Source organism: Kitasatospora sp. NPDC018058, from assembly GCF_044327205.1.
GTDB lineage: Bacteria > Actinomycetota > Actinomycetes > Streptomycetales > Streptomycetaceae > Kitasatospora.
The window spans coordinates 222,453-278,401 of sequence record NZ_JBIRFA010000007.1 but is presented as its reverse complement, the minus strand read 5'-3'; the positions used below and the strand labels follow the sequence as shown (position 1 = coordinate 278,401).

Here is a 55,949-nt window from a genome sequence, read left to right as displayed (position 1 = left end):
CGCTGCCAGGCGGACGTCGAGTCCCGGTCGGTTTCGTCGGCGACGGCGTACAGCGGTGCCGGCAGGTCCGCCGTCATCGCTCCGGCGATGCGGTCGAAGTCCTCACCGTGCCACGCGTCGATGCCGACGAAGAGCCGGCCGTCGGGCCGGACCGAGGCGTCGCCGCGGCCGACCACCTGGTCGCCGTCCATGGCGTGCCACTCGGTGTCCGACACCCGCGTGACCACGATCGCGTGGTCTCCGGTGCCCGGGGCGTGGTCGCCGGTGCTGGGAATGGAATGCGAATCGTTCATGGTGTTGCCTTTCGGAAGTGCCTTCTTCGAGGCGCTCCCGGGCGACACCAAGGTCAATCGCCCGCCGTGACGGAAAGGGGGAGCACCCACACGGATACAGCCTTCATGGGTGTCACCTCCTCGCGTCGTCTCACGGCTGTGCAGACAGTAGCAGCCGACGATGTGCCCGCCCAACCCATTTATCGGTCCACGGGGTCCGCCCGCACCCCCGTCGCGGGCGGACCCCGACGGCCGGTCAGGCGAGGGTCTGGCAGAGGTTCTCCACCTGGTGCTGGACCAGCACCTCGACCTGGTGGTCCGGGTGCGGCGGAGGCATGGGGCTGGTACGGGCGGTCCGCTCTCCGCCGACACGGCCCCCTCGGCCATGCCGTGGACCACGACGAGGTCACGCACGGATCCCTCGCGAGCGAGTCCGGCCCGGTACCCGAGGGGTCGGGTGCCGGGCCGGTCGGTGTGGCGTCGGGTCAGCGCGCTGCGGTCTTGCGGGTGCGCCGGGAGACGGAGTCCAGGACGACGGCGCCGAGCAGGACGGCACCGGTGATCATGTACTGGATGGCCTGGTTGACGTGGACCAGGTCGAGGCCGGTGATGATCGACTGGATGACCAGGATGCCCAGCAGGGCGGACCAGGTCTTGCCGCGCCCGCCGAAGAGGCTGGTGCCGCCGATGACGGCCGCGGCGATGGAGTTCATCAGGACGTTGCCGCCGCCGAGGAGCTTGTCGGCGGATCCCTGCTGGGAGGCGATGAACAGACCGCCGAGGGCGGCCATGCCGGCGGAGATCATGAAGACCGAGATCCGGACCCAGGCGACGTTGATGCCCGCCCGGCGGGCGGCCTCCACGCCACCGCCGACGGCGAAGATCTGCCGGCCGTAGCCGGTGCGGCGCAGGACGAAGTCGGTGATGACGACGACGGCCAGGAAGACCAGCAGCGGCAGCGGCAGGCCGCGGTCCTGGTTGAGCATGTAGGCGGCGGTCAGCCCGATGACGGCGAGGACACCGGTGCGCAGCGCGATCTCGCCCATGGGCCGCGCGGTGAGGCCGGCGGCGGTGCGGCGGCGGGCGTCGAGGATCTGCCCGGCGGCGAAGAGCGCGATGCCGAGGACGGCGAGGCCCCAGGTGTAGGCGATGTCGCCGTCGCCGAGGAAGTAGGTGTCCAGGTTGGCCAGGACGCCGTCGTTGACGACGTTGACGGTGCCCTTGTCGCCGAGGACGTACTGCTGCAGACCGCTCCAGGCGAGCAGGCCGGCGAGGGTGACGACGAAGGCCGGTACGCCGATCTTGGCGAAGAAGAAGCCGTGCAGGGCGCCGATGGCGACGGCGGCGCCGACGGCGATCAGGCAGGCGACCCACTCGTTGTAGCCGGAGCGCACGGACAGGACGGCGGCGATCGCGGCGGAGACGCCGGCGACGGAGCCGAGGGAGAGGTCGATCTCGCCGAGGAGGAGCACGAAGACGATGCCGACGGCGATCAGGCCGGGGCCCGCGATCCACTTGGTGATGTTGGTGAGGTTGTCGGCGTTGAGGAAGTCCCCGGTGACGCTCTGGAAGATGGCGCCGATGAGGATCAGGCCGAGGACGACGGGCACGGAGCCGAGGTCGCCGTTCTTCATCTTCCGCTTGAACTCCCCGATGTAGCCGGCGAAGCCGGCCTCGCGGACGAGCAGACGGGGATCGACCGCGGGGGTGGCCGGGGCGGGCTGGGCCGGGGTGGTCTGTTCGGTGGTCACTTCGCTTCCTCCGCGAGTCGGGCCTGGCGCCGGGTGACGGCGTTCTCGGTGGCGCCGGTGATGGCGGAGATGATCTCCTCGTGCGAGGTGCCGGCCACCTCGAAGACGCCGTTGTTGCGGCCCAGCCGCAGGACGGCGACCGTGTCGGCGACGGCCTTGACGTCGGCCATGTTGTGGCTGATCAGGATGACGCCGAGGCCGCGTTCGCGCAGGCGCTCGACGAGGTCCAGGACCTGGGCGGTCTGCTCGACGCCGAGGGCGGCGGTGGGCTCGTCCAGGATGACGATCTTGGGGTCGCCGACCAGGGCGCGGGCGATGGCGACCACCTGGCGCTGGCCGCCGGAGAGGGCGGCGATCGGGATGCGCACGCTCGGGATGCGGATGGAGAGGGTGTCGAGCAGTTCGCGGGCGCGCTTCTCCATGGCGACCTCGTCGAGCGTGCCGAAGCTCTTGAGCTCGCGGCCGAGGAAGAGGTTGCCGACCACGTCGAGGTTGTCGCAGAGCGCGAGGTCCTGGTAGACGGTGGCGACGCCGAGGGCCTGGGCGTCGTTCGGACGGCCGATGGAGACCGCCTTGCCCTCCCACTCGATCGTTCCCTCGTCGATGGGGTGGACGCCGGCGATGGTCTTCACCAGCGTGGACTTTCCGGCGCCGTTGTCGCCCACCAGGGCCACCACCTCGCCTGCGTGTACCTCCAGGTGCACGTCGGTCAGTGCCTGGACGGCGCCGAAGCGCTTGGAGACCCCGCGCAACGCCAGTACGGGTGCGCCTGTCACGTGAACCATCTCCTTCTTCCCGTGCGCGCCGTGATGGTGGGTCGGCGACCGGGCTGGCCCGCGCGCCGTGCGGGGCGGGCGGGTGAGCGTCGTAAAGGGGTGCTGGGGCGGGGCGGAGCCCGCCGCACGGTGTGGGCGGTGCTCCCCGGGGAGTGGGGAGCTCCGCCCGCGCGTGCTACTTCAGGCCGGCGGCGTGTTACTCCGAGCCGGCCGCGTGTTACTTCAGGCCGGCGGCGGCGCAGGCGGCGGCGTAGTCCGCGGTGCAGATGTCGGCGGCCTTGTAGAGGCCGTCGGCGATGACGGTGTCCTGGATGTTGGCCTTGGTGACGACCTTGGGGTCGAGCAGCTTGGCCGGGATGCCCTTGTCGGTGGCGCTGTCGATGCTGGCGCTGGCGACGGACTTGACGTCCTTGCCCTGCAGGAGGTCGACGGCCAGTTCGGCGGCGTTGTCGGCGAGCGGCTTGTAGGCCTTGTAGATGGTGTAGGCCTGGTCGCCGTTGACGATGCGCTGGACGGCGTCGAGGCCGGCGTCCTGGCCGCCGACCGGGACCTTGATGCCCGCGCCCTGGAGCTGGGTGATGATCGCGCCGGCCATGCCGTCGTTGGCGGAGTAGACGCCCTGGAAGCCGTCCTTGCCGAACTGGGTGATCGCGGCGCCGATCTTCTGCCCGGCGACGGTGGGCTTCCACTCGCCCGACTGCTCGTAGACGATCTTCTTGACCTTGCCGTCGAGGACCTTGTGGGCGCCCGCCTTGAACTGGCCGGCGTTCGGGTCCGCGTCGTCGCCGTTGATCATGACGATGTTGGCGTCGGCGGCCTTGTCCCCGAGGGCGTCGACCAGGGCCTGGCCCTGGAGCTCGCCGACCTTCTCGTTGTCGAAGGAGACGTAGGCGGCGACCGGGCCGGTGGCCAGGCGGTCGTAGGCGACGACCTTGACGCCCTTGGCGGCGGCCTCCTTGACCCAGGCCTGGGTGGAGGTGGCGTCGAAGGCGTCCAGGACGATGACCTTCACGCCCTGGGCGATCAGGGTGTCGAACTGCTGCTTCTGCTTGGCGGCGCTGCCCTCGGCGTTGTTGTAGAGCACCTTGCAGTCCGCGCACAGGGCCTTGACCTTGGCCTCGATGAACGGGCGGTCGAAGGACTCGTAGCGCGTCGAGGACGCGTTCTCGGGCAGCAGCAGACCGATGGACTTGTTGTCGCCGGAGGCGGCAGAGTCCTTCTTGTCGCCGCCGGCCTTGCCGCACGCGGCCATGGACAGGGCCATCGAGACGGCTGCGGTGGCGATGACGGCGCGACGCATCGTTGCGTTCATGTGGGGGTGCCTCCCTGACGTCGCCGCGACGGTGCGGCGGAGTGGGACGGAGTCAACCCGCATATGCCAGATGGAGTCAAGAAGTAAATCCATGACGAGACCAGACTGGGCCTTTTCGTTATCTTCCTGAAGGCATTCGTTCATCAGTCGAACCCGATGGGTCGGCCGGTCGCCGGCAGGCGGACCCGTCGGGCTCGACTACGTTCTCCTTGGTCAACGGACTGGACCCGAAGGACTCGGCCCGGCCGTGTGCGGAACTGATGTGTTCAAGATGTGTCCACTTCGACGTTTCTTCGCCAGTCGGACACATATGTCACGACGACGGCCCCACCGGCGGGCCGTCCGACCCACGCGGGCTCCAGGGACACGACTCTCCGACCCGGCGGGGATACTGACGCCACGTCAGCGATGGCGCGCGGGGATGACCGGCCCGCCCTCACCGTCCGCCCACCCTCACCGCCCGCCTACCGGCCTTACCGGTCGGACCGACGGCCGGGCAGGAGCAGGCACAGCGGAACGGCGACGGCGGTGAGCGCGACCGACCACCAGAAGGCGGTGTCGTAGCCGTGGGCCAGCCCTTCGGGCGTGCGAGCGCCGCCGGTGGCGCGCTGGAGGACGACGGCCAGGACGGCGACGCCGATCGATCCACCGATCTGCTGGGCGACGCGGCTGATGATGCTGGCGTCGGGGATCTCGCCGTGCCGCAGGCCGACGTAGGCGGCGCCCATGGGGGCGATCATGGCGGTGCCCAGGCCGATGCCGCGCACGAGCAGGGCGGCCATCAGCCAGAGCTCGCCGGTGTGGGCGGTGACGAACGCGAACGGCACGGTGGACGCGGCGACTAACCCGAACGCGACCAGGGACACCCGGCGCGGCCCGAAGCGGTCGGTGTACCTGCCCGCCAGGCCGCGCGCGATCAGCGCGCCGACACCCTGGGGGATCAGGAGCAGCCCGGCGCCGAGGGCGTCCCGGCCGCGGACCTGCTGGAAGTACAGGGGCAGCAGCATCATGGCGCCGTACAGCGCGATGCCGCCCAGGAACAGCAGCGTGGCGGAGGAGGCCACGGCGCGGTGGCGGAACAGCCGCAGGTCGACCAGGGCGCCGCCGGGGCGGGCGAGCGCCCGGGCGGTGAAGCAGCCGATCAGGGCGGCTCCACCGATCACGGGGACGAGGACGTCCGCGCTGACGAACCCCGCGCTGCCCTGGACCTCGGACAGCCCGTAGATGAGAGCGGCCACGCCCGGTGACAGCAGCAGCAGGCCGACGGCGTCCAGGCGGGGGCGGGGGCTTTCGGGGCCGGGCCGGTCGTCGGGGAGGTCGCGCCAGGCGAGCAGGCCGCCGACGACGCAGAACGGGATGTTGACGAGGAACATCCACCGCCAGTCGGCCAGGTGCAGGATGAGCCCGCCCAGGACCGGGCCGAGGACGGGCCCCAGCGCGGTGGGCACGGTGATGAGGGACATCACCCTGCCGCTGTCGCGACCCTGGGCGGCCTGCACGAGCAGCGTGGCCGTGAGCGGCATCATGACGCCGCCGCCGATGCCCTGCACCACCCGGAACGCGATCAGGCCGACGGCACTCCAGGCCAGGGCGCTCGCGATCGAGCCGAGCAGGAACACGCCCAGGGCGGTGATCCACAGACGGCGGCCGCCGAACCTGGCCTGGGCCCAGCCGGCGAGCGGGATGGTGACGAACACCGCCAGCAGGTAGCCGGTGCTCACCCACTGGACGGTGGACAGCGGTGCACGCAGGTCCCGGGACAGGTCCTCCAGGGCGACGCTGACGATGGTGGTGTCGAAGACGACGGCCAGGGCGCCGGTGATCAGGGTGACGGCCATCCGCCACACGGCGGGGTCCACCCGGTCGGCGTCGGCCGTGGGCGGGGCGGGGTCTGCGAGGTGGGGGGCGGTCATGACGACCTCCTTAAGATACAGGCGTCTATCTTGATGGCCTCACAGTAGGGCGGCGAGATAAGATAGGCAAATCTATCCAATGAGGAGGTTCACATGGCCGAGCGACGACGCGGAGCCGCACTGGAGAAGGCACTCCTCGATGCGGCCTGGGAGGAACTCGCCTGCGGCGGCTACGCCCGGTTCACCATGGAAGCCGTCGTGAAGCGCGCCGGCACCAGCCCGCCCGTGCTGTACCGCCGCTGGTCCGACCGCGACCAACTCGTCCGGGCCGCCGTCACCCACGCCCTGGACCAGGCCCGGATCGACGTACCGGACACCGGCAGCCTGCGCGAGGACGTCCTCACGCTCATGCGGACGATCAACGCGACCCGCGTCCAGCTCATCACCGTGATGAACGTGCACCTGTCCAGCTACCACCAGGCGACCGGCACCACCCCGGACGAACTCCTCGACGGCGGCCCCGGAGCCGAGAAGACCGGCGACGTGATGTTCGAACGCGCCGCCGCCCGCGGCGAGATCACCCCCGAGCGCCTCACCGAACGCATCAAGTCCCTGCCGTTCGACCTGCTGCGCCACGAGATCCTGGTGACCTACGCCCCCGTGCCGGACCACGTCCTGGAGGAGATCGTCGACACGATGTTCCTCCCCCTGGTGCGCTGAACCGCCGCCGGCTGGTCGCGGCGCCTGCGCGCCGCGGACCGACGGGCCGGACTGACACACCGGGGCCGTACGGGGTCAGCCCCAGGGCGGCCGGCCCCTGCCCTCCGCCCACAGGGCGAGCGCCTGCCGGTCGACGGCGCGGATGCCGACCTGGGCGCAGAACGCGGCGGCGGGCTTGGTGAACGAGCTGGTCGTCACCACGGCGGCCAGGTCGCAGCGGTGCACGTCACGGTACGTGCCGTTGACCTTCTGGACGTCGTCCGAGCCGACGAAGGTCCGCGGCCCGTACCGCTTGGCCTGGATCAGGATCCGTTGCCCGGCGGGAGTGGTCGCCAGCACGTCCGCCGCGAGGTCCCCGGCGCCGCCGACCACCGTCACCTTCGTGCAGCCGTCCCGCCGGCACAGGTCCGCCAGCGCGTGCTCGAACGCCTTCGGGCTCATCGTCAGGAACGGCCCGATGTGCCGCAGCTGCGCCGCCCGCGCGGCCAACTCCCGCTGCCGCGCCCGCACTCGCGCGCGCAGCACCGCGACACCCACCGCCGCGACCACGGCCAGCAGCGCCGCGACCAGCAGCAGGTGATGGGCCGACCACCGCACCACCAGGGCGAGCAGAACGAGTCCGGCGACCGCCCCGGTCAGCAGCGCGTTGCCCTTGGCCTGCTGCGCCCGGCGAGCAGCGTTCGACCGGCGTCGCCTGACGGGCCTGCGAGCCACGGCATTCCCCCCTCGCGCCACGGTGTTCGTGCGAACTGTGAGCGTAGAAGCCGCTGGCGGCGAGCCGCCTGTGATCCCGGCGAACTCCGCCACCCGCGGCGCCGAGTTGTCCGGATCCCGGCGTCCGACGGCCGAACAGCCCTCACCGGGCAGGCGAGGGCGACTCGGCCGAGGCGTACAGCCGCAGGTCGCGCAGGGCCGTGGCGGTGTCCGACGGCTCGACGGGGGTGAGGACGACCTGGTCGACGGTGGTCGAAGGGCCGGTGAGGGGGATGATGCGCAGGCCGGCTCCGCCGATCCGGAAGGCGGCCAGGAGGCGGTCGCAGAGCCCGCTGTTGATCTGGTGGGGCCAGGTGAGCAGGCCGGTGGTGGAGAGTTCGGACGCGTTCAGCTCGGCCCGCCCGGCGAGGGGGGTGGGCCGCGGGTACCAGCGCCATGAACCGCTCGTTGACATCCTCCCTCGGCTAAGGCCGGGGGATTCCAACACCGGTGGGGTGTTGAGGTTCACGGGCACTCGACGACCCGGCCGAACCCCCTCAGCGGTACCAGGTGCGGATGGCCTCCGCCGTCTCGCGCACGTCGGCCTGACCGGCGCGGATGCGGGCCGCGAGGGCGACGGCCCGTTCGGGTTCGGCGGTGACGATGACGCCGGAGGCGCTGAGGTAGGCGGCGGCGACCACGGCGGCGAAGTGCTCGTTGCCGAACTCCAGGGCCGGGACGCGGATCAGTTGGTGCATCAGCGCGGCGGCGCGCTGGTGGACGGCTTCGTACACGGGGACGTCCATGACGGAGTCGGCGTGCCGGGCGACAGCGGCGGCGAGGGTGCCGTAGTCGGTGATGTCCGGGTCGACCGGCAGGCACTGGTGGGCGATGTCGAGCAGCCAGGCCCGGTCGATCCGGAGGATCATGCGGCGTCCGCCTCGGTCACGCGGACACTCCGCACGGACGGCCCGAACTCGGCCGAAAGCGCGGGCCACCGCCGCGCGCGCTCGCCGAGGGCACGGTGCACTGTGTCGTCCGGTCGCACGGTCAGCTGTTTCATGGTCGCGAGCGTAGCGAGGTGTAGCAGGCGCTACCAATGCCCGGGGGGATCCACACCCGCCCGGTGCGCCCACTGTGTCGGAATCCGCGCCGGTGCGTAAGGACCCGGCCCAGCCCGCCCGGACGGTCCGGGCGGGCTGAACTCAGCCGAGGCGGCCGCTCAGAACCACTCGGGCCGGCAGTCCCCCGCCGTCCGGTCCAGGCTGTCGAGCAGGTCGAACTGCGGTCCGGTACGCGGGAGTTCCACCCGGAAGAAGTACCGGGTGGCCTGCCGCTTGCCCTCGTGGAAGGCGTCCGCGCCGTCGCCCAGGGCGAGGTACTGCTCCAGCCAGATCCAGGCCAGCACCACGTGGCCGACGGCCTCCAGGTAGACGGAGGCGTTGGGCAGCGCGGTCGCCGGGTCCCCGGTCGACCAGAGCACGGCGGTGGTCCGCCCGATCCGGCCGGCGGCCTGCTCCAGCGCGGCGGCCAGCTCCGCCGCCTCGCCGCCGACCTCCTCGGCCCGCAGGGCGGTGGCCGCGAACGTGTCGAGGAGCAGCCTCAGCCCCGCGCCGCCGTCCATGACGACCTTGCGGCCGAGCAGGTCCAGTCCGTGGATGCCGTGGGTGCCCTCGTGGATGGGGTTGAGCCGGTTGTCGCGGTAGAACTGCTCGACGTTGTACTCACGGGTGTAGCCGTAGCCGCCGTGCACCTGGATGGCGAGGTCGTTGGCGGCCAGGCACCACTGCGAGGGCCAGCTCTTGGCGACCGGGGTCAGGACGTCCAGGAGCAGGTGGGCGCGGGCGCGGTCGGACTCCTCCTCGGCGGTGTGCTCCTCGTCCAGCAGGCGGCTGCAGTACAGGCCGAGGGCGAGGGCGCCCTCCACGTAGCTCTTCTGCGCCAGCAGCATCCGGCGCACGTCCGGGTGCTCGATGATCGGGACCTGCGGCGAGTCCGGGTCCTTGGCCGCGAGCGGACGGCCCTGGGGGCGGGTGCGGGCGTAGTCGAGGGCGTGCAGGTAGCCGGTGTAGCCGAGTGCGGTGGCGCCCTGGCCGACGCCGATGCGGGCCTCGTTCATCATGTGGAACATGTAGGCGAGCCCGTGGTGGGCCTCGCCGACCAGGTATCCCACCGCGCCCGGGGCGCCGCCCGGGGTGTGCCGTCCCTCGCCGAAGTTGAGCATCGTGTTGGTGGTGCCGCGATAGCCCATCTTGTGGTTGAGGCCGGCCGGCACCACGTCGTTGCGCTCCCCCGAAGTGCCGTCCGGCCGGACCAGGAACTTGGGCACGATGAACAGCGAGATGCCCTTCACGCCCGCCGGACCGCCGGGGATTTTCGCCAGCACCAGGTGGACGATGTTCTCGCTGAGCTCGTGGTCGCCGCCGGAGATCCACATCTTGGTGCCGGTGATCCGGTACGTGCCGTCGCCCTGCGGCACCGCCTTGGTGGTGATGTCCGCGAGCGAGGAGCCGGCCTGGGGCTCCGACAGGCACATGGTGCCGTAGAAGCGGCCTTCGACCATGGGGCGCACATAGGTGTCGATCTGCTCCGGAGTGCCGTACGCCCGGAGCAGGTTGGCGTTGCCGACGGTGAGCAGCGGGTAGGAGGCGGTGGCGATGTTGGCGGCCTGGAACCAGGCCCGGCAGGCGTTGGCGACCACGACGGGCAGCTGCTGGCCGCCGACCTCGTAGTCCATCGCGGCGCCGACCAGTCCGGCCTCGGCGAAGACCCGCAGGGCCTCCTTGACCTCCGGGATGACGTGCACCCGTTCGCCGTCGAAGCGGGGCTCCTCGGCGTCGTTCTTCTTGTTGTGGGTGGCGAAGTGCCGCGTCGCGATGGCCTCGCTGAGCTCCAGCACGGCGTCGAAGGTGTCCCGGTCGTGGTCGGCGAAGCGGGGGCGGCGGGTGAGGGCCGTGACGTCCAGCCAGTCGTGCAGCAGGAATGCGAGGTCGCGACGGGAGAGCAGCAGGGAGTCCAAGGTCATGCGTCCGTTCGGGGAGGACAACGGGGACAGGGGGAACGACAGGAGCAGGTGCGGGCATCGGGGGTCTTTCCCCGCCCGTCATGCCACCACCACACCCCGGCCGGTGTCGAGACGGGTGGACGCGGCAGCATGATGTCCGGTGCCCGCTGTCGTCCACGAGCCCGAACTCGAAAGCGAGACCGCGACCATGCTCAACGATCCCCGGAGCAGCACCGTCGACGGACTGCTGCGGCGAAGTGCCCGCCGCGCACCCGACCGCACCGCGCTGTCCTTCGCCGACCGCACCTGGACCTACCGGCAGCTCGACGACGCGGTCAGCCGCGCCGCCGGGTACCTACTGGCGCTGGGTCTGCGCCCCGGCGACCGGGTCGCGGCCTACGGACGCAACTCCGACGCCTACGCGATCGCCTTCCTCGCCTGCGCCCGGGCCGGTCTGGTGCACGTCCCGGTCAACTACGCGCTGACCGGCGAGGAGTTGAGCTATCTGCTCGGCCAGTCCGGCAGCCGGGTGGTCCTGACCGACCCGGCGCTGGCGCCGGAGGTCGACCGTGTCCGGAAGCAGCTCGACATCGCGCACGTGGTGCCGCTGCGCGGCGACGACTCCGGACTGCTCGACGCCGCGCTGCTCGACGCCGCGCTGACCGGCCCGGTGCCCGACCCGGACACCGGGGTGCGTGACACCGACCTCGCCCAGCTGCTCTACACCTCCGGCACCACCTCCCGCCCCAAGGGCGCGATGATGACCCACCGCGCGCTCACCCACCAGTACGTGTCCGCGATCCTCGCCCTCGACCTGCGCGAGGACGACCGGCCGCTGATCTGCATGCCGCTCTACCACTCGGCCGGCCTGCACGTCTTCCTGCTGCCCTACCTCGCCGTCGGCGCCTCCGTGGTGCTGATGGAGTCGCCGGACATCCCCGAGGTGCTCCGGCGGATCGAGCGCGACCGGATCGGCTCGCTCTTCCTCGCCCCGACGGTGTGGGTGCCGCTGGCCGACCACCCCGATCTCGACCGGCGCGACCTGTCCTCCCTGCGCAAGGCGCAGTACGGCGCCTCGATCATGCCGGTGACGGTGCTCGACCGACTGCGTGCCCGCCACCCCGAGGTGGGCTTCTACAACTGCTTCGGCCAGTCGGAGGTCGGGCCGCTCGCCGCGGTGCTGCGGCCCGAGGAGCACCCGGAGCGACCGTCCTCGTGCGGGCGCCCGGTGCTGTTCGTGGAGACCCGGATCGTCGACCGCGACGGGGCGGACGTGCCGCCCGGCACCCCGGGCGAAATCGTCTACCGGTCCCCGCAGTTGTGCCTCGGCTACTGGGACAGGCCGGAGGAGACCGCCGAGGCGTTCGAGGACGGCTGGTTCCACTCCGGCGACCTGGTCGTCGCCGACGAGGCCGGCTACCTCACCGTCGTCGACCGCATCAAGGACGTCATCAACACCGGCGGCGTCCTGGTGGCCTCCCGCGAGGTCGAGGACGTGGTCCACACCCACCCCGCCGTCGCCGAGGTCGCGGTGATCGGCGCACCCGACGAGAAGTGGATCGAGGCGGTCACCGCCTTCGTCGTCCTCAAGCCCGATGTCGCCGTTCCCACGGCCGCCGAGCTCATCACCCACGTCAAGGGCCGCCTGGCTCCCTTCAAGGCCCCGAAGAACGTCGTCTTCGTCGCCGACCTGCCGCGCAACCAGAGCGGCAAGCTGCTCAAGCGCGAACTCCGGGCACGGCTCTCCGTCGACTGAGCGCGCACAAGCCCCCGCCGCACCCGCGCGGCGGGGGCCGTCGCCTTCCCCCGGGCGGTGATCCGGGGCCGGCACCACCGGGAGTGCGCGGGTGTGACGGCGACGGTGAAGGTGGCCGTCGAGCGCGAGGGCGGCGTCAGGCCCGCCCGCGGGGTGGGGACCATCAGCGTCCTGGCGCCCTGACGGACGATGTCCACGGTCGAGGGCCGCCCCGATGGGAGAACCGGCCTGCCCGCAGCACCCGTCGACACCGGGGCGCCGCACTCCCGGCCCGCTCAGTGCAGGACGTCGAGGGCGTTGTCCGTGTTGTTGACGAAGTAGACCGCGTCGCGGTCCAGATCCAGGTCGAGGCCGAAGAGCGCGCCGGCGCCGGGCGGGTTGCCCTCGTTGTTGATCTGCTTGGTCGCCACCTGCTGACCGCGCTCGGTGGTCTCGACGATGTTGCCGTCGCCACCGTTGACGGTGAGGATGTCGCCCTTGGGCGTGATGGCCATCCCCAGCGGGCCGTTGAGGCTGCCGCCCGAGGTGATGACCCGCCCGATGCCGGCGCTGTCGTCCCGGGTCAGCGCGTGCGGGATCGCGGTGATCCGGCTCAGCACCGTGTCGGCGACGAAGAGGGTGCCGTCGTGGCCGAGGCCGACGCCGGTCGGGCCGACCACCAGCGCCGCCGGGTCGGTCCGCTCGGGGAAGCCGGAGCCGATCACCGTGGTGGCCACCCGCTGCGGCGGCTGGTCGCCCTCGGTGCACAGGGTGATCCGCAGGACGGTGCCCTCGTCGACCTCCGCGCCGCCGCCCGCGACCGTCCCGTTGAGCACGTTGGTCACGAACAGCTCGGTCTGCCCGCTCCCCCCGCCCCGCTTCTCGGTACTGACGGCGGTCATGTCCCAGGGCCCGTTGATGCCGCCGCCCTCGATCGTCTCGCGCACCGTGCCGTGCTTGTCGAGCACCAGCAGGCAGCCGGCCTGGGCGGTGTCGGGCATGCCGTCCGTGGTGGGGAGGCTGCCGACCACGACCCAGCCGCCGGGCAGGACGGTCAGCGCCGTGGTGAGGCCGACCCCGCCGGGGCAGGGGCCGGGCAGGTTGTTCGGGTCGATCGTGGCGAAGGTGGTCCTGGTGCCGTTCGGGCTGATCTGCACCAGCGTGGTGCCGAGGCCCTGCAGGGGGACCGAGTTGTTGAAGTTGCTGACCAGGACGTTGCCCCGGTGGAGATCACCGATGCTCTCGCGGATGGTGAACGTACCGTACGGGTTCTGGTCGCCGTTCTCGGGGACGGTGGACGCGACGAAGGACACGGTGTTCAACCGGTCCAGGAACGGCCTTTGGCCCGCCGCCCCGGCCGGGTCCGCCGCCCCGGCCGGGGACGCGACGGCCGTCAGACCGAGAGTCAGCGCGGCGGTCACCAGCGCGCTCGAACATGCCCGAAGCTTCATGTGTGTACTGCCTCCTGAAAGGCGGGCCGGACCATTCGTCCTGACCCGCGGAAGTGCTCAACGTGGCCCCCGGAACGCCACGTTAGGCACGCACCGACGCGGACCGCCTGACGACGTCGGCCAAATTGCCGATCACTCCAGGTGACGGTCGCGGGTGCTTTTCACCCGGAAAGCACCGGCAGACGGGTACGGAACGTGGTCGCCCCTGGGGTGTCGAGGACGGTGAGCGTCCCGCCGTGGATGGCGGCGATGTCACGGGCGATCGGCAGGCCGAGACCGGTGCCGCCGTCGTCCCGGCTGCGGGCGTCGTCGAGGCGGGCGAAGCGTTCGAAGATCTTCTCCCGGTCGGCCGGGTCGATCACCGGCCCGTCGTTCGCCACGTCCAGCACGGCCCCGCCGGAGGCCCGGTCGGCGGCGAGGCGGACGGTGACTCGGCGTCGGGCGTGACGCTGGGCGTTGTCGAGCAGGTTGGTCAGCAGCCGTCCGAGCCACAGCGGGTTGCCGGGCACGGTGACGGCAGTGGGCAGGTGGACGGTGACGAGGTGGGGCTCGGCTCCTCGGGCCGCGAGCGTGGTGTGCACCAGCTCCACCAGGTCGACGGGTTCACCCGGCCAGTCGTGGCCGGCCGCGTCCAGGCGGGCGAGCAGCAGCAGGTCGGCGGCGAGGGCCTGGAGGCGTTCGGTGTCCTCCAGGGCTCCGGCCACCAGGTCGCCGCGCACCTCGGGGTCCGGGTGGGCGCGGGCGACTTCCAGCTGGGTGCGCAGCACCGTCAGGGGGCTGCGCAGTTCGTGGGAGGCGTCGGCGATGAAGCGGCGCTGGCGGTGCCCGGCGGCTTCGAGGCGCCCGAGCATCGCGTTCATGGTGCCGGCCAGCCGGGCGATCTCGTCGTCGCTGCGCGGTTCGGGGACCCTGCGGTCGAGGTCCCGGTCGCCGATGGCGGCGACCTCGGCGCGGATCGCCTCGACCGGCCGCAGGGCGCGGCCGGTCGCCCGCCAGGTGAGGGCGCCGACGGTGAGCAGCAGCACGGTGCTCAGCCCGGCGAGGGCGGCGGTGGTGAGGTCCTCGGCGGCGTCGACGGTGCGCAGCGAGGCGCCGACGTGGATGGTGACCGGGCCGGTGGGGGTGACGGCGGTCAGCGTGGTCACGCGCTGGTGGTGTTCGTCGCCCAGGGCGCGCAGGTTGAAGGTGCTGCGGCCGTTCGGGTGGCCGGTGGGGGCGACCGCCGGGTGGCCGGTCAGGTTCTGGCTGGCGGCGACCACCCGGCCGTTCGCGTCGACCACCTGGATGAAGTCGGTGCCGTGGTCGAGCGGGAGCTGGCTGCCGAGCCGCCCGTCCTCGGCCGTGCGGGCGACGGCCTGGGCCTGCTCGCGGGCGCCGTCCTCGACGATCCGGGCCAGGTTGGCGCGCAGCAGCAGGACCACGGCGCCCGAGGCGACGGCGAGGACGACGGCGACGCTGAGGCAGGCGGCGAGGGTGGTGCGGGCGCGGACCGAGCGCGGCGTCAGCCGGTCGACCAGGGCCGCGAGGCGGGGGTGCCGGGCGAGGCGGGGATGTCCGTCGGGGCGGCGGTGTCCGTCGAGGCGGCGGCGCAGGGCGGCACGGACCCGGCGGATCGGGGTGCGGTCAGCCACCGTCGGCCGCCAGTCGGTAGCCGGCACCGCGCACGGTCTGCACGGCGGCCCGCCCGTACGGGGTGTCGATCTTGCGCCGCAGGGCGCTGACGTGGACCTCGACGGTGTTGGGGTCGCTGTCCGGGCCGCTGTCCCAGACCGCTTCGAGGATCTCGCGCTTGGAGACGGCCTCGCCGGCCCGCCGGGCGAGGTGGTCGAGGATGGCGAACTCGCGCGGGGTGAGGGCGATGGCCGCGCCGCCCCGGGTGCAGGTGCGGGCGGCGGAGTCCACCACCAGGTCACCCAGGACGGTGCGCCGTGGCGCCCGGCTGCCGATCCGGCGGGCGAGCGCCTTCAGCCGGGCGACCAGCACGACGAAGGAGAACGGCTTGGACAGGTAGTCGTCGGCGCCGGTGTCCAGCGCCTCGGCCTCGTCCCACTCGCCGTCCTTGGCGGTGAGCATCAGGATGCCGACGTCGCTGCCGGAGGCGCGCAGTCGCGAGCACACCCGGTAGCCGTTCAGGCCGGGCAGCATGATGTCGAGCACGACCACGTCGTAGGCGTGGTCCATGGCCTGGGCGAGGCCGGACAGGCCGTCGTGGGCGATGTCGACGGCGAACCCCTCGGCGGCCAGCCCGTGCTGCAGGGCCAGGGCCAGCCGACGTTCGTCCTCCACCACCAGTACGCGCATGCCCACCAGGGTCGCAGGTCGCCTCGGCGGGAAGCCGAAGGGGTTGACCGCTGTTGCCGTTTCCATGGGCGATTCTCGGCAATTCGGATATTTCGGCTGTTTGTCAGTGCTGTCCGATACGGCCCGGGGAGTTGTCGGTCTGGCTGGGGTTGGGGGTGTCTTGTGCGGGGGTTCGAGGCGCGTCCGGGTTTCGTGGTTCAGGCGTACCGTTTCGCGCTGGATCCGAACTCCGGGCAGGAGGCGGCTCTTCGGTCGCACTGCGGTGCGGCGCGGGCCGCCTACAACTGGGCCGTCTCATGGGTTGAGGCGTCGTGGTGGCAGCGCGAGGCGGAGACATCCTACGGAGTTCCCGAGGCTGGGTTGACGCCGTGGCGGCCGTGGTCGCTGCCCGCGTTGCGCATGGAGTTCAACCAGGCCAAGAAGACCGACCCGAGGTTCGCCGATTGGTGGGAGGAGAACTCCAAGGAGGCGTACAACACCGGGCTGGCGAACGCCGCTGCCGCGTTCGACAACTACACCAAGTCCAAGCGCGGCCAGCGCAAGGGCAAGCGCGTGGGGATGCCTCGTCGGAAGTCGAAGCACACGTCGCGGCTGGCGTGCCGGTTCACCACCGGCACCATTCGCGTCGAGGCGGACCGCAGGCATGTGACGCTCCCCCGGCTCGGGACGATCCGCACCCACGAGTCCACGCGCAAGCTTGAGCGGCGTATCGCGGGCGGCACGGTCCGCATCCTCTCAGCCACAGTGCGGCATGAGCGCGGCCGGTGGTTCGTCTCGCTCCAGGCGGAGATCAGGAAGACCGAGCACGCCACCGCACGCCCGAACGTGGCGGTGGGCGTGGACCTGGGCGTGAAGTGTCTGGCGGTGATGACGGACAGCTTGGGCGAGGTCCGGTACGAGCCCAACCCCAAACACCTCGACTGCGCTCGCAGGCGGCTTCGCCGAGCCTCGCGCCGCTGCATGTCCGAGTGTTCACCTGCGACGCCTGCGGCCTGGTCATCGACCGGGACGAGAACGCGGCCCGCAACCTCGCCGACCTCGCGTCGGCCGGCATCACGGGTACCGGAGTGGCCGGAGACCCGGACGCGCAAGCGTCGAAACCGCGTGGAGCCGACCGGAAGACCCGCACCACCCGCACCCGCCGCACGGCGAGCGCGGGGCGGGCAGGTGGCGCAGCCCTCCCCCACCAACGGGGCGAGGAGGAAGCGCGAGACCGTACTCAGGACACCGAAGCGCAACTCGCGCCCTGGTGACACCGTGACGGACCTTCCGGGCCGTAATGCCCGGATTGTTGATGTCCGACTACGAAATCAGCAACGGTCTTCAGGTCTTCAGCTGATCTTCAGCAAGGCCCGGACATCCTGTCCGTCTCGCCCGGGGACGGCCCGGGCCTGGTCGAGGAGCGGGGTGGGTGCTGTGAGCGAGCCCATGGAAGGCGCGGAGCCGCAGAAGAGCGTGGGCAGGACGCGTACGGGCCTGGGCCGGGCCGGACGCTGGGTGCGCGGCCGGTCGAAGCGCTGGGTCGTGGTCGGCGCGGCGGCGGTCGTGCTGGGCGGCGCGGTGGCCGCGGTGGCGGTGCACCACGAGCACGAGAGCCACGGCGACGGCCGGAAGTGGGCGGCGGGCGAGCACGAGCGGTACGACGGCCAGGACCAGCATGGTGGCCAGGACGAGCGTGGTGGCCAGGACCAGCGCAGCGGCCAGGACGAGCGTGGTGGCCAGGACCAGCGCAGCGGCCAGGACCAGCGCGGCGGCCGGCACGGCCACCAGGGCCGTGAGGACCGCACCGGCGGGGACAGCCGGACCGAGGCGGGCGCACCGGCGCCGCTGCCGGCCACCGACGCGGCCGCGGCCGTGGCCAAGGCCTCGGCCGCGGTCTCCGGCGGCAAGGTGGAGTCGCTGACCCCGGTCGGCGAGCAGGGCGGCGGCCGGGCCTGGCGAGCCGTGGTCCTCGGCCCCGACGGTGTGCGGCACGCGGTGACCCTGGACGGTGCCAACGGCACGATCACCGGCAACACCGTCCTCGGCGGCTGACGTGGGCGCCACGACAACCCCCCGGGCGGCCCAGCGCCGCCCGGGGGCGCCCGCGCGGCCCCTCCTGAGCAAGGTCCCGCAGGTGACGGCGGTGTTCTGGGTCGTCAAGATCCTCACCACCGGCATGGGCGAGACCACCTCCGACTACCTCGCCCGGGTCCTCGGGCCGGTGCCGGCGGTCGGCTCGGCCGGGCTGCTGCTGGCCGTCGCGCTGTTCGCCCAGGCCCGGGCCCGGCGTTACGTCCCGGCGGTGTACTGGGCGGCGGTGATCATGGTGAGCGTGTTCGGCACCATGGCCGCCGACGTCGCCCATGTCGCCCTCGGGGTGCCGTACGTCGCCTCGGCGGTGGCGTTCGCCGCGGCCCTCGCCCTGGTGTTCGCACTGTGGCGCCGGACCGAGGGGACGCTCGCGGTGGAGACCGTCGCGGGCGGCCGCCGGGAGGTCTTCTACTGGTGCGCGGTGATGGCCACCTTCGCACTCGGCACGGCCGTCGGCGACCTGACCGCGGCCACCCTGGGCTGGGGCTACCTGCCCTCCGGGCTGCTGTTCGCCGCCCTGATCGCGGTACCCGCGCTGGCCCACCGGCTCTCCGGCCTGTCGCCGGTCCTGACCTTCTGGTGGGCCTATGTGCTCACCCGCCCGCTCGGCGCCTGCTTCGCCGACTGGGCCGGCGTCAGCCGTGAGCGCGGCGGTCTGGACCTCGGCACCGGGCCGGTCAGCCTGGTGCTCGCGGTGATCATCGTGGCGGCCGTGGCGTGGCTGAGCGCCGCCGGGCGTCGGGAGACGCGAGCATCGGCCTGACCTCCGATCAGCCGTCGAGCCCGCACGGGCCCGGCTCCGAGGAAAGGCGCAGCACCCGATGAACCTCCCGTCGAGCCCTCCGGCCGTCAACCCGCCGGACGCCGGATCACTCCCCCCGGGGATCGCGTTCGTGCCGGAGCCGATCCCGGCGGGTGCGCGATGACGGCCGGCGGGCCGGGCCCGCTGCGTCCCGTGGCGCCGGCGGACCGTGGTGTGACCCGCGCCGCCCGGCGCCGGTGGCCGGTGGCCGCCGGCGCCGCGGTGCTGCTGTTCACGGCCCTGGCGGCGCTGCTGGCCAGCCAGGGCTGGGCGCCGTTCGACTTCGAGCGCTGGGCCAACGACTGGAGCGCGGCCCACCGGCCGGGCGCCGCGAGGGCGGTGGCCGTCGTGATCACCGACCTCGGCTCCGGTGTGGTTCCCTACCTCCTCGCCCTGGTCGCCGGGGCCGTCACCGTCCGGGCCATGTCCGCACCCCGGCCCCCGCGCCGGGCCGTCCCCGTGTTCCTGGCGCCGGTGCTCTGGCTGGTCGCGGGCCAGCTCGTCCGGCTGGGCCTGATGTACGCCTTCGAACGCCCCCGCCCGCCACGGGCGAACTGGGCCACCGACGCCTCCGGCTACTCCTTCCCCTCCGGGCACTCCTTCACCTCGGCGGTCTGCGCCGGACTGCTCGCCATGGCCGTCGTCCGGGCCCACCCGGCAGCGGCCCGGGCCGCCCTCGCGGGCGCCGCCCTGTTCGCGGCCCTGGTCGGCCTCAGCCGCATCTACCTCGGGGTGCACTGGCCCCTGGACGTCCTCGGCGGCTGGCTGCTCGGCTGCGCCTGGCTCGCGGTGGGCACGGCGGTCGTGCCGCCGACCCAGCGCGCGACGCCATCCACGAGCCCGTCCTCGAACCGGCCTGCCGCGTGACGCGCGGGCTCGGTGTTCGGCGGCGTCGCGGAACTGCACCGCGATCGCCCCGGCCCGTCGGGGCCGGGTGGCGCCGGGGCGAGCCGATCCTCCCGGTCACCCCGCCGACGGCTTGGTCGCGGGTTCCCTGCCGTCGTCGCGGACCCACGCTCCGACGCCGAGGCGTCCGGTGGTGCCCAGGTCGAGTTCCGGGGTGACCATCACCGGGTCCTCGCCAGGGACGGCGCGGACCCGGACGTAGGGGGCGTTCACCGGCTCGCCGGCCTCGGTGGTGTTGCGCCACACCAGGGTGGCGTGGGCGCCCTCCCCCGGGCGCAGCGCGATCTCCTGCGGCGGGGTGTCGGCGCCGGTGCCGGTCGCGATCTCGGCGCCGCCGGTCAGGATGCGCACCCCGTCGACCGGCCGGTGCTCCAGGTCGAGCAACTGCAGCTGCGGGTAGCCGTTGACGGTCACCGTGGACGTCCCGCAGTTGCGCAGGATCAGGCCGACCACCCGCAGGCCCATCGCGGCGTCGCCCTGGTCGGCGTACACCCGCAGACCCGACGTCGGACAGGGGCCGCCGGGCTGCGGGGCCTCGGCACTGGGGACGCTGCGGACCTGGGCGATCTTCAGCCGTGGTCCGGCGCCCGGCCGCTCCGGGCCGCGCCCGTCCAGGTCGATCCGCTTCTTCTCGGTGGCGCCCGGGGCGAGCCCGGCGACGGTTCCGGTGACGCTGTCCAGCGCGGCCCCGGATGCCGAGAGCCGGCTGAACAGCACGGTGACATCGGCGGGTTCGCCGCCCGAGTTGGTCACCTCGTACTCCGCGCACATCGCGTTGACGGCGGTGATCCGCACCCCGTCCCCCGCCGGCCCGTGCGTGTCCGGCACGCCGCCGGACACCGGGGCCGGCGGTGCCCCGCACGGCCCGCCGAGGCCGGACGCCGCCGGCGCCTCGGAGGGTTGGGAGCCGCAGCCCGCGAGCACGGCGGCGGTGAAGGCGACGAGCGCGGCGGCCGCGATCGGCCGACGGCTCGCCGACAACGGGGACTTCTGGAACTGACGCATCGGAGGATCCGATCACGAACCGAACCCGGACGGCTGTGAGCCCTGCCACTCGCAGTGCAACAGCCGTGCAACGCTCCTCCGTCGATCAGGCGGAGAGGATCGTGCGCAGGACGTCGCGCAGCCCGGCGTCGGCGGCCGGCGGTTGCGGGGCCCGCCAGGCGAGGTGGCCGTCCGGGCGGACCAGGAGGGCTCCGCCCGCCGGGAGGTCGAACACACCGGCCGGATCACCCGTCAGTTCCCGTAGCGCGAGAGGCAGTCCGGCGGCCGCAGCGGTCTCCGCCTGGCGCCGCCAGGCGAGGCCGTCCGGGCGGGTGAGCAGCGTGAAGCCGGGGCCGACGAGGTCCAGCGTGGACGAGGACCCGGCGAGCCGCAGATGCGGGAGACGGGTGCCGGGCGCGCCCTCGGGGTGTTCGCACTGCGGGTCGAGCGCGGGCCGCGCGGGCGCGTCGGGGGCGGGGATGACGGCGGTCGAGGCGTAGGCCGCGGTGAGCAGCAGCTCGTCGTCGATCCGGTAGCCGTCCCGGGCCCGGGAGTTGGCCAGCGAGAGGTCGATGACCTGCCGGGCGACCGGGCGGCGTTCGGCCTCGTAGCTGTCCAGCAGCGCCTCGCCCGCCGTCCCGGCGGTGACGGCGGCGAGCTTCCAGGCCAGGTTGTCCGCGTCGCCGATGCCGGTGTTCATGCCGTGGCCCCCGGTCGGGGGCGTCACATGGGCCGCGTCGCCCGCGATCAGCACCCGCGACCTGCGGTAGGTGTCGGCGAGTTGGGCGTCCATCCGCCAGGTGGTGGTGTCGCGGACGGTGACCGGCAGCTCCGGCAGGCCCGCCGCTGCCCGGACCAGGCTGGCCAACTTCCTTTGATCGTTCCGGAGTTGTTCGACGTCGTCGCACCGGGGGTCGTACCGGTACTGGTAGATCCAGTGCCGGTCGTTGTCGACGGCCAGGAAGCCGCCCCGGGGCGGGTCGATCAGGAAGTACGAGGCGCTGGCCCGGTCGGCCACCACCTCGCCGAGCGGGGCCTCGAAGCGGACGCTGAGGTAGTGGCCCAGGCCGGTCGGCCCGTCCATGGCGATCCCGGCTGCGGCGCGGACGGTGCTGGACGCGCCGTCGCAGCCGATCAGCCAGTCGGCGCGCACGGTGTGCCGTTCGCCGTTGTCGCGCTCCTCCAGGACGGCGTGAACGCCGGCGTCGCCCTCGGTGAAGGAGACCAGCCGGGTGGCGAACCGGACGCCGTCCGGGGCGAGTTCGCGGGCGCGGCGGAGCAGGACCGCCTCCAGGGCGTCCTGGGAGCAGACCAGTCCCGGCGAGGGGGTCCGCTCGACACCCTCCCCCGCGACGGATGCCACCCCGGTGCGGACGAAGTCCGGGTCGACCAGGCTGCGGCCGCGATAGAAGAAGACCTGGGAGGCGGGGAGCCCGGCCCGCCGGATCTCCTCCTCCAGGCCGCAGCGCCGGAAGATCTCCATCGAACGGGCCGACACGCCACGGGCCTTGGGGTGGGTCGAGGGGCCCGGGTGCGCCTCGACGAGCAGGTGCCGCACGCCGTACTCGGAGAGCAGGAGCGACATCGTCAGGCCGACCGGGCCGCCGCCGACGATGAGCACGGACGTCGTTGCCGGGAATCGCATGCCACTCCTCCGTAACGCCTACTTGATAACTTTGACGTTACCATGGTGGCGGCGGACCCGATCAAGGGATCCGATCAAGAGAAATGTGAGCCCATGACCCAGGCCCCCGACGGCGGCAACCCCCGCGGCCTCCACTTCCTCGCCGCCCTCGCGAACACCGTCCGTGAGCACCCCGAGGCGGGAGCCGCCGAGCTCCAGGGCGTACTGGAACGCCACGGCGGCCCGCCCTTCCGACTCACCGACGCGGACGCCCGCGAACTGCGCGACGCCACCACCGCCGTGATCGCCGTCCTCGACACCGACGACGTCGACCGGGCGGCCGAGGCGATCAACGCCCTGCTCGACCGCTACCCGCCCCGCCCCCGCCTCGTCCGACTCCCCGGCCGCCCCTGGTCCTTGCACACCCGGGCCGCCGACGACGCCGGCCTCACCCACTGGTTGCTCTCCACCGCCGCCCTCGCCCTCGGCATGTGGCTCAGCGAACGCGGCAGCTGCGCCTGGGGCCGGTGCGCCGCCCCGGGCTGCGGCCGCCACTTCATCGACACCGGCCGCCGCACCCCCCAGCGCTACTGCAGCCCCCGCTGCGCCACCCGTGTCCGGGTCGCCGCCCACCGGGCCCAACACGCCAGCGGGTGACGGAGAGTCGCCGTCCACGCCGGGCACGCCGGGCACGCCGGGCACTGAGCCCTCCCGGGCCCGCCGGGCACTGAGCCCTCCCGGGCCCGCCGAGTTCCCGTCCGCTCAGGCACCTTGCGGCGTTCCTACGCCGCGCGCATCGCCTCGACCGCGCTCATCCGCCCGACCCGCCGGGCGGGCGCGACGCCGGCGGCGAGGCCGGTGAGCACCGTGAGCGCGAGCGCCGCGAGCACCAGGAGCACCGGCGGGCCGCCGACGGTGCCCAGGGTCGAGGTGATCGAGCCGGCCGCCGCCCAGCCGTAGCCGAGGCCCAGGGCGGTGCCGAGCAGCGCGCCCGCGAGCGAGAGCAGGACGGCCTCCAGGGTCAGCATCCGGCGCAGCTGGCGCCGGGACATCCCCATGGCACGCAGCATGCCGATCTCCCGGGCGCGTTCGCTGACGCTGAGCATCAGGGTGGCCGCGACGCCGAGTCCCGCGATGACCACCGAGAAGGAGAGCAGCGCCATCGAGATGACCGTCATCCGGTCGAGCAGCGTGCGCAGGGTCTCGGCCTGGGCGGCGGTGTCCGTGACGGTGAGCTGCGGCTGACCGGCCAGGGCGCGGTCCACGGCGCGTCGGGCACCGACCCGGTCGGTGCCGTCGGCCGGGCCCACCCAGACGGTGGTGACGGCGCCTCCTGGGGCGAGCCGGTCCAGGGTCGCCGGGGTGACCACCAGCACCGCGCCGCTCTGCAGGGTGAACGGCAGGGCGCTGCGGGCGGGTTCGATCCGCAGCTCCGCGCCGGGCCGGCCCGCCGCTCCGGCCACGTCGCGCGGCCCGCTCCCGCCGCCGCCGAACGCGTCGCCGAGGCCGCTCAGCGCGGCGCCGTCCGGCAGCGCGCGGAGCCGGTCGAGGTCCGGGGTGCCGGCCTGCAGCCGACCCGGGTCGACCGCCGCCACCAGGGTGTCCCGGCCGGCGACCCGCAGAGTGGTCGAACGGACCGGCGCGACCACCAGCTCGCGCTCCGCTGCGAGCGCCGCGAGTGCCCCGGCGGGCAGGGTGGCGCCGTTGGCGCCCGTCACCGAGTACACGCCGGGCTGGCGCGCCGAGACCACCGGGACCAGCGAGTCGGAGGTGACCTCCAGAGCGGTCACCGCGCCGACCATCATGGTCACGCCGAGCAGCAGCGCCGAGCCGGTGGCGCCGGTCCGCCCCGGATTCAGCCGCAGCTGCTGGGTGGCGAGCCGGCCGGCCGGCCGTCCCGCAGAGCCGCCGGACCGGGCCGCCCAGCGCACCGACGACGGCGGGCAGCAGCCGGTCGGCCAGGCGCAGCACCCCGAAGAAGCTGGCGATCGCGCCCACCGTGACGGCCAGCAGGGCCATCGGCGGCGGCACCACCAGCCCACCGACCACCACCAGGGCGGCCCCGGCCGCCAGCAGCACCGTCGACCAGACTGCGGCGCGGACCCTGGCGACCGGACCGGTGGTGCCGAGCCCGGTGCCGCCGAGCGCCGCGACCGGCGGCACCTGTGCGGCCGCCTTGGCCGGACCGCGCACGGCCAGCATGGTGAGCAGCACGCCGAACAGGGCGGCCAGCGCGCAGGTGAGCGGGGAGGGCAGCAGGGCGAGGTGCACCGGCCCGAGGTCGGCGGCGCCGGCCACCGCTGAGGCGGCCGCGCACAGCCCGACCGCCGTGAGCACCCCGACGCCCGAGGCGCCCACCCCGAGCAGCAGGCCCTGACGGCGCACCAGCCTGCGGATCTGCGCGCGGTCGGCGCCGACGCAGCGCAGCAGGGCGAGTTGGCGGGTCCGCTGCGCGAGCACCACGGAGAAGGTGTTGCCGACGACCATCCGGGCCACCGCGAGGGCGATCAGGACGAAGGAGAGCGCGGCGATCAGCACCACGCCGTAGAGGGTGCGGCTCTGCCGGGTCGCCTCGGCGACGGAGGCGTCCCGGGTGCGTACCTCGGGCGCCTCGGCACCGGCCAGGGCCGTCCCCAGGTCCGCGACGGCGCGCGTCCGGGAGGCGCCGTCGGTCAGCCGTACGTCCAGCGTGCCCGCGGTGGCGCCGGTGGCGTACCGGGCGAGCGCGTCGGCGGGGACGCCGATGATCGGGTGCCCGGCGAGGCTGGGCGCGCCACGGCCGTCCAAGGTGCCGGTCAGCCGGACCGTCGCGGTGCCGCCGTCGGCGCGGGCCACCTTGACCGTGGCTCCGGGGGCGGCGTCGATCCGCTCCGCGGTGTCGGCGTCGAGCACCACCTCGTCCGGACCGACCGGCCAGCGCCCGTTCCTGAGTAGCTGCCAGCGCAGGGCCGGGTCCGCGGCGACCGCGCTGACCGCGGCGGCCTGGCCGAGCGGCCGCCCGTCCGCGACCAGCACCGCGCCCCGCCCGGTCAGCCGCGGGGCCACCTCCGCCACACCGGCCACCTGCCGCGCCCGGGCGGCGACGGAGGCGTCCAGTCCGCCCTGCGCGGCCGGGCGGCTCACCTGGATGTCGCCGGGGCCGACCTCGGCTGCCGCGGTCTGGCTGAAGGAGTCCACCAGCGCTCCGCTGCCGCTGACCGCGGTGATCAGGAAGGCTACGCCGAGCGCGATCGCGGCTCCGCTCAGGACCAGTTGCCGTAGCTGTCCGCGCAGCTCGGCCAGGGTGTATCGGTACGTCGTCATCGTTCCCGGCTCGTTCTGATGGGTCAGACGCGCTCGTGCCGCCTGATGATCATCGAGCCTAGGGGTGCACGAACGACCGTCCGTCAGCTCCGGGTCCTCTTCGTGATCAGACCGGCGGCCGACCTCCGGCCGGGCCCGCTCCTCCCTGAGAGGTACCCCGCCCCTGAGCCGGCGGTACGGGTCGCGGGTCAGCCCGCCGAACGGGAGGGCGAGCCACCGGGGCGGTGCTGGAGGTCGATCGGGTTGTCCCCGTTGCCAGGGGGCGGGGTCGCTGCGGGGCTCGGCGGCGTTGTCACGGGTGCCCGGCTCGTCGCCGACGTGGGCGGGTGGACCGGGGTCCGACTCGGGGCGGCGGTGCGGCCGGCGGTGGCGGACGTGGCTGCCGTCGGTGTGACGGGCACGGGAGGTGCGCTGGTGGGGGTCGGCGTGGGGCCGGCGGTTCCGGCCGGGGTCTCGGCCGTGCTCTGCGCGGGCGAGATGGCCGGTGCGGGGTTCGCGCCGCCGGATGAACAGGCGCCGGCGGTCAGGACGAGGAGCAGGGTGGCTGCCGGAACGGCGAGGCGTCTCTTCACGGTCGGGTGTCTCCGGTCTCGTACGGTCCGGGGTTGGACGTGCGCGGCGCTCGCCCGGTTCCGGAGCGCCGGTGCCCGGCGCGCTCGGGTGAGCGGGCCGGGCACCGGTGGTTCACGTGCGGTGATCAGTCCTGGTTGTCGTCGCCCTGGCTGTCGTTGTCCTCGTGCAGCGCGCGCGGGTTGATCGACCAGATGCCGCGCCCGAAGGTGGCGGCGTAGAGGCGGCCGTCGGGGCCGGTCTTGAGCTGCTGCACCGAGGTGGTGGGCAGATTGCGGCCGAGCACCGAGAAGTCGGTCTCGCCGGGCGCGCGGTAGAAGGCGGTGAGGTCGGTGCCCAGCGCCAGCCCGCCGCCCGGCAGGATCTTGACCGAGGTGGCCGGGATGTCCGGCAGGTTGGCCGAGACGTCGGTCCAGGTGGCGCCGCCGTCACGGGTCTCGAAGAGGTGGCCGATGCCCGCGCCGGGGCCCTCGGTCCAGGTCCGCGAGAAGCCGTTGAAGGCCACGAAGACGTGCTGGGCGTCGTGCTCGTCCACGGCGAAGGAGCTGATGTACCGGTTCGGCAGGGTGCCGTCGACCGGAAGGTTGAGCTGGTGCCAGCCGGTGCCGTCGGTCTTTCCGACCGCGATGCCGCGGCTGAAGCCCTGGTTGTTGCAGGGGCCGCACCAGCCCGCGTACACCGTGCCGTTGACGGTCGAGACCGCCGTGGCGACGTGCCCGGCGCCGAGGTCGTAGGCGCTGGTCCACTCGCTGCCGCTGCGGATCGCGTAGCCCTTGTGCTGGACCCAGACGTGCTGGCCGCCGGCGATCCAGGTGTTGACGTCCTTGGGGTCACTGGTGATCGGCGCGATGAAGCGGGCCGAGCTGGTGTCCTTGTCGGGCGGGGCGACCTCGTAGGAGGTGGCCTTGCTCGGGTCCTTCGTCCAACTTCCGTCGTTGACGGCGCAGTTCTGGGTGACCCACATGTCGAGGTAGACGTACTCCTCGGCGATGTTGCAGCCGTTGGCCGGGTCGACCAGCGTGTCGGCCCCGTCGCCGCCGAAGTTGGAGCCCATCACCTTGTCGTGGGCGCGCAGGATGGACTCGCCGTTGTCCTGCAGACCGCCACTGACGATGACGCCCTTACCGGAGCGGTCCGCCGGGTCCTTGCCGACGCCGACCGAGTAGTACTGCAGGGTGTCGATGGTGCCGTCGGCCAGGGACTTCCAGTCGGTGGCGTGGCCGGAGGCGTCCGCCGAGCCGTTGACGGGACGGTCGTAGATGCCGCCGTCGTTGCCCACGTACACGCTGGTCTTGCCGTGGTACGAGCCGATGGCGACGGCGTGCTGGTCGGAGTGGACGGTCGGCGAGCAGTCGCCGGTCTGCTTGGTGGGGTCGATGCTCCAGCACGGGAACGGGAAGTTCCAGTACGGGCCGGGGACGCTCCAGTTGGCGCCGCCGTCCTTGGTCTCCAGCACCTCCTCCAGGCCCGCGTAGAGGTGGTCCGGGTTGGCCGGGTCGACCTGGAGGGACTGGTTGTACCAGGCCTGGATGCCCGGCTGGTAGCCGGCGCCCTGGAGGGCGGAACCCGAGCCCTTGAGCTTGTCCTTGTCCGCGATCAGCGTCCACGGGCCGGACGGCGAGCCGGACTTGGAGACGTAGATGCCCTTGAGGCCGGTGTCCGGGTTGTGCGCCATGACGTCCGGCGACTGGTCGATCGCGTAGTAGCGCGAGCCGTCCGCCGAGCGCGCGAAGGTCACGTTGCCGACGTTCGCCGCGTCCGTCGGCAGGTCGCCCAGCGAGGAGACCCGCTGCCAACCGCCGTCGGCCGCCTTACTGTAGAAGCCGTTGTAGGTGTCGCCGCCGCGCCAACCGACCGCCAGGATCACCTTGGACGGGTCCTTGGGGTCGATCGCGATGTCATTGGCGATGTTCTTGTACGGCGCGCTCGGATCCTTGGCCTTCGAACCACCCGGCAGGTAGTCCGGGTTGGGCGCGAACTCCAGCGTCCACGGGCCGGAGAGGTCGGTGGTGGAGTGGCTCCACACGCCCCGGCTGGTCGCCGCCCACACCTTGCCGCCGCCGAAGCGCAGCGCGTGGATGATGGTGGACTCCAGCTCGGCGCCGCCGACGCGGTTGCCGGGCTGGAACTTCCCGTGCTTCGGGTCCGACAACAGGTAGACGCCGGTGCCGACGTAGGAGGTGGCGCCGGTGTTGGACTCACCCGTGGCGTACCAGAGCCGCCCGCCCTCATCCAGGTTCAGCGTGCCCGTCGACAGCGTGGGCAGCTTGTCGGCGATCGGCTCCCAGTGGCCACCGCCCGTACGGGAGCGGAACACCCCGCCGTTGGCGCCGCCCGCGTAGACGTAGCCGTCGCTGTCGGCCGCGATACCGGTGATCCGACCGGTCACCAGGCCGGCGCCGCCACTGGAGTTGGAGTTGACGTCACGGTAGCGCGGGTCGTCCGAGTTGTACGGCTTCTTGGTGACGTGCTGCCACGAACCGCCGGTGCGCGGCATCGACTGCAACTGTTCCCAAGCCGCGCCGTAGGCGCCCGGCGCGACCACACCGGGGGCGGTGCGGGCCTCGGTGTACTGCGCGACGCCCTCGGCGGAGTTCTCCGCCTCGTCCGCGCCGCCGTCGTCCCCGCCGGCCGCGTCGGCCTTGGCGGAGAAGGTGTGCTTGGCGGCGCTCTGGCCGCTGACCTTCGCGGCGTGCTTCTGGCCGACCTCGGCCAGGTGCTGCGCCTGGTGCGGCAGGAAGGTGGTCGGAACGGGGGCGGCGAGGGCCTGAGCGGTGGTCAGTCCGAGTGCGGTCAGGGTGACGGCGGGCAGCAGCAGCCGTCGGCGTTGCCTGTTGGGCACGATGGTGGGTCCTCCCCATGCGGCGGGTCGCGCGGTCGCGCGGTCGGGCGGAAATCCGACCGAAGCCTTGCCGGTCGACCCGGTCCGCGTGAAGTAGTGGCACGTAACGAATGATTAAAACCAAGCCGGTTAAGACAGTTCAGGAAAACGGTTCATAGAACCGTCCAACCCCACCCTCCCGGCGGCATCCGGGAGAGTGGGATTCGAACCATTCGCACGGGCGAGCGAACCGTCCCACCACGGCGGTCCGGAGGTCATCGCCAACCACGCGACCGGCCCGCGACTGGGCCCGTGCTCGACCCTGTGGTCACCCGCCGGGGGCCATGAGGAAGCCGTGAAGGGGCCCGCCCGTGCGGGCCCCTTCACGGCTGGAGCCGGACACCCCCGGTGCCCCCTGCCTCACCCCGTCGACGCGCGGATGCGACGCCCTCGGCCCGGCCATAGCTTCGCGGCACATCCCCTCGCATCCCCGTGAAACGGCCCACGCGCGCTCAGGAGTTCGATGCTCGTGACTCCTCCCCCCGACTGAAGCCGGGGGCTTCTCGCTCACCCTGTGGGGCGTCGCGACGGACCAGCCCGTAGGGTGCTGACGGCTCCCACGGGGTCGGCGTGCACCCGGTGGCCGCAGCTGACGCAGTGGAAGGTGTCCTGCGCGGGCCGGTTCTCCTTGACGGTGTGTCCGCACGCGGGACATCTGCGGGAGGTGCTGCGAGGGTCCGCAGCCGTCGTGTCCCGTCCGACGCTCACTGCCGTGGCGGTGAGGATCGCGAGGAACACCCCCCATCCGGCATCGGCGATCGAGCGGTTGCGTCCGGCGACACACGGCTGACCGCGGTACGGCAGTACATCGGAGACCAGAAGCGGCCCCTTCGAACAGGGCCGCCGTTCAGCATTCCGAAGCGGTGCGGCGACGCTCCGCGCCGCCGGTATCAGGATCGGATCCCCTCCCCGGGTGAAGCCGGGGACACCCTGCGACGATGCCCTGGGCACCAAGAAGATCCACGGGTTCGATCCGACCCGCGGTTACCGGGTGTTCCCGCAGTCCGCCCAGATGAACGGCAACGGGGGTGCCCCCCGGGGAGGGCGGCGAGAGGTGATCCGCGGAAGCGGTCATCCGCCGGCGCGCGTCACGGGTTCATCGCCCGGGACGCGCTCGGCGCCTGGGTGCACTCGAAATCCAGGGGGCCCGCCGGCAGCGCTACGGCGTGTAGGCACGGGTGGTTCGGCGTTCCGGCCGGGGCTGCCAGCACGGTGGCCACCTCGCCGGTGATCTCCACCCGGAGGTCACCCTCCACGCTCTCCCAGACCAGGGTTCCGCCGGGGCCCACGGCGTCGGTGGCGTGCACCACCACGACGGCCGGTGGGGCGTGCCCGCCGATCGGCCCCGGCAGGGTCACCGCGTAGCGGCGCTCAAGGATTCTCATGGCCGGCCTCCTCATGTGCCTCCCCCGCTCGCGTTGTCGATTCTCCTCCGCGCGGATGCCGTTGTACACGAACGGTGGCCGCCCCCCGCGCCGTGATCAGGCTCAGGCGGACCAGCGCAGGACGGCTCCCAGGCCGCCGGGCGGGCCGGGGACGGCCTCCGGCACCGTCAGGGCCTCGGCGCCGACGGCGGTCGCGCAGCGCAACAGGGCGTCGGCCGCCGGTGCCTGCTGCGGCTCGGCGACGCCCATGGCCCGCAGGTCGGCCCGCTGGACACCGATGTGCTCGTGCTGCGGGCCGGTCCACACCGGGCGTTCCGGGTCGTGGCCGCTCGGCTGGACCAGCAGCGCGGCGAGCTGGTGCTGCCGGGCGGCGGTCACCACGGCGGGCACGCCCTGGGCGGCGGCGCCGGGTGCGGTCTCGGTGCCGGTGGCGTCGGTGCCGTGCTCGCCCGGGCGGCCGATGCCGGTGCGGAAGGCGTCCAGCACGGTGTCCAGGTGGCGGGTCCGGTGACCGTTCCAGGCGGTCTCGATCCGCTGGTCGAAGGCCTCCCGGGCGATGCCGTCGGCCCGGCCGCCGCCGTCCACCTCGACGGTGTCCGGCCACAGCTGCTGCGGCAGCAGCTCCCGGACGGCACGGCGCTCGCGGACGTCGCCGGTGAGCACCAGCAGGCCGGCGCCGCTGCCCGGCCAGACCCGGGCCACGTGGCGGGCGATGATCCCGGCGGTGCGGTCCCAGGCATCCTCCACACGGTGCCGGTAGTGCCACTCGTGCCGGTCGGCGGGCGGGGCGCGGTGGCCGCGACCCCACCACTGCCGTCCCTCGACGGTACCCATCGGCGCGGCGCCGCCGAGCTCGCGGCGCTCCAGTTCGGCGCCAGTCCGGTCGACGGCCACCACCAGGCAGCGCGGCACGGCGTCGTCGAGCAGCCCGAGCAGCGGGGCGGTGTGCGGCAGCGGCGCCCAGGTCGCGGCCACGTCGGGCGGCGAGCCGGCCAACGGCGTGTCGACCACGACCTCGCCGTCGGCGGCGAACAGCGCCCGCCCCGGCGGGGAGCCCTCGGCCGGTTCGGCGGCCAACCGCTCGCGGACGGCGACGCAGGTGCGGTCGTCGACGCCGAGCCCGGCCAGCCGGTGCACGGCCGCGCGGTCGATCAGCGCCCGGCGCTGGGCGGCGTCCTCGGTGGCGCGGGAGGTGTCGAGGTAGACGGAGGCCCAGGGGCCGGGCCGGTCGAGCAGCGGAGTGAGGAACGCGAGGTCCATGGCGGCCTCCCGAAATCGGTGGGCTATTGAACGCCTACCCGGTTGCGGGCGGGGGACACCCGGCCGGGGCGGAGTGACTCCGCCATCCGTTCGGAGGTTGAAGGGCGCACGACCCGAAGCGATCCGGCCACGTTGTGCACACGCCCCACTACGGAACGTGGCGGCCTGTGCGCTTTCCGACGACGGTCGACCTCAGCCCGTGAGCCAGGGCGCCTCGGGGAGCTTGGCGTCGGCGTTCCGCCCGGAGAAGTCCACCGTGGTCGGTGTGCCCAGGCCCGCCATCTGCATGGTCACCCGGCCCAGCGTGCCGTCGCCGTCCACCCAGTAGGTGAGCGGCGAGCGCGCGCCGTCCGGCGCCGAGCCCTGGGCGCGCGGGCCCGCGAAGCGGTCGTAGCTCCGGTCGCCGATCCGGTCCCGGCCCAGCCAGCGGGCGCCGGACTGGGCGAGCAGCAGCGGGTTGTCCGGCCGGTCGGCGCCGACCTGGACCAGCAGGCGGAGCCCGGCGTCCAGCGGGTCCGCGGTGTACGAGCGCGGGGACCAGCCGGTCCGGGGGACGTGTTCGGCCTGCTGCCAGGGCGGGGCCGCATCGCCCGCGGGCTCGGGGGCCAGGCCGAGGCCGCCGGTGTCCCAGACGACCAGGCCGTGGTCGAGCTGGCCGCTCGCGCCGGTGGTCCGGTAGCGGCCGGCACCCCGGTGGGTGCGGTAGTCGACGACCCCCTCGACCCGGACCTGCACTCCCCCGCCCTCGGAGGCGGTGAGCACCACGCCCACCGGGCTGGCCTGGTAGAGGTTCAGCCGGGACAGCGCCAGCCGGGACGCCTCGTCCGTGGTGACCGGCCGCTCCGAGGTCTCGTCCGAGACGGTCTCGTACGCGAGGACACCGCCCGCCACGGCGCCGCAGAGCGCGATCGCGATCAGCACCCCCAGCCAGCGGGCCTTCCGGCGGGGCGGACGGGCGGCGGTCTTCGTCTTGCGGGCCATGCGGTTGCCTTCTCCCATCTGTTCGGTCACAGGACTCGGGCGGGTCCGCGAACCCGTGGTCCGCGAACCCGCCCGAGCCGGGCTGTCACCCCGTCATGACGGGATGGCTATCGGTGCTGGGCCCTGCGTCGGCGCGCCAGCACGAACAGTGCCGCACCGAGGATGACGAGCGCCACGGCGCCGGTCACCAGCAGCGGCGTTCCGTCACTCGCGCCGGTGTGGGGCAGTTGCCCACCCGGCGCCGGGGCCGGCGGGGCCGGCGGGGCCGGGGTGCCGGGTGTAATCGGGGTCGGGGTCGGGGTGGGCGTCGCCGACCCGGTCGGGGTCGGGGTCGGGGTCGGAGTGGGTGTCGGGGTGGGGATCAGCTTGTTGACGGCCGTCACCGAGACGCCGGCGTCGAGGTTGTCGGCGGTGAGCACCAGCGGTCCGAAGACCGTGGTGTCCGGGGCCGAGTAGCCGTCCGGCGGGCTCAGTTCCTGCCAGTAGTACGTCCCCGCCGTGCCGCTGCCCTGGCAGACGCCGTCGGCACCGGTCGTGCAGGGGTCGCCGACGGGCGTGTCCGGCTTGGTGCCCGTGGTCTGGAGGCCGTCGGTGCCGTTGGTCTCGTGCCACAGCTGGAACTTGGCCCCGGCCAGCGGTTTGCCGTCCTGGTCGTGCTTGACCAGCTTCAGCGCGCCTTCCTGCTGGCGGTAGCCGAAGTCGTAGGTGTGGTCGTTCTCGCCCGGTCCGCCGGTGGTCAGCGCCCGTTCGGGGAACTTCGCGCCGGCGGGGACGATGCCCTTGGAGTCGATGAAGTGGTTGTCGCCGACGTCGTGGTCGGTGGGCACCCACTGGTACAGGGGGCCGCCCTTGGCGTAGTCGGCCGGGTTGTCGATGCGGATGGTGTACTTGGTGTGCGGCTTGAGGCCGCCGGTGACGTTGCCGTCGTCGAAGTAGTACTCGCCGCGCGCCGTCGTCTTGGTGGTGCCGACCACCTTGCCCGACTCGTCGTAGAGGTTGACGGTGGCGCCCTTCACCGGGAGCTGGCCCGGGTTCTGGATGCCCTTGCGCTCGGGGTCGTACCAGACCCGGTTGCCGATCTGCAGCGGTGCCTGGTCGCAGAGCACTTCGAGGTCACCCATCGCGGCGCCCTTGCCGAAGGGGGAGCTGGTCGTCGCCGGGGTCAGCCGCAGGCCGAACTTCGGGTCGTGCGCGCCGTCCGCACGCTCCATGAACGACGTGCCGTAGCCGACCGGGGTGTGGTCCGGGTCGAAAGCGGAGGCCGCGATGGTGCTCTCGACCTTGGAGAGCGCCATGCCGGCGAACACCGAGTTGTGGTGACCCACCTCATCCCAGCCGGTGGCGAAGAACCGGGCGCCCCGGACGGTCTTCCCGCAGCCGAGGTTGGTGTCCATCACGTACGTGCCGTTCGACAGGCAGGCCTTGTTCAGGTCGCCGCCGGACATGACGGTGGCCGAGTTCGGCGCCGGGGCGCCCGGACCGCGGTCGGCGAAGCGGTCGCGGAAGGCCAGCAGCATCGAACCGTCGGTCTCGAACTGGATCTCGCCCAACTCCGGTTCGGGGAAGGCGATGGTGGTGTTGCCGCACACCTTGCCGTTCTGCGAGCCCGGGAAGGTGCTGGTCCACGGGAACCAGCCCGCGCCGTCGCACGGGCCCCCACCGACGGTGGACTGGCGCGGGTAGTCCAGCGGCTGGTTCAGCACCGCCTTGCCGAACGCCCCGGTGCCGAGGTCGAACGGCAGGACCACGGCGCGCACGTCCGCGAGCTTGCCGGTGGACTGACCGGAGCAGACACCGCCGAGGAACCCGGTGCCGTCCTGGAGGCCGAGGCCGAACGGCCGCCAGTCCGCAGCCGACGGGCAGCCCGGGTCCGGGATCGCATAGGCGGCCTTCGGCGCCGACGCCGTCGCCGCCGTGGCGTCGTAGCGGTACAGCCGGCGGTCGTTCAAGTTGACGACGAAGAGGTCCTTTCCGTCGTCGGTGATCTTGATGCCGCCCAGGCTCTCCTTGCCGGGCACGTCGAGGAAGGCGTCGTCCGTCCCCGGCCCGTGCGCGGTGCTGCCCGCGTTCGGGACGGTGGTGAAGACCGTCGTCTTCTTCTGCGCCGGGTCGGTGACGTAGATCCCGCCGGAGCCGCCGGGGCCGTAGTCGGTGGTCCGCTTGGCCGTCGCCGAGGAGAAGACCCGCTTGTCGGCCTTGTTCCAGGCGATGCCGTACAGCGTGCCGGTCTCGGCGTCGGTGGCGAGGTTGGTGGCGTTGGCGGTGACGCCGTCCTGGCCGCGCGCGCTGTACGGGAAGGAGACCAGCGTGCGCTGGGCCCCGCCCTGGTAGGTGGCGGTCTGGCAGGTGGTCACCAGGGTGGCGTTCTTCTGGCAGTAGTCCCCCGGGTACCACAGCCCGGTGGTGTAGGAGACGTTCTTGCCACCGGAGAGGTCGACGAACTCCTCGTTGGAACTCAGCTGGGTCGGCGCGCCGTCCAGCCCCTGGCGGGAGGCGAAGGCCGGGAACAGCACCCCCGGCTTCGGATTCACCACCTGCACCCGGTACTTGCCGCCGGTCGCCTTGGTCGACGCCGGAGCCAGCGTCACCGTGCCGTCCGCCGCCGTGGTGCCGTCGATGCTGACACCGGCGTCATCGGTGAGCGTCACCTTCACGCCCGCCATCCCCGGCTCCAGTGCGGGCGTCCACGCCCCGCTGGTGTCCACCGCCCGGATCACCCGGACCGTCACCGATCCGTCGCCCGTCTGGGAGACCGCCGACGGGACGGCCGCCAGCGAGCTGCTGCCGACGGTGATCGCGAGCGCCGCGAGGCGGCCCACCGAGCGACGGCCGAGCACGCCCGACCGTCGCCGATCCGGGCCGCGCGCGGCGCCGTTCGTCTGTTCTTTCGTTGTCTTCATCCCTGCTCTCATCGTCCAGAAGGGTCATCCGACCCGACGTCATGAGGGAGCCCACGGCGTGTCCTGAATCCGCCATGGTTAACGTGAGCTTAAAGGGATTTCGCCCAACTGGGTGGCAAAACGTGGAACTTTGATGGCCTGTCGGACGTATCCAGAGAGCCGCAGCCTGACGGTGCATCAGCCCGAAGGGGCCGCCCGACCAGCATGAATCCACTTCCGGACACTCCCCCACCCGGGAACAAGCGCCATGTCGACAAAGGCGCTCGACCGTTCACGCCGGCCCCCAGCTCGAACGCCGCTACGAATGCTTCGGCAATTCGGCACACCGCGCACAGAATCGCGCACGACTCATTCCGACCCGCCGGCCCTGGCAACGGCCTCCGTTCGGGGTCCCACCGAACGCTCCGCCCCGGCCCAGTCGGGATCCGGCCACCCCTGGATTACGTCAAGATCGTTGACATAGCCTGTGGGGCATGAGCGAACGCGTAGTCCCCGAGCCCGAGCGCCGTCGACGCCGACCCACCAAACAGGGCGTGGTGCTCTCCCGGGAACTGATCGTCGACACCGCGCTACGGCTGGTCGGGCAGCACGGGGCCGACGCACTCACCGTCCGGCGGCTCGGCACCGCGCTCGGCGCCGACCCCAGCGCGGTCTACCGCTACTTCCACAGCACCGACGACCTGCTGCTGGCCGTCGCCGACGAGCTGATCGGGCGCGCCCAGGCCGGCTGGGAGCCCACCGGCGACTGGCGGGCGGACCTGCGGGCCATCGGCCTGCGGATCCACGCCGCCTACCAGGCCCACCCGCAGGCCGCCGTGCTCGCCGCCCACCGCACCACCGGCCGCACCCACGAGGTAGCCGCCGTCGAGGCGATCCTCGGGGTCCTGCGAAGGGCGGGCTTCCCCGATCCGGAGGCGGTACGGATCTACCACGCCTTCGTGGACCAGAGCCTGGGGTTCGCCGCCCTGGACGCCGCCGCCCTCGCCCTCCCGGCGGCCGCGGCGCGAGCCGATCTGGAGGTCTGGCAGGCCTCCTACGCACGTCTGGACGCCGCCACCCACCCCCACATCGCCGCCACCGCCCACCTGCTCACCACCGACATGCGGCGCAGCGGCTACCCGTACGCCCTGGACCTGCTCCTGGACGCGGCCGAGGCCCGGCTGGCGGCGCTGGGCTGAGCACGGGCAGGGGAGGCGGCGCGGGCACGGGAGCGGGCTCCGAAAGCCGACCGTCGCCGGGCCCGGTGGGCTCGGCGACGGCGAACGGTGCGGCGGGGCGGGCGCGTTCAGTCGGCCGCGTGGACCAACTCACCGCCCACGCACGTCCGCAGCACTCGGGCGTCGGCGATCTCCTCGGCGGGGCCGGTGAGGATGTCCCGGTCGAGGACGACCAGGTCGGCGAGCTGCCCGACGGCCAGCGCGCCCGCGTCGTCGTGGCCGTTCACATGCGCGGCACCGGCGGCGAGGGCGGAGGCGAGGTCGAGGCGCTGCTCGGGCAGGCAGACCCGGCCGTCGACGGCCTCCGGCTCCATCCGGTTGACCGCGACGTGCAGACCGGCCAGCGGGTCCGGGCTGCTCACCGGCCAGTCGCTGCCCGCCGCCAGGGTGACGCCCGCGCGCTGGAGCGCGCCGAACGGGTACTGCCAGGCGGCGCGTTCGGGGCCGAGGAAGGGGATGGTCAGCTCGTCCATCTGCGGTTCGTGCGCGCCCACAGCGGCTGGACGTCAATGCTGTTGTCATAAGGGGTTCCACTGCTCCACGGCCCCGCCGCCGGGCGGCGTCTCGAGGGCCCGCGCGTGCCCGGCGGATGCGGCATCCGCCGGGCGCGTGCAGGGTGGAGGGGTACGAACCGCCCGGCCGGCGACCGTCCGTAGCACTGCGGGCACCGTCCGCCGGGAAACCCGCCCCAGCCGCCGTCCTACGACCGAAGGAGGCGCCATGCTCACCCGGACGATCCCCCGTCGGGTTCTGGTGCTGACCGCCGTCGCCCTCGCCGCCCTGCCGGCCGCCGCGCTCACCTTCCCCGCCGAGGCCTCGGACTCCGCACCCGTGGCGGCGGCCCCCGCCGCCCCGGTCAGCTTCGTCGACCTGCCCGACAGCCCGCTGCCGAGCGATGACGCGCCGCACCAGATCACCGTCACCTACCGCAACCCCACGTCGACGGACCAGACGGTCGCCCCGCAGATCCTCATCGAGTCGCCCGATGAGGGCCCGTTCCTCGACCCGGCGCAGATCAGGCTCGAAATGCTGGGGACGGACGGACACTGGAACACCATGCCGCTCGCCAGCCAGACCGGCACCCTGTACACCGGGCTCATCCCGGCGAAGACCGTCCTGCACGGCTACCACAAGCTCACCGAGCACTACCGGCTGACGGTCCTCAAGGGGCCCGCCCAGGGCACGGTCGAGCCCCGGGTGGCGATCTACGCCTGAGCCCCGGTCAGGCCCTAGCCGCCCCCGCGGCCGCGATGGCGCCCAAGCGGGCGGCGGCCTCGGCGAGTTCGGCCGGTTCGGCCGCCGCGGCGAAGCCGAGCCGCAGGTGGCCGGCCGGCGGCTCGGCCGGGAAGTGGTGGTGCCCGAGGTTGACGGACACCCCGCACGCCGGTGCCGCCTCCGCGACGGCCGCCTCGGTGAGGCCGGACGGTAGCCGCACCCACAGGTGCAGGCCGCCCTCCGGTACGCGCGCCAGCGTCCAGTCCGGCACCTCGCGCGCCAGGGCGCCGGCCAGCACGGCGCAGCGCTGTTGCAGGGCGGTGGCCAGGCCGCGGAGATGGCGGTCCCAGGCGGGTGTGCTGAGCAGTTCGACCGCGGCCTCCTGCAGGGGGCGCGCGATGAAGAAGTCGTCGACCCGCCGCATCCCGAGCAGCCGCCGCATCACCGGCCCCCGGGCGATCAGCGCGCCGATCCGCAGGCTGGGCGAGGCGGGCTTGGTCAGCGAGGTGAGGTGGATGACGGTGCCGTCCCGGTCGTCGGCGACCAGCGGGCGGGGCACCGGCCGCCCGTGGCCGAGGTGGCGGGCGAAGTCGTCCTCGATCAGGAACGCCCCGGCGGCGCGCGCCACGTCGACGATCTGGCGGCGCCGTTCGCCGGACAGCACGGCTCCGGTCGGGTTGTGGAAGGTGGGCTGGCAGTAGAGCAGGCGCGCGCCCGTCATGGCGAAGGCGTCGGCGAGCAGGTCGGGGCGCAGCCCCTGGTCGTCCATCGGTACGGGCACCGGTTGCAGTCCGGCGGACCTCGCGGCGGCGAGCGCGCCGGAGTACGTCGGCGACTCGACCAGGACCGGGCTGCCGGGCGCCGCGATGGCGCGGAACAGCATGGACAGTGCCCCCTGCCCGCCCCCGGTGACCAGGACGTCCTCGGGGCCGACGTCGCCGCCGGCCTGCCGGGCGAAGATCGTCCGCAACGTCGTCAGGCCCGCCGCCGGGGCGCGGTACCAGGCGTCCGGGCGCCGGGCGGCCCGGGCCAGGGCCCCGCTGAGCAGCCGGGTGGGTTGGAGGCTCTCGTGCAGGTAGCCGCCGGACAGCGGGATGGTGCCGACCGGCACCGTGCCCGGCTGCTCGTCGGGCTGCTCGGGCACGAAGTGGCGGCCGGCCAGGACGACCGCCTGCCAGGAGGTGTCCGGTTCGCCGCCGACGGTCCGCGGCCGCCGGGCGGCGACGTAGGTGCCGCTGCCGGGGCGGGTGACGACGGCGCCCTCGGCGGCCAGGAGGGCGATGGCCCTGGAGACGGTGACCGGCCCGACTCCGTGACGCGTGATCAGATCGCGGCTGCTGGGCAGGCGGTCGCCCGGGGAGAGTCGGGCGATCTCGGTCCGGAGGATCGCCACCAGGGTCTCGATACTGCTACCGTCGGACATGAAGAACGAGAATAGCGCTTTCCGCTCCAGCACGGAACCGCTCCTGGACCTCGCCGCCCTCCGGGCCGACACCCCCGGTTGCGAGGCGGTGATCCACTTCAACAACGCCGGCTGCGGACTGATGGCCCGTCCGGTCCTCCGGACGATGGTCGACCACCTGCGCCTGGAGGCCGGCATCGGCGGCTACGAGGCGGCCGCCGCCCGCGCCGCCGAGGTCGCCGGCTTCTACGCCGCGCTCGCCGAACTCCTCGGTACCCGCCCCGACAAGGAGGTCGAGTGGTGCCTGCGGCTCTCACCGCACTACTACAACACCGAGGACGAGGTCGACGCGGTGGCCGGCGCGGTCGCCGAACTCGCCGGGGGCGCGCGGTGACCCGGACCTCAGCCGCGCCGACCGCCGTCGACGCACCGACGGCTCCCCGAAGCCTCCGGCACAACGGCGACTTCCTCCGATTCTGGCTGGGCGAGACGGTCTCGCTGCTCGGCACCCAGGTGACCAACCTCGCCCTCCCGCTCACCGCGATCGGCGCCTTCGGCGCGAGCGACGAGCAGGTCGGACTGCTGCGCTTCCTGCAACTCGTCCCCTACCTCGGCCTCGCCCTGGTGATCGGCGTCTGGGCGGACCGGCACCGGCGGCGGCCGGTCATGCTCGCCGCCAACCTGGTCCGGCTGGTCCTGCTCGGCCTGGTACCGCTGCTGTACTGGTGGCACGCGCTCAACCTGCCGGTGCTGATGGTGATCGCCTGCACGGTCGGCATCGCCTCGGTGGTGTTCGACGTGAGCTGGATGTCCTACGTACCGGTGCTGGTACGCAGTCCCGAGCACTACGTGGAGGCCAGCGCCAAGATGGGCACCAGTTCCTCCGCCGCCGACGTCGCCGGGCCCGGGCTGGCGGGTGTCCTGGTGTCGGCGGTCGGCGCGCCGGTGGCGCTGCTGGTCGACGCCTGCTCCTACGCGGCTTCCCTGGTCTCGCTGCTGCTGATCCGCACGGCCGAGCCGCACCCCGAACCGGCCGCCGAGCGGCACCTGTGGCGCGAACTCAAGGACGGCATGGGCTGGGTGATGCGGGACAGGGTGCTGCGCTCGCTCGCGCTGATCGGCTTCTGCTGCAACTTCTCGATGATCACCGTGTGGACGATGTTCCTGCTCTACGGCCACACCGACCTCCACCTCGACTCGGCGACGATCGGCGCCGTCTTCTCCACCGCCTCCGTCGGCGGACTGATCGGCGCGCTGGTCTCCCGGAGGGTCATCGCGCGGTTCCCGCTCGGCCGCGTCTACCTGGTCGCCCAGTCGGCGCTGCTGCTGGGCCCGGGCCTGATCCCCGCCGCCACCGGGCCGCGGCCGGTGATGATCGGGATGTTCGTGCTCTCCTTCTTCACCACCTACCTCGGCCTCGGCGTGGCCGGGGTGATCATCGTCAGCCTCCGCCAGGCGGTGACACCGCAGTCGATGATGGGGCGGATGACCGCGGCGTTCCGGATGCTGCTCTTCGGCGGCGGATCGCTGGGCGGCCTGTCCGCCGGCCTGCTCACCGGGCAACTGGGCGCCCGGGGCGCCCTGACCGTGGCGGCGACCGGCTCCGCCGCCGTCGTCATGGCGCTGATGCTCTCCCCGGTCAGCCGCCTCCGGGCGTTGCCGACCGTGCCGGAACGGACCACCGGCCAGCAGCCCTGACGGCCCGGCGGGCACGGGGGCGGGCACGGGGGGCGGGGACGGGGGGCGGGCACGGGGGGCGGGGACGGGCGCGCGGGCGCACCCGGCGGTGCGCCTCAACTCGCCCCCCGTGCTTCCAAGTTCCGCTTGGGAGAGCATCGCCGCCAGTTATGGAAGAGGTCATCCTTTCGAGTGAGTTTGGCGGCCTCGCGTCCCACATTCGCGCAGCAGTTGTCCGCTATCCGGCGAGTTCAAACGTGGTCACACCCATCGAATCCAGGGGCAACAATCACCGAGTCGATCTGACGACACGTCGGTTGTTCAAATACCGGAGAGAGGACCAGTCGTGACCACCGAGGCCGTTCCGCAGAACCAGCCGAGCCAGCAGAGCCTCAGTACCTCGGCAGCCCGCAACCTCGCCACCACCACCAAGACCGTGCCGCAGATGCTCGGGATCACCCCCCGCTACCTGCTGCGCGCACTCCCCTGGGTGGACCTGGAGGCGGGTGTCTACCGGGTCAACCGCCGCCGGGGCTTCATCCTCGGCGACGGGCTGGTCAGCACGTACGTCGACGGCGCCGGCGCCACCCGGGTCATCGCCGAGGACCTGCGCGAGCTGGCCTTCCTCAGCCAGGTCGACAGCCCGGTGCTCAGCACGCTGGCGGGCGGGTTCGTCGAGCGCGAGGTCGCGCCCGGCGAGCTGATAGTCGACGCCGGCGCCCCGGCCGAGCAGCTGCACATCATCGCGTTCGGCCGCGCCGAGAAGCGCGCCACCGGCGCGTACGGCGACGACGCCCTGCTGGCCGTGCTCGGCGAAGGGGACTTCTTCGACGCCGCCGCCTGGGCCAACGGCAGCGCCGTCACCTACCGGGTGAAGGCCGTCACCGGCTGTACCGTGCTCTCCCTCGACCGCCGCATGCTCGTCGAACTCGCCGACCGGGAGCCCTCGTTGCGCGCCCAGCTGACCGAGTTCGCCGTCGGTCAGGCCCCGACCGACCCCGAGCACCCGATCGCCCTCCAGTCGGGCCACTCCGGCGAGCCGTACCTGCCGGAGACCTTCGTCGACTACGACGAGAGCCCGCGCGAGTACGAGCTGAGCATCGCCCAGACCGTCCTCAAGGTACACACCCGCGTCGCGGACATCTACAACTCCGACATCGACCAGGTCCGGGCCCAACTCCGCCTGACCGTCGAGGCGCTGCGCGAGCGCCAGGAATGGGAGATGCTCAACCACCCCGAGTACGGCCTGCTCAACAACGTCGTGCCGACCCAGCGCGTGCGCACCCGCAAGGGCGCGCCCACCCCGGACGACCTGGACGAGCTGCTCACCCGGGTCTGGAAGCAGCCGGCGTTCTTCCTGGCCCACCCGAGGGCGATCGCCGCGTTCGGGCGCGAGTGCACCCGGCGCGGGGTGCCGCCGCAGATCGTCGAGCTGTTCGGCAGTCCGTTCCTGACCTGGCGCGGCGTGCCGCTGCTGCCGTCCGACAAGCTGGACCTCAAGGGCTCGGCGAACTCGGCGCCCGGCACCACCAACATCCTGCTGATGCGCGTCGGCGAGGAGTGCCAGGGCGTGGTGGGCCTGCGGCCGGCGAAGGTGCCGGACGAGGTCGAGCCCGGCCTGGCGGTGCGCGCGATGGGCGTCGACCGGCAGGCCATCACCTCCTACCTGGTGACCGGCTACTTCTCGACCGCCGCGCTCGTGGACGACGCCATCGCGGTGCTCCAGAACGTCGAGGTGTCCAACTACCATGACTACTCCTGACGGTTCCGGGCGCGGTACCGGGATCAGCGGGGCGCCGGGAGGCATCTCCACCGCCACCGCCCCGACGGCCACGGCCCCGACGGCGACCACCCCGACGGCCCCGACGACGATCCCGCTCCCCGAGGCGCTCGCCCATGCCGCCGGCGGCCCCCGGTACTGGCTGCCGACCCAGGCGCACCGGTCGTCGCCGCCCACCGCGCCCACCGGCGGATTCGACGTCGAGGCCGTCCGCCGCGACTTCCCCCAGCTGCACCGCGAGGTCAACGGCCGCCCGCTGGTCTGGCTGGACAACGGCGCCACCACCCTCAAGCCCCGCCAGGTGGTCGAGGCCGTCGGCGAGCACTACGCGACGGGCACCTCCAACGTCCACCGGGGTGCCCACACCCTCGCCAAACAGGCCACCCGGATCTACGAGGAGGGCCGCGCCGAGGCCGCCAAGCTGCTCGGCACCCCGGATCCGGACGAGATCGTCTTCGTCCGGGGCACCACCGAGGCCGTCAACCTGGTGGCGCAGACCTGGGGCCGGGCCAACCTCGGCGTCGGCGACGAGATCCTGGTCTCCGCCGCCGAGCACCACTCCAACCTGGTGCCCTGGCAGCTGATCGCCAAGGAGCGCCGGGCCCGGGTCGTCCCCATCCCACTGCTCCCCGACGGGCGGTTGGACCAGGACGCCTACCGGGACCTGCTCGGCTTCCGGACCAAACTCGTGGCGCTCACCCACGCCTCGAACGTGCTGGGGACCGTCCCGCCGGTGGCCGAGATGACGGCGCTGGCCCACCGGTACGGCGCCAAGGTGCTGGTCGACGGCGCCCAGGCGGTGAGCCACTTCCCGGTGGACGTCACCGCCCTGGACGCCGACTTCTACACCTTCTCGGGGCACAAGGTCTTCGCCCCGACCGGGATCGGCGCGCTGTACGGCAAGCGGGAGCTGCTGGAGGCCATGCCCCCGTGGCAGGGCGGCGGCAACATGATCGACTCGGTGAGCTTCGAGGAGACCAGCTACGCCCCCGTCCCGCACCGTCTGGAGGCCGGCACCGGCCACATCGCCGGGGTCGCCGGACTGCGGGCGGCCCTGCGGTACCTGTCCGGGCTGGACCGGCAGGCCGCCACGGCGCACGAGGAGCAGCTCACCGCGTACGCCACGGCCGCACTGGCCACCGTGCCCGGGCTCCGGCTGATCGGCAACGCGCCGGGCAAGATCGGGGTGCTCACCTTCCTGGTCGCCGGGACGGATCCGATCGCCCTCGCCGGGGCGCTCGACCAGCAGGGCATCGCGATCCGCGCCGGCCACCACTGCGCCCAACCCGCTCTTGCCGCCTACGGGTTGCAGAGTGCGGCGCGGGCCTCGCTCGCCCTGTACAACACCGTGCAGGACGTCGACGCCCTGGTGGCCGCCCTCCAGGGCATCCAGGCGGCGGCCGACACCGGGTGACCGGCGTCGGGGGCGGGCACCGGGCCGGTGCCCGCCCCCGGCATTCCCCGCGGCTACCCGGCGACCGCCGTGACGGAGCCGGCGACCCCGCAGCGGGCCGCGTACTGCACCAGGCCCTCGGCGCTCGTCCCCGCCCAGCCGACGTAGCCGTCCGGGCGGATCAGGAACACACCGGTGCCGTACTCCTCGTAGGGCGGGATGCGCACCACCGGGACGTCGAGGGCGGGCAGTTCGCCCTCGACGCCGACCGTCAGCAGCGTCCAGTGCGGCCCGCGGAAGGCGTCGAACAGCCGGATGCCGCCGCGCCGACCGTCCGGGGCGCGGTCGCCGGCCCGCAGCGCGTCCTCGGCGAGGGCCGGGCGGGTGTCCACGGCGAGCGAGGACTCCCGGTAGCCGAGGCCGAGTTGCTGGGTGGCCCGGCCTCGGCGGACCTCGCCGCGATGGACCTTGGTGGACAGCTCCAGCATCGCCGCGGCGTTGGCCCGGCGCTCCTCCTCGTAGCTGTCGAGCAGTGCGTCGTCCGCCTTCTCGGTGAGCACGGCGGCCAGCTTCCAGCCGAGGTTGTAGGCGTCCTGGATGCTGGTGTTGAGGCCTTGGGCGCCCGCCGGGGAGTGCACATGGGCGGCGTCGCCCGCGAGCAGGACCCGGCCGGAGCGGAAGCGGTCGGCGAGGGCCGCGCGCGGCCGGAACTCGGAGGCCCAGCGCACCCCGTCGACGTGCTCGGCGGTCAGGTGGGAGCGCTCGGCGACCAGCGCCCGGATGCCGTCGAGCGTGAGGTCGACGGCCGTCCCCTCCGGGAACTGGGCGACGAGCTGGAACTCCTCGGTGCCGGCCAGCGGGCAGATCGCCAGCAGGCCCTGCTCGGCCGGGAAGACGTGCCAGTGCTCGCGGCCGAGGCCGGTGAGCCGGATGTCCGCGACCAGCATCGGGCCCGGGTCGACGGTCTCCCCCGTCATGCCGATGCCGAGCAGTCGGCGCACCGTCGAGCGCCCGCCGTCGGCGGCGACCGCGTAGCGGGCCCGGACCGGGCCGCCGGTCGCGAACTCGGCGGTCACGCCCCGCGCGTCCTGTGTCAGGCTGACCAGCTCGCGCCCGAAGTCGACCTCGCCGCCCAGTTCGCGCAGCCGGCGGTACAGCACCTGCTGGGTGCGCCACTGGGGCACCATCAGCGTCTCGGTGTACGGCTCGGCCTCGGAGGGCTCGGTCGGGTCGTACATCCGGTGCTCGCCCTGCGGTTCGCCGGCCTTCCAGCGCAGGCTCGGCGGGTAGTGGCCGGCCGTCGCGCGGATCTCGGCGAGCACGCCGAGGTCGTCCAGGACCTCCAGGGTGCGCGGTTGGAGGCCCTTGCCCCGCGAGCCGGGGAAGAGCTGCGCACCGCGCTCGACCAGCAGCGCGGCGACGCCGTGCCGGGCGAGGTCGAGGGCGAGGGCGAGGCCGGTGGGACCGGCGCCGACGATCAGGACCCCGGTGTCCGTCCCGTGGTCGGACACACCGTGCTCGAACAGGCCGTGGTCGGTCACGGCAACCCCCTTTAACGTTGTTAAACAGCCGTTGCCCCCAGCCTGCAATTAACGGCGTTAAACTGTCAACCGTGACCTCACGGAGAACCCCCAGACTCGACCGCGCCCAGGTCGTCGACACCGCGCTGACCCTCCTGAACGAGGCCGGCCTGGACGGCCTCACCCTGCGCGCGATCGCCGCCCGACTGGACGTCAAGGCACCGGCGCTGTACTGGTACTTCAAGGACAAGCAGGCGCTGCTCGACGAGATGGCCACCGAGATGATGCGCCGCATGACGGCCGAGGTCGGGCCGACGGCGGGCGACTGGCGGGAGGCGTACCTGACGACCATGCGCACCCTGCGCGCCCAGCTGCTGCGCTACCGCGACGGCGCCAAGGTCTACAGTGGCGCCCGGTTCACGGACACCTCGTACGCGTCGGGCCTGGAGTCCTCGCTGCGGCTGCTGACCGAGGCCGGCTTCAGCCCGTCGGCGGCCGCCCGGGCCTGGTACACGGCCTACAGCTACACCGTCGGCTTCGTCATCGAGGAGCAGTCGATGGGCCCCAACCCCTTCGACGGCGAGGAGGGTTACGACCTGGACGCGCGCGCCGAGCGGCTGGCCGCCCACCCGCTGGCCGCCGAGGCGGGCCGGGTGATGTTCCAGGACTTCGACCGGGGCTTCGAGCAGGGCCTCGCCGCGGTGCTGGCGGGAGTGGAGGCGACGCTGCTGGCGTGAAACCGTCGGGTGGGTGTCCTGTAATCGCCCTATTCGACGGGCATTCGACGGACTTGTCTGCCGAATCGCAGCCCTGACGCATCGTTCCGTACCACTGCGGTTAACCACGGGTTTACATACACCTGTTGACCGCGTTCACCTCCTGTGTCTAGTTTCGAGCCGCCGCGTCGTGCTACGCGCGTCACGGCCCCAACTTCTGACACAGATGACGATGACGTCGAGGAACCAACCATGCACGCAGTCCCCACCCGCAAGCGGTGGCTCCGGTACGGTGCCGGCCTGATCAGTGCGGCCTCGCTGACCGCGTTCGGCGGCGCGCCCGCCGCCTTCGCGGCCGACGGCCCGCAGACCGCCACGCCGATCCAGCACCTGGTGGTGATATTCCAGGAGAACGTCTCCTTCGACCACTACTTCGGCACCTACCCGAACGCGGCCAACACCGCCGACGACAAGGTGAAGTTCACCGCCAAGCCCGGCACCCCCAAGGTGGACGGCCTGAGCGACGATCTGCTCCACAAGAACCCCAACCGGAACAACCCGCAGCGGCTGGGCCCGGCACAGGCCGTCACCTGCGACCAGGACCACACCTACAAGGACGAGCAGCTCGCCTTCGACGGCGGCAAGATGGACAAGTTCGTCGAGCACACCGACATCGAGAGCTGCAAGGCCCCGATGTACACCGCGCCCGGCCTGGTGATGGACTACTACGACGGCAACACCGTCACCGGCTACTGGAACTACGCCCAGCGCTTCGCGATGAGCGACAACTCCTTCGGCACCAACTACGGCCCGTCCACCCCCGGTGCGATCAACCTGGTCTCCGGCCAGCTGCACGGCGGTTACCCGGTCGACCCGAAGACCGGCCAGAAGACCACCGACGCCTACGTGGTCGCCTCCCCGGACGCCAACGGCGTCGGCACCGTCATCAACGACCCCGACCCGGGCTACGACGAGTGCTCCAACCCCAAGCACAACCAGTTGGTCATGACCGGCAAGAACGTCGGCGACCTGCTCAACGACAAGGGCGTCTCCTGGGGTTGGTTCCAGGGCGGCTTCAAGCCGACCGGCACCAAGGACGGCAAGGCCGTCTGCGAGGCCGCGCACAACAACATCGTGGGCGCGTCGCAGACCGACTACAACCCGCACCACGAGCCGTTCCAGTACTACAAGTCCACGGCGAACCCGAAGCACCTGGCGCCGAAGGACGTGGCCGAGATCGGCCACGACGGCCAGGCGAACCACCAGTACGACCTGACCGACTTCGACGCCGCCCTCCAGCACGGCAACCTGCCGGCCGTCAGCTACCTCAAGGCCGCCAACTACCAGGACGGCCACGCGGGTTACTCCGACCCCCTGGACGAGCAGCACTTCGTCGTCGACACCCTGAACAAGGTGCAGAAGTCCAAGGACTGGGCCTCCACCGCCGTCGTCATCGCCTACGACGACTCGGACGGCTGGTACGACCACAAGTTCGCCGAGCCCGTCAACGGTTCCAAGGACGCCGCCAACGACGGTCTGAGCGGCGCCGGCCAGTGCGGCAAGGACGCCGGCTGGGGCGGCTACGCCGACCGCTGCGGCTTCGGCCCGCGCCTGCCGCTGCTGGTGGCGTCCCCGTACGCCAAGGCCAACTTCGTCGACCACACCCAGACCGACCAGACCTCGATCCTGCGGTTCGTCGAGGACAACTGGAAGACCGGCCGGATCGGCGACTTCTCCTTCGACGAGCACGCCGGCTCCATCGAGGGCATGTTCGACTTCAAGAACGCCCAGGCCGCCACCCTGATCCTGGACCCGGCCACCGGCCAGCCGGCCGGCGGCGACTCCACCCCCTCCGGCCAGCCCACCGGCGGCTCCTCGGCCACCACCCCGGCCGGCTCGGCGACCTCGACCGACGGCGCCGGCTCCACCGCGGTCGCGGGTGCCACCAGCAGCGCGAGCGGCCCGGCGCTGGCCGCGACCGGTGCCGACTCCAACACCGGGCCGATCGCGGCCGGGGCCGTGGCGCTGCTGGCGATCGGCGGCGGCGCGGTCTTCCTCGCCCGCCGCAAGCGCGGTCGCCGCGCCTGACACACGGCCGTGCCCTGCAACACCCCGACACCGCCGGGTCCTCTTCACCGAGGGCCCGGCGGTGTCGCCGTACCCGGGGTCAGGCGTTCATGGACTCACCGACCCGCAGCGCCCTGACCTGAGTCCGGCTACCCTTCCCGCCATGACCGCAACGACCCCGTGCCGCCGCGCCGTCCTCGGCGCGGCGCTGGCGGCGGCCCTCACCGCCGGTTGCTCGGGCGGCGACGGGCCGGTGCGCTCGCTGCGGCTGGCGACCGGGCCAGAGGGCGGGCCGTACAACGCGTTCGGGCGCTCCTTCACCGAGGCCGTGACAGCGGGCAGGCGGCTGACCCTCACCCCGGTGAGCAGCGCGGCGAGCGTGGACAACCTCCAGCAGCTCGACGACGGCACCGTGGACCTCGCGCTGACCACCGCCGACGTGGCCGAGGACGCGGTGCTGGGCCGGGACACCTTCACCCGCCCGCTCGGGCTGACGGCACTGGCCCGGGTCTACGTCAACTACCTCCACCTGCTGGCCCCCGCCGACGGCCCGGTGCGCGAGCTCGCCGACCTCGCCGACCGCCGGGTGGCGACCGGTGCTGTGGGCTCCGGACTCCAGGTGACGGCGAAGCGGCTGCTGCGGGAGGCGGGGCTCGGTGTGCGACAGCGGTCGCTCGGGCTGGCCGAGTCGCTGGCGGCCCTGCGCACCGGCGCGCTGGACGCGGTGTTCTGGTCCGGCGGGGTGCCGACACCCGCCGTGTCCGAGCTGGCGCGGGAGCTGCCGCTGCGGTTCGTCCCGCTGGACGCGATCGCCGCGACCCTGCGCGAGCGCTACGGCCCGGTCTACGCGGCCGTCACCCTCCCGGCCGGCGCCTACGGTCTTCGCGGCCCGGTCGGCACCCTCGGCGTCGGCAACTACCTGACCGCCCGGCCGGGGGTGCCCGAGGACGCGGTGCGGCGGCTGCTGGAGATCCTCTTCGACCAGTGGGCCACCCTGCTGCGGGCCGTCACGGCGGGCGCCCGGCTGGAGCCCCGCTTCGCCGTCTCCACCGGGGCGGTGCCGCTCCACCCGGGGGCGGCGTCCTACTACCGCTCGGTGTACGGCTAGTGAGCCGGTTCGGAGTCGGTTCGTCGTCTCATGAGTCGCCGCGCCTCACCGTAGTCGTCGGCGGCCGCTGCGGTGGCGCGACCGGGCGTGGACTGGTAAGGGTGGGAACGAGGGGGTCCGCAGGACGTGAGTCGTGCGAAGACTCCACTCGCGCCGCGTGGTGGGCTCCTTCCCGGTCCGGCACCAAGGCATCGCACTCGGGCCAACGGTGCCGTGCTGGACCACCTGGGCACGGAGGTGCGCTGGGTGATCGAAGCGGATTTCGCCGGGTGCCGGAACCCGCTCGAACCAGTGCTCTCGACCCGGTCGTGAAAGTGCGCAGATTGCGGTTTCCCTATGACTGGGATCGGGCATAGGGGCCGCAAATCCGCGCAGTGCGGAGAGACTCGCCGTCAAGTCCGCTGTCGAGCTCCGTCTCTGCGATGTCTCCGCGCGGGCCCTCGCCGCCCTCCGCGGCGATATCACAGGGTCGGTGCTTCGTACTAGGCCACGGGCAGCCGGAACTCGACGGTCAGTCCGTGCGGGCTGGTCCCGGCGACGGTCAGCGAGCCGCCGCAGGCGCGGGCCAGCTCGTCGGCGATGGCCAGGCCCAGCCCGGTGCCGGGGATGTTCTGGTGCTCCGGTGCACGCGCGAACCGCCGTAGCAGAAACGGGAGTTGATCCGATGGGACGCCGGGTCCGGTGTCGGCCACCCGGACCACCGCGCCACCCTCGGCGGCCTCCGCGAGCACCCGGACCCGCTCCCCCACCGGCACGAACTTGCTCGCGTTGTCCAGCAGCGCGTCCAGGATCCGTCCGGCCGCGTCGGGCAGCGCCAGGGCGCGCAGGCCGGGCGCGACCTCCGCCGTCAGCTCCAACCCGCCGGCCTCGAACACCGGCGCCCAGGCCGCCACCCGGTCGGTCACCGCCGAGGAGACGTCGCACTCCCCCAGCGGCGCGGTGGCCGACTCCATCCGGGCCAGCGCCAGCAGGCCGTCCAGCAACTCGGCCAGCCGGTCGGCCTCGTCCAGGGCCAGTGCGTGCGCCTGCCGCCCCGGGCCGGGGCGGACGTGCGGTTCGGTGTTCTCCAGTTGCAGCACCAGGGTGGCCAGCGGGTTGCGCAGTTGGTGGGAGGCGTCGGCGACGAAGTCGCGCTGGCGGCGCAGCGCGTCGGCCACGGCCCGCGCCATGCCGTCGAAGTGCCGTCGCAGCCGCCGCAGTTCGGGCGGGCCGGTGTCGGCGGCGACCCGGACCTCGAAGCGGCCGCCGGCCACCGTGGCCACCGCCCGGTCCAGGTCGTCGACCGGCCGCAGCAGCCAGCGGGCGATCCCGGCCGCGACCAGGGCGGCGGCGCCGAAGGCGGTGACGGCCCCGGCCGCGATCAGGACCCAGCGCACCAGCACGTCATGGCGGGCGGCGTCGGTGGGGACGGTCAGCAGGACGGCGCCGCCCACCCGTTCGTCCTGGCCGACCGGTTCGGCGAGGACGACGGTGTCCGGACCCCAGGGGCGGACGGTGGGCAGCGCCTCGGTGGAGCGGCCGGTGAGGGCGCGGCTCTGCGCGTCCAGCGCGGCCGCGCCGCCCGGGGCCGGGCCGGCCTGGCCGACGGTGTGCCCGGCGGTGTCGACCACGGTCACCGCCGCGCCGTAGAGCTGGGCGTAACGGGTGAGTTCGGCGTCGAGCTCGCGACGGTCGGCGTCGGTGCGGATCCGGTTGGCGAGGTCGGCGAAGCGCACGCCGTCGGCCCGGCGCTGCAGCAGCAGGTGCTCGGTGCGGCCGCGGGCGTAGGAGTCGGCCAGCGGCAGCGAGAGCAGCAGCACGGCCGTGCCGATCAGCGCGGTCAGCACGGCCAGCAGGCGGCGCCTCACGGGTCCTCCAGCTCGCCGAGCTGGTAGCCGTAGCCGCGGATGGTGCGGACCAGGCCGGCCCGGCCGGTCTTGGCGCGGATGCCGGCCACGTGCACGTCCAGCGAGCGGGAGGAGGCGAGGAAGGCGTCGCCCCAGATCCGGTCGAGGATCTCCTCGCGGGAGCGGACGTCGCCGGGCTGGCCGGCGAGCAGCGCGAGGACGTCGAACTCGCGGCGGGTGAGCCGGACGTGGGCGCCGTCGACGGTCACGGTGCGCCCGGCCAGGTCGATCGCCACGTCGCCGGTGCGCACCCGCCGCCCGCCGCCGTCCGGTCCGCCCGGCCCGTCCTGGCCGGGGGCGGTGCCGGTGCGGCGGCGGACGGTGTCGATCCGGGCGATGAGTTCGGCCATCCGGAACGGTTTGATGACGTAGTCGTCGGCCCCGGCCCGCAGGCCCTGCACGATGTCGCGCTCCTCGCTGCGGGCGGTGACCACGATCAGCGGCAGGGAGCAGACCGTACGGAGCTTGCGCAGCAGGTCGAGGCCGTCCAGGTCGGGCAGGCCGAGGTCGAGCAGGACGAACTCGGCCTCCCGGGCGTGCCGGAGCGCCTCGGCGGCGCGGACCACCCGGCGCACGGTGTGCCCGCGCCGGGTGAGCGCGGTGGCGAGGGCCTGGGCCATGCGGTCGTCGTCCTCGACGAGCAGCATGTGCATGGATCCTCCCCGCCGTGGGACCGCTGTGAGGTGCCTACCGTACGGCCTCGGCCCGGGCGGGGGCCGCCGGGGTCCGCTCGGGGCTGAGCACGACCCGCCGGGTGTCCGGCATCAGCACGTAGGTGACCAGGGAGACCAGGGCGCAGCCGGAGACGTACCAGAAGAAGCCGGACTCGTGGCCGCTGTTCTTGAACCAGAGGGCGATGTACTCGGCGGTGCCGCCGAACAGCGCGTTGGCGAGGGCGTACGGGAGGGCGACGCCGAGGGCGCGGATGCGGGTGGGGAACAGTTCGGCCTTCACGGCCGCGTTGATCGAGGTGTAGCCGGTGACGATCAGCAGCGCGACCAGGGAGAGTCCGAGCGCGGACCAGTAGTCGGAGGCGGAGCCGAGTGCGGTCATCAGCGGGTAGGTGCCGACGGTGCAGCCGAGCGCGAAGGTGATCAGCAGCGGGCGGCGGCCGATCCGGTCGGAGAGCAGGCCGGCCAGTGGCTGGACGGCGGCGAAGACGGCGAGCGCGGTGAAGCTGACCAGGGTCGCGGTGTTCTTGGAGAGCCCGGCGCTGCCGATCAGGTACTTGGTCAGGTAGGTGGTGTACGTGTAGTAGGCGACGGTGCCGCCGAGGGTCAGGGCCATCACCAGGCCGGCCTGGCGCCGGTGTTCCCAGAGGCTGCGCAGGGTGCCGCGGGTGCCGGTCCGGTCGCCGTCGGCGGTCTCAGCGGTGAAGGCCTCGGTCTCCGGCAGCCGGCGGCGCAGCCAGAGCACCACGGCGGCGAGGGCGGCGCCGAGCAGGAAGGGCACCCGCCAGCCCCAGGAGTGGAGTTGGGCGTTGCCGAGGGTGTGCTGCATGACGATGAGGATGCCGAGGCCGAGGAGTTGGCCGCAGGTCATCGAGACGTACTGGAAGGAGGAGCCGAGTCCGCGCCGGTTCGGCGCGGAGGCCTCGGTCAGGTAGGTGGCGCTGGCCGCGTACTCGCCGCCGATGCTCATGCCCTGGAGCAGTCGGGCGAACAGCAGGACGACCGCGCCGAGGTAGCCGGCCTGGTCGTAGGTCGGGGCGACGGCGATCAGCACGGCCGCCGCGGACATCATGGTGACGGTCAGTGTGAGCGCGCTCTTGCGCCCGTGCCGGTCGGCCGCCCGGCCGAGCAGCCAGCCGCCGACCGGGCGCATCAGGAAGCCGACGGCGAAGATCCCGGCGGTGTTCATCAGCTTCGCGGTGGAGTCGGAGCCGGGGAAGAAGTCGTCGGCGAAGTAGACCGCGAAGCTGGCGTAGACGAACCAGTCGTACCACTCCACCAGGTTTCCCAGTGACCCGCCGATCAGGGCGAGCCGTCGCCTGGCGCGCTCCCCGCCGGGCGGCTGCGGGCGGACGGTGTGGGACGGGGACATGGCGGCTCCCGGGATCCGGTGCGGTGGGTGGAGACCCAGAGCGTGCAGCCGCCGGTCGGGCGGCGGCAAGGACCACCGCGCAGATCTAACATTCCGCTAAGGAAGCGGCCTGGTGGCCCGCCGTTCAGCGGGAGGTGCGGGCCGGGTCGTCGACGATCGGCATCCGGCCCTCGCGGTGGGCGGCGCGCACGTCGTCCAGGTACTCGCGGGAGAGCATCGCGGAGACGATCGCGACGCCGCCGCGGTGGACCCTGATCTCGCCGTCGGTGACGGTGCCGGTGAGCCGCACCCGGCGGGCGCCGGCCTTCGCCGGGGCCCGGTGGTCCTCGACCTTGCCCCGGGCGTTCCAGCGCAGGTCCCAGTGGTCCAGCCCGGTGTCCTCGGGGAGCAGCAACTTGACCATGGCGCGCTGCAGTTCGAGGTGGATCTCGACCTCGTCGGGGATGTTCCGCGAGCGCGGACGACCGGTTGGCGCGGGTACGGGCGACGCTGGAGCGGCTGGAGGCGGACCTCGCCCAGGGCGCCGGGATCGGCCTGCCCCGGATCACCCTGCTGGAGCCGGAGTACCTGCGCGCCACCACCCGCGCGGAGGCCGACTGGCTGGGCGCGGTGCTGGACGACCTGCGCGCCGGCCGACTGGTCTGGTCGACCGAGCAGCTGATCGCCTTCGCCCAGGGGCAGGAGTCGGCCGAGGGTTGAGGACGCGGGCGCCGGTCAGCGGCCCAGCGCGGTCTCCCGGGTCATCCGGGAGAGCTTCTCCGGGTTGCGCACCGCGTAGAGGCCGGTGACCAGTCCCTCCTCCAGGCGCAGCGCCAGCACGGTGTCCACCTCGCCGTCCAGCCGGACCACCAGCGCCGGATGGCCGTTGACCTGCTCCGCCCGGAGCGCGACCGCCCGCCGGGTGATCCCGCGGAGCAGCCCGGCCACCAGCTCGGCGCCCACCACGGGGGCCGGCGTGGCCTGCACCAGTCCCCCGCCGTCGCCCACCAGGACGACGTCGGGGGCGAGCAGGTCGAGCAGGGCGCGCAGATCGCCGGTCTCGACGGCCCGCTGGAAGGCCGCGACCGCCTGCCGGGCCTCGGCGGCCGAGACCGCCCCGCGCGGCCGGCGCGCGGCGACGTGGACGCGGGCCCGGTGGGCGATCTGGCGGACGGCGGCCTGGCTCTTGTCGACGGCCTCGGCGATCTCCCCGTACTCCAGGCCGAACACCTCGCGCAGCACGAACACCGCGCGTTCGGTCGGCGCGAGGGTCTCCAACACCAGCAGCATCGCCATCGAGACGCTCTCGGCCAGTTCGACGTCCTCCGCCACGTCGGGCGCGGTCAGCAGCGGCTCGGGCAGCCACGGGCCGACGTACGACTCGCGGCGGCGGGCGAGCGTGCGCAGCCGGCCGAGCGCCTGGCGGGTGGTGATCCGCACCAGGTAGGCGCGGTGGTCCCGGACGGCGGTGAGGTCGACGCCGACCCAGCGCAGCCAGGTCTCCTGCAGCACGTCCTCGGCGTCGGCGGCCGAGCCGAGCAGCTCGTAGGCGACGGTGAACAGCAGGTTGCGGTGGGCGAGGAACGGCTCGGTCGCCGCGTCCGCGAGGTGCGCGGCCTCCGTGGGATGCTCGCTCATGCCCGTTCCTACCTCTCACTCGCGGATGCGTCCCGGTGCGTGCGGATGCGCCGTACACGAGACACCGGTGGGCACCGTCCTGTGACATCCCCCGGCGGTGGCGTGCGTCACTCCGCGGCTCTGTCACAGGCACGCCTCCGCCCGCGTCTTGTGGTCGTCCAGCGCGGATGCGCACGACGAGAACGAGTGAGGACGACACCTATGGAAACCCGCTTCAACCTGCTCGCCAGCCCGACCGCCGCCAAGGTCGCCAAGCGCTTCTTCAGCACCTCGCAGGCGATCCAGGAGTCGACGCTCCCCAAGGCCCTGCAGGACCTGGTCATGCTGCGCGCCAGTCAGATCAACGGCTGCGGCTTCTGCATCGACATCCACAGTAAGGAGGCCGCGGGCCACGGGGAGACGCCGCTGCGGCTCAACCTGGTCGCCGGCTGGCGGCACAGCACCGTGTTCACCGCGGCCGAGCGCGCCGCGCTGGCGCTCACCGAGGAGGGCACCCGGCTCGCGGACGGCGCCGGCGGCGTCCGCGACGCGACCTGGGCCGAGGTGCGCGAGCACTACGACGACGACCAGGTCGGCGCACTGGTCTGCCTGGTCGCGATGATCAACGCGGCCAACCGGATGAGCGTGATCGTGAACAACCTGGGCGGCTCCTTCGAGTCCGGCGCCTTCGCGGCGCTCGACTGAGCCGACCGGCGTGCCCCGCCCGGGGCCGGAACACCGGCCCGGGCGGGGTGCCTCGCCGCTGCTCGGACGACGGGCTCCCGCACCTGG

General features: G+C 73.1%; 48 protein-coding genes and 3 pseudogenes (1 of these 51 only partly in view). 20 read left to right on the top strand and 31 right to left on the bottom strand.

Features of this window, described 5'->3' with window-relative positions; genetic code table 11:
* The 5 genes from ACH4E7_RS12825 to ACH4E7_RS12805 all read right to left on the bottom strand — a co-directional run.
* Positions 1 to 293, bottom strand: partial view of a GNAT family N-acetyltransferase gene (locus tag ACH4E7_RS12825; protein ID WP_396249067.1) — the 5' end (the start) only. Its footprint begins 526 nt before the window's first position; the window shows 293 of its 819 coding nt (coding positions 1-293); the start codon lies at positions 291 to 293; its stop codon lies off the left edge, out of view.
* A gap of 464 nt (positions 294 to 757) precedes the next feature.
* Positions 758 to 2,023, bottom strand: coding sequence for a sugar ABC transporter permease (locus ACH4E7_RS12820; RefSeq protein ID WP_396249066.1), 1,266 nt, complete (start codon positions 2,021 to 2,023; stop codon positions 758 to 760).
* Positions 2,020 to 2,808, bottom strand: coding sequence for an ATP-binding cassette domain-containing protein (locus ACH4E7_RS12815; RefSeq protein WP_355676498.1), 789 nt, complete (start codon positions 2,806 to 2,808; stop codon positions 2,020 to 2,022). The genes ACH4E7_RS12820 and ACH4E7_RS12815 overlap by 4 nt, the downstream gene beginning before the upstream one ends.
* 208 nt (positions 2,809 to 3,016) lie before the next feature.
* Complete coding sequence (locus ACH4E7_RS12810) at positions 3,017 to 4,111, bottom strand: sugar ABC transporter substrate-binding protein (RefSeq protein WP_396249065.1); 1,095 nt, start codon at positions 4,109 to 4,111, stop codon at positions 3,017 to 3,019.
* Positions 4,112 to 4,584: 473 nt separating this feature from the next.
* Positions 4,585 to 6,024: an MDR family MFS transporter gene (locus ACH4E7_RS12805; protein ID WP_396249064.1), complete on the bottom strand. Its 1,440-nt coding sequence runs from the start codon at positions 6,022 to 6,024 to the stop codon at positions 4,585 to 4,587.
* A gap of 93 nt (positions 6,025 to 6,117) precedes the next feature.
* On the opposite strand from ACH4E7_RS12805, the gene ACH4E7_RS12800 reads away from it, so the two are divergent.
* Positions 6,118 to 6,684 (top strand): TetR/AcrR family transcriptional regulator, encoded by a 567-nt coding sequence (locus tag ACH4E7_RS12800; protein WP_396249063.1) that lies wholly within the window; start codon positions 6,118 to 6,120, stop codon positions 6,682 to 6,684.
* 75 nt (positions 6,685 to 6,759) lie between these two features.
* On the opposite strand, the gene ACH4E7_RS12795 is transcribed toward ACH4E7_RS12800, so the two are convergent.
* The 5 genes from ACH4E7_RS12795 to ACH4E7_RS12775 all read right to left on the bottom strand — a co-directional run bounded on the left by ACH4E7_RS12795 (position 6,760) and on the right by ACH4E7_RS12775 (position 10,402).
* Positions 6,760 to 7,398, bottom strand: coding sequence for a restriction endonuclease (locus ACH4E7_RS12795; RefSeq protein WP_396249062.1), 639 nt, complete (start codon positions 7,396 to 7,398; stop codon positions 6,760 to 6,762).
* 142 nt (positions 7,399 to 7,540) lie between these two features.
* Entirely contained in the window at positions 7,541 to 7,852 is a 312-nt protein-coding gene (locus ACH4E7_RS12790) for a hypothetical protein (protein WP_396249061.1), read from the bottom strand.
* Between the two features lie 82 nt (positions 7,853 to 7,934).
* Positions 7,935 to 8,306: a fic family toxin-antitoxin system, toxin component gene (locus tag ACH4E7_RS12785; protein WP_396249060.1), complete on the bottom strand. Its 372-nt coding sequence runs from the start codon at positions 8,304 to 8,306 to the stop codon at positions 7,935 to 7,937.
* Positions 8,303 to 8,440: a hypothetical protein gene (locus ACH4E7_RS12780; RefSeq protein ID WP_396249059.1), complete on the bottom strand. Its 138-nt coding sequence runs from the start codon at positions 8,438 to 8,440 to the stop codon at positions 8,303 to 8,305. Before ACH4E7_RS12780 ends, ACH4E7_RS12785 begins: the two co-directional genes overlap by 4 nt.
* A gap of 159 nt (positions 8,441 to 8,599) precedes the next feature.
* Positions 8,600 to 10,402: an acyl-CoA dehydrogenase gene (locus ACH4E7_RS12775; protein ID WP_396249058.1), complete on the bottom strand. Its 1,803-nt coding sequence runs from the start codon at positions 10,400 to 10,402 to the stop codon at positions 8,600 to 8,602.
* 187 nt (positions 10,403 to 10,589) lie between these two features.
* Here ACH4E7_RS12775 and ACH4E7_RS12770 point away from each other — a divergent pair, with 187 nt between their 5' ends.
* On the top strand, positions 10,590 to 12,137 hold the full coding sequence (locus tag ACH4E7_RS12770; protein ID WP_396249115.1) for an acyl-CoA synthetase: 1,548 nt from the start codon (positions 10,590 to 10,592) through the stop codon (positions 12,135 to 12,137).
* Between the two features lie 275 nt (positions 12,138 to 12,412).
* Here ACH4E7_RS12770 and ACH4E7_RS12765 read toward each other — a convergent pair whose 3' ends face one another.
* The 3 genes from ACH4E7_RS12765 to ACH4E7_RS12755 form a co-directional block, all read right to left on the bottom strand.
* A complete protein-coding gene (locus ACH4E7_RS12765) occupies positions 12,413 to 13,567 on the bottom strand; it encodes a hypothetical protein (RefSeq protein ID WP_396249057.1) in 1,155 nt (384 codons plus the stop codon).
* 161 nt (positions 13,568 to 13,728) lie between these two features.
* Positions 13,729 to 15,198, bottom strand: coding sequence for an ATP-binding protein (locus ACH4E7_RS12760; protein WP_396249056.1), 1,470 nt, complete (start codon positions 15,196 to 15,198; stop codon positions 13,729 to 13,731).
* Positions 15,191 to 15,868, bottom strand: coding sequence for a response regulator transcription factor (locus tag ACH4E7_RS12755; protein WP_396249055.1), 678 nt, complete (start codon positions 15,866 to 15,868; stop codon positions 15,191 to 15,193). The genes ACH4E7_RS12760 and ACH4E7_RS12755 overlap by 8 nt, the downstream gene beginning before the upstream one ends.
* Between ACH4E7_RS12755 and ACH4E7_RS12750 the strand changes: the two are divergent.
* The 5 genes and pseudogenes from ACH4E7_RS12750 to ACH4E7_RS12730 all read left to right on the top strand — a co-directional run.
* Positions 15,776 to 16,120: pseudogene (locus ACH4E7_RS12750) on the top strand (hypothetical protein); the annotation flags it as partial. The gene ACH4E7_RS12755 and the pseudogene ACH4E7_RS12750 sit on opposite strands and share 93 nt — an antisense overlap.
* Before the next feature lie 716 nt (positions 16,121 to 16,836).
* A complete protein-coding gene (locus tag ACH4E7_RS12745) occupies positions 16,837 to 17,121 on the top strand; it encodes a hypothetical protein (protein ID WP_396249114.1) in 285 nt (94 codons plus the stop codon).
* A 163-nt stretch (positions 17,122 to 17,284) separates the two neighbouring features.
* Entirely contained in the window at positions 17,285 to 17,902 is a 618-nt protein-coding gene (locus ACH4E7_RS12740; RefSeq protein WP_396249116.1) for a hypothetical protein, read from the top strand.
* Position 17,903: 1 nt separating this feature from the next.
* The gene (locus ACH4E7_RS12735; RefSeq protein WP_396249054.1) at positions 17,904 to 18,704 is read left to right on the top strand and encodes a hypothetical protein; all 801 of its coding nucleotides are present in this window, start codon (positions 17,904 to 17,906) and stop codon (positions 18,702 to 18,704) included.
* 213 nt (positions 18,705 to 18,917) lie between these two features.
* Complete coding sequence (locus ACH4E7_RS12730; RefSeq protein WP_396249053.1) at positions 18,918 to 19,610, top strand: phosphatase PAP2 family protein; 693 nt, start codon at positions 18,918 to 18,920, stop codon at positions 19,608 to 19,610.
* A gap of 96 nt (positions 19,611 to 19,706) precedes the next feature.
* On the opposite strand, the gene ACH4E7_RS12725 is transcribed toward ACH4E7_RS12730, so the two are convergent.
* Together ACH4E7_RS12725 and ACH4E7_RS12720 are read right to left on the bottom strand one after the other, a co-directional pair.
* A complete protein-coding gene (locus tag ACH4E7_RS12725; protein ID WP_396249052.1) occupies positions 19,707 to 20,654 on the bottom strand; it encodes a DUF4232 domain-containing protein in 948 nt (315 codons plus the stop codon).
* 85 nt (positions 20,655 to 20,739) lie between these two features.
* Complete coding sequence (locus ACH4E7_RS12720; protein WP_396249051.1) at positions 20,740 to 22,278, bottom strand: FAD-dependent monooxygenase; 1,539 nt, start codon at positions 22,276 to 22,278, stop codon at positions 20,740 to 20,742.
* 93 nt (positions 22,279 to 22,371) lie between these two features.
* Between ACH4E7_RS12720 and ACH4E7_RS12715 the strand changes: the two genes are divergently transcribed.
* The gene (locus ACH4E7_RS12715; RefSeq protein WP_396249050.1) at positions 22,372 to 22,914 is read left to right on the top strand and encodes a CGNR zinc finger domain-containing protein; all 543 of its coding nucleotides are present in this window, start codon (positions 22,372 to 22,374) and stop codon (positions 22,912 to 22,914) included.
* A gap of 125 nt (positions 22,915 to 23,039) precedes the next feature.
* Here the strand turns inward: ACH4E7_RS12715 and ACH4E7_RS12710 are convergent, their stop codons facing one another.
* Positions 23,040 to 24,047, bottom strand: a complete 1,008-nt coding sequence (locus ACH4E7_RS12710) for an ABC transporter permease (RefSeq protein WP_396249049.1) — start codon at positions 24,045 to 24,047, stop codon at positions 23,040 to 23,042.
* On the opposite strand from ACH4E7_RS12710, the gene ACH4E7_RS12705 reads away from it, so the two are divergent.
* A complete protein-coding gene (locus ACH4E7_RS12705; protein WP_396249048.1) occupies positions 24,028 to 24,561 on the top strand; it encodes a hypothetical protein in 534 nt (177 codons plus the stop codon). The two genes, ACH4E7_RS12710 and ACH4E7_RS12705, sit on opposite strands and share 20 nt — an antisense overlap.
* On the opposite strand, the pseudogene ACH4E7_RS12700 reads toward ACH4E7_RS12705, so the two are convergent.
* The 7 genes and pseudogenes from ACH4E7_RS12700 to ACH4E7_RS12670 form a co-directional block, all read right to left on the bottom strand.
* Positions 24,481 to 25,560, bottom strand: a pseudogene (locus ACH4E7_RS12700) (ABC transporter permease); the annotation flags it as partial. The gene ACH4E7_RS12705 and the pseudogene ACH4E7_RS12700 overlap by 81 nt on opposite strands.
* Positions 25,561 to 26,257: 697 nt before the next feature.
* A complete protein-coding gene (locus ACH4E7_RS12695; protein ID WP_396249047.1) occupies positions 26,258 to 28,972 on the bottom strand; it encodes a glycosyl hydrolase in 2,715 nt (904 codons plus the stop codon).
* 546 nt (positions 28,973 to 29,518) lie between these two features.
* A complete protein-coding gene (locus tag ACH4E7_RS12690) occupies positions 29,519 to 29,749 on the bottom strand; it encodes a zinc ribbon domain-containing protein (RefSeq protein WP_396249046.1) in 231 nt (76 codons plus the stop codon).
* A gap of 350 nt (positions 29,750 to 30,099) precedes the next feature.
* Positions 30,100 to 30,396, bottom strand: coding sequence for a DUF6296 family protein (locus ACH4E7_RS12685; RefSeq protein ID WP_396249045.1), 297 nt, complete (start codon positions 30,394 to 30,396; stop codon positions 30,100 to 30,102).
* Positions 30,397 to 30,498: 102 nt separating this feature from the next.
* Positions 30,499 to 31,656, bottom strand: a complete 1,158-nt coding sequence (locus ACH4E7_RS12680) for a hypothetical protein (RefSeq protein WP_396249044.1) — start codon at positions 31,654 to 31,656, stop codon at positions 30,499 to 30,501.
* Positions 31,657 to 31,848: 192 nt separating this feature from the next.
* Positions 31,849 to 32,637 carry a hypothetical protein gene (locus ACH4E7_RS12675; protein WP_396249043.1) on the bottom strand — a complete coding sequence of 263 codons (789 nt, stop codon included), beginning with the start codon at positions 32,635 to 32,637 and terminating at the stop codon, positions 31,849 to 31,851.
* A 107-nt stretch (positions 32,638 to 32,744) separates the two neighbouring features.
* Positions 32,745 to 35,537 (bottom strand): SdrD B-like domain-containing protein, encoded by a 2,793-nt coding sequence (locus tag ACH4E7_RS12670; RefSeq protein WP_396249042.1) that lies wholly within the window; start codon positions 35,535 to 35,537, stop codon positions 32,745 to 32,747.
* A gap of 473 nt (positions 35,538 to 36,010) precedes the next feature.
* Between ACH4E7_RS12670 and ACH4E7_RS12665 the strand changes: the two genes are divergently transcribed.
* Positions 36,011 to 36,715, top strand: a complete 705-nt coding sequence (locus ACH4E7_RS12665; RefSeq protein WP_396249041.1) for a TetR/AcrR family transcriptional regulator — start codon at positions 36,011 to 36,013, stop codon at positions 36,713 to 36,715.
* Positions 36,716 to 36,822: 107 nt separating this feature from the next.
* Here the strand turns inward: ACH4E7_RS12665 and ACH4E7_RS12660 are convergent.
* Positions 36,823 to 37,262 (bottom strand): annotated as a pseudogene (locus tag ACH4E7_RS12660) (amidohydrolase family protein); the annotation flags it as partial.
* 212 nt (positions 37,263 to 37,474) lie between these two features.
* Here ACH4E7_RS12660 and ACH4E7_RS12655 point away from each other — a divergent pair.
* Entirely contained in the window at positions 37,475 to 37,969 is a 495-nt protein-coding gene (locus tag ACH4E7_RS12655) for a signal peptide protein (RefSeq protein ID WP_396249040.1), read from the top strand.
* 7 nt (positions 37,970 to 37,976) lie between these two features.
* Here the strand turns inward: ACH4E7_RS12655 and ACH4E7_RS12650 are convergent, their stop codons facing one another.
* On the bottom strand, positions 37,977 to 39,392 hold the full coding sequence (locus ACH4E7_RS12650) for a PLP-dependent aminotransferase family protein (protein ID WP_396249039.1): 1,416 nt from the start codon (positions 39,390 to 39,392) through the stop codon (positions 37,977 to 37,979).
* Here ACH4E7_RS12650 and ACH4E7_RS12645 point away from each other — a divergent pair.
* The 4 genes from ACH4E7_RS12645 to ACH4E7_RS12630 all read left to right on the top strand — a co-directional run bounded on the left by ACH4E7_RS12645 (position 39,391) and on the right by ACH4E7_RS12630 (position 44,242).
* The gene (locus ACH4E7_RS12645; RefSeq protein WP_396249038.1) at positions 39,391 to 39,765 is read left to right on the top strand and encodes a hypothetical protein; all 375 of its coding nucleotides are present in this window, start codon (positions 39,391 to 39,393) and stop codon (positions 39,763 to 39,765) included. The genes ACH4E7_RS12650 and ACH4E7_RS12645 overlap by 2 nt on opposite strands.
* Positions 39,762 to 41,069, top strand: a complete 1,308-nt coding sequence (locus ACH4E7_RS12640; protein WP_396249037.1) for an MFS transporter — start codon at positions 39,762 to 39,764, stop codon at positions 41,067 to 41,069. The genes ACH4E7_RS12645 and ACH4E7_RS12640 overlap by 4 nt, the downstream gene beginning before the upstream one ends.
* 325 nt (positions 41,070 to 41,394) lie before the next feature.
* A complete protein-coding gene (locus tag ACH4E7_RS12635; RefSeq protein WP_396249036.1) occupies positions 41,395 to 42,810 on the top strand; it encodes a family 2B encapsulin nanocompartment shell protein in 1,416 nt (471 codons plus the stop codon).
* Positions 42,797 to 44,242, top strand: coding sequence for a SufS family cysteine desulfurase (locus ACH4E7_RS12630; RefSeq protein WP_396249035.1), 1,446 nt, complete (start codon positions 42,797 to 42,799; stop codon positions 44,240 to 44,242). The genes ACH4E7_RS12635 and ACH4E7_RS12630 overlap by 14 nt, the downstream gene beginning before the upstream one ends.
* Before the next feature lie 53 nt (positions 44,243 to 44,295).
* Here ACH4E7_RS12630 and ACH4E7_RS12625 read toward each other — a convergent pair whose 3' ends face one another.
* Positions 44,296 to 45,762: an FAD-dependent monooxygenase gene (locus tag ACH4E7_RS12625; RefSeq protein ID WP_396249034.1), complete on the bottom strand. Its 1,467-nt coding sequence runs from the start codon at positions 45,760 to 45,762 to the stop codon at positions 44,296 to 44,298.
* Positions 45,763 to 45,833: 71 nt separating this feature from the next.
* Between ACH4E7_RS12625 and ACH4E7_RS12620 the strand changes: the two genes are divergently transcribed.
* The 3 genes from ACH4E7_RS12620 to ACH4E7_RS12610 all read left to right on the top strand — a co-directional run bounded on the left by ACH4E7_RS12620 (position 45,834) and on the right by ACH4E7_RS12610 (position 49,632).
* Positions 45,834 to 46,478, top strand: coding sequence for a TetR/AcrR family transcriptional regulator C-terminal domain-containing protein (locus ACH4E7_RS12620; RefSeq protein WP_396249033.1), 645 nt, complete (start codon positions 45,834 to 45,836; stop codon positions 46,476 to 46,478).
* 231 nt (positions 46,479 to 46,709) lie between these two features.
* Complete coding sequence (locus tag ACH4E7_RS12615) at positions 46,710 to 48,545, top strand: alkaline phosphatase family protein (protein WP_396249032.1); 1,836 nt, start codon at positions 46,710 to 46,712, stop codon at positions 48,543 to 48,545.
* 142 nt (positions 48,546 to 48,687) lie between these two features.
* Positions 48,688 to 49,632 carry a TAXI family TRAP transporter solute-binding subunit gene (locus tag ACH4E7_RS12610; RefSeq protein WP_396249031.1) on the top strand — a complete coding sequence of 315 codons (945 nt, stop codon included), beginning with the start codon at positions 48,688 to 48,690 and terminating at the stop codon, positions 49,630 to 49,632.
* Positions 49,633 to 50,114: 482 nt separating this feature from the next.
* Here ACH4E7_RS12610 and ACH4E7_RS12605 read toward each other — a convergent pair whose 3' ends face one another.
* The 4 genes from ACH4E7_RS12605 to ACH4E7_RS12590 all read right to left on the bottom strand — a co-directional run bounded on the left by ACH4E7_RS12605 (position 50,115) and on the right by ACH4E7_RS12590 (position 53,964).
* Positions 50,115 to 51,479 carry an ATP-binding protein gene (locus ACH4E7_RS12605; protein WP_396249030.1) on the bottom strand — a complete coding sequence of 455 codons (1,365 nt, stop codon included), beginning with the start codon at positions 51,477 to 51,479 and terminating at the stop codon, positions 50,115 to 50,117.
* The gene (locus ACH4E7_RS12600; protein WP_396249029.1) at positions 51,476 to 52,171 is read right to left on the bottom strand and encodes a response regulator transcription factor; all 696 of its coding nucleotides are present in this window, start codon (positions 52,169 to 52,171) and stop codon (positions 51,476 to 51,478) included. The genes ACH4E7_RS12605 and ACH4E7_RS12600 overlap by 4 nt, the downstream gene beginning before the upstream one ends.
* A 34-nt stretch (positions 52,172 to 52,205) precedes the next feature.
* Positions 52,206 to 53,561, bottom strand: a complete 1,356-nt coding sequence (locus ACH4E7_RS12595; protein WP_396249028.1) for an MFS transporter — start codon at positions 53,559 to 53,561, stop codon at positions 52,206 to 52,208.
* A 124-nt stretch (positions 53,562 to 53,685) separates the two neighbouring features.
* Entirely contained in the window at positions 53,686 to 53,964 is a 279-nt protein-coding gene (locus ACH4E7_RS12590; protein ID WP_396249027.1) for a hypothetical protein, read from the bottom strand.
* Positions 53,965 to 54,029: 65 nt separating this feature from the next.
* Here ACH4E7_RS12590 and ACH4E7_RS12585 point away from each other — a divergent pair, with 65 nt between their 5' ends.
* The gene (locus tag ACH4E7_RS12585; RefSeq protein WP_396249026.1) at positions 54,030 to 54,260 is read left to right on the top strand and encodes a hypothetical protein; all 231 of its coding nucleotides are present in this window, start codon (positions 54,030 to 54,032) and stop codon (positions 54,258 to 54,260) included.
* A gap of 15 nt (positions 54,261 to 54,275) precedes the next feature.
* Here ACH4E7_RS12585 and ACH4E7_RS12580 read toward each other — a convergent pair whose 3' ends face one another.
* On the bottom strand, positions 54,276 to 55,178 hold the full coding sequence (locus ACH4E7_RS12580; protein ID WP_396249025.1) for an RNA polymerase sigma-70 factor: 903 nt from the start codon (positions 55,176 to 55,178) through the stop codon (positions 54,276 to 54,278).
* A gap of 201 nt (positions 55,179 to 55,379) precedes the next feature.
* Here ACH4E7_RS12580 and ACH4E7_RS12575 point away from each other — a divergent pair, with 201 nt between their 5' ends.
* Positions 55,380 to 55,862 (top strand): carboxymuconolactone decarboxylase family protein, encoded by a 483-nt coding sequence (locus ACH4E7_RS12575; RefSeq protein ID WP_396249024.1) that lies wholly within the window; start codon positions 55,380 to 55,382, stop codon positions 55,860 to 55,862.
* The last annotated feature ends 87 nt before the right edge of the window (positions 55,863 to 55,949 follow it).

Coding starts and splice junctions, on each gene's coding strand:
- ACH4E7_RS12785 (WP_396249060.1), bottom strand. CDS start 8,306: ATGATCCTCCGGATCGACCGGGCCTGGCTGCTCGACATCGCCCACCAG.
- ACH4E7_RS12805 (WP_396249064.1), bottom strand. CDS start 6,024: ATGACCGCCCCCCACCTCGCAGACCCCGCCCCGCCCACGGCCGACGCC.
- ACH4E7_RS12615 (WP_396249032.1), top strand. CDS start 46,710: ATGCACGCAGTCCCCACCCGCAAGCGGTGGCTCCGGTACGGTGCCGGC.
- ACH4E7_RS12610 (WP_396249031.1), top strand. CDS start 48,688: ATGACCGCAACGACCCCGTGCCGCCGCGCCGTCCTCGGCGCGGCGCTG.
- ACH4E7_RS12800 (WP_396249063.1), top strand. CDS start 6,118: ATGGCCGAGCGACGACGCGGAGCCGCACTGGAGAAGGCACTCCTCGAT.
- ACH4E7_RS12665 (WP_396249041.1), top strand. CDS start 36,011: ATGAGCGAACGCGTAGTCCCCGAGCCCGAGCGCCGTCGACGCCGACCC.
- ACH4E7_RS12580 (WP_396249025.1), bottom strand. CDS start 55,178: ATGAGCGAGCATCCCACGGAGGCCGCGCACCTCGCGGACGCGGCGACC.
- ACH4E7_RS12595 (WP_396249028.1), bottom strand. CDS start 53,561: ATGTCCCCGTCCCACACCGTCCGCCCGCAGCCGCCCGGCGGGGAGCGC.
- ACH4E7_RS12645 (WP_396249038.1), top strand. CDS start 39,391: ATGAAGAACGAGAATAGCGCTTTCCGCTCCAGCACGGAACCGCTCCTG.
- ACH4E7_RS12715 (WP_396249050.1), top strand. CDS start 22,372: ATGACCCAGGCCCCCGACGGCGGCAACCCCCGCGGCCTCCACTTCCTC.
- ACH4E7_RS12575 (WP_396249024.1), top strand. CDS start 55,380: ATGGAAACCCGCTTCAACCTGCTCGCCAGCCCGACCGCCGCCAAGGTC.
- ACH4E7_RS12655 (WP_396249040.1), top strand. CDS start 37,475: ATGCTCACCCGGACGATCCCCCGTCGGGTTCTGGTGCTGACCGCCGTC.
- ACH4E7_RS12775 (WP_396249058.1), bottom strand. CDS start 10,402: ATGACCTTGGACTCCCTGCTGCTCTCCCGTCGCGACCTCGCATTCCTG.
- ACH4E7_RS12725 (WP_396249052.1), bottom strand. CDS start 20,654: ATGCGTCAGTTCCAGAAGTCCCCGTTGTCGGCGAGCCGTCGGCCGATC.
- ACH4E7_RS12755 (WP_396249055.1), bottom strand. CDS start 15,868: ATGCGCGTACTGGTGGTGGAGGACGAACGTCGGCTGGCCCTGGCCCTG.
- ACH4E7_RS12590 (WP_396249027.1), bottom strand. CDS start 53,964: ATGGTCAAGTTGCTGCTCCCCGAGGACACCGGGCTGGACCACTGGGAC.
- ACH4E7_RS12630 (WP_396249035.1), top strand. CDS start 42,797: ATGACTACTCCTGACGGTTCCGGGCGCGGTACCGGGATCAGCGGGGCG.
- ACH4E7_RS12810 (WP_396249065.1), bottom strand. CDS start 4,111: ATGAACGCAACGATGCGTCGCGCCGTCATCGCCACCGCAGCCGTCTCG.
- ACH4E7_RS12600 (WP_396249029.1), bottom strand. CDS start 52,171: ATGCACATGCTGCTCGTCGAGGACGACGACCGCATGGCCCAGGCCCTC.
- ACH4E7_RS12790 (WP_396249061.1), bottom strand. CDS start 7,852: ATGTCAACGAGCGGTTCATGGCGCTGGTACCCGCGGCCCACCCCCCTC.
- ACH4E7_RS12815 (WP_355676498.1), bottom strand. CDS start 2,808: ATGGTTCACGTGACAGGCGCACCCGTACTGGCGTTGCGCGGGGTCTCC.
- ACH4E7_RS12650 (WP_396249039.1), bottom strand. CDS start 39,392: ATGTCCGACGGTAGCAGTATCGAGACCCTGGTGGCGATCCTCCGGACC.
- ACH4E7_RS12720 (WP_396249051.1), bottom strand. CDS start 22,278: ATGCGATTCCCGGCAACGACGTCCGTGCTCATCGTCGGCGGCGGCCCG.
- ACH4E7_RS12670 (WP_396249042.1), bottom strand. CDS start 35,537: ATGAAGACAACGAAAGAACAGACGAACGGCGCCGCGCGCGGCCCGGAT.
- ACH4E7_RS12675 (WP_396249043.1), bottom strand. CDS start 32,637: ATGGCCCGCAAGACGAAGACCGCCGCCCGTCCGCCCCGCCGGAAGGCC.
- ACH4E7_RS12680 (WP_396249044.1), bottom strand. CDS start 31,656: ATGGACCTCGCGTTCCTCACTCCGCTGCTCGACCGGCCCGGCCCCTGG.
- ACH4E7_RS12770 (WP_396249115.1), top strand. CDS start 10,590: ATGCTCAACGATCCCCGGAGCAGCACCGTCGACGGACTGCTGCGGCGA.
- ACH4E7_RS12685 (WP_396249045.1), bottom strand. CDS start 30,396: ATGAGAATCCTTGAGCGCCGCTACGCGGTGACCCTGCCGGGGCCGATC.
- ACH4E7_RS12765 (WP_396249057.1), bottom strand. CDS start 13,567: ATGAAGCTTCGGGCATGTTCGAGCGCGCTGGTGACCGCCGCGCTGACT.
- ACH4E7_RS12780 (WP_396249059.1), bottom strand. CDS start 8,440: ATGAAACAGCTGACCGTGCGACCGGACGACACAGTGCACCGTGCCCTC.